At 59.1% G+C, this 57,671-nt stretch carries 44 protein-coding genes (1 of these 44 only partly in view); 14 read left to right on the top strand and 30 right to left on the bottom strand.

Annotated features, from left to right (window positions below; translation table 11 throughout):
- Window positions 1-245 precede the first annotated feature (245 nt).
- Entirely contained in the window at window positions 246-1,517 is a 1,272-nt protein-coding gene (locus KG007_RS01405; RefSeq protein ID WP_213347336.1) for a porin, read from the top strand.
- Window positions 1,518-1,554: 37 nt separating this feature from the next.
- Here KG007_RS01405 and KG007_RS01410 read toward each other — a convergent pair whose 3' ends face one another.
- The 3 genes from KG007_RS01410 to KG007_RS01420 all read right to left on the bottom strand — a co-directional run bounded on the left by KG007_RS01410 (window position 1,555) and on the right by KG007_RS01420 (window position 5,961).
- The gene (locus KG007_RS01410; protein ID WP_195458217.1) at window positions 1,555-2,049 is read right to left on the bottom strand and encodes a 3'-5' exonuclease; all 495 of its coding nucleotides are present in this window, start codon (window positions 2,047-2,049) and stop codon (window positions 1,555-1,557) included.
- A 260-nt stretch (window positions 2,050-2,309) separates the two neighbouring features.
- Window positions 2,310-4,013: an arylsulfatase gene (locus tag KG007_RS01415; protein WP_213347060.1), complete on the bottom strand. Its 1,704-nt coding sequence runs from the start codon at window positions 4,011-4,013 to the stop codon at window positions 2,310-2,312.
- 268 nt (window positions 4,014-4,281) lie between these two features.
- Window positions 4,282-5,961 (bottom strand): DUF6377 domain-containing protein, encoded by a 1,680-nt coding sequence (locus KG007_RS01420; protein WP_195458219.1) that lies wholly within the window; start codon window positions 5,959-5,961, stop codon window positions 4,282-4,284.
- A gap of 224 nt (window positions 5,962-6,185) precedes the next feature.
- Here KG007_RS01420 and KG007_RS01425 point away from each other — a divergent pair, with 224 nt between their 5' ends.
- Window positions 6,186-8,291, top strand: coding sequence for a beta-glucosidase (locus KG007_RS01425; protein WP_249413209.1), 2,106 nt, complete (start codon window positions 6,186-6,188; stop codon window positions 8,289-8,291).
- A gap of 67 nt (window positions 8,292-8,358) precedes the next feature.
- Here KG007_RS01425 and guaA read toward each other — a convergent pair whose 3' ends face one another.
- From guaA to KG007_RS01450, 5 genes are all read right to left on the bottom strand, one after another.
- Complete coding sequence (gene guaA / locus KG007_RS01430) at window positions 8,359-9,885, bottom strand: glutamine-hydrolyzing GMP synthase (protein WP_195458220.1); 1,527 nt, start codon at window positions 9,883-9,885, stop codon at window positions 8,359-8,361.
- A gap of 11 nt (window positions 9,886-9,896) precedes the next feature.
- Window positions 9,897-10,034 (bottom strand): hypothetical protein, encoded by a 138-nt coding sequence (locus KG007_RS01435; protein WP_195458221.1) that lies wholly within the window; start codon window positions 10,032-10,034, stop codon window positions 9,897-9,899.
- Between the two features lie 44 nt (window positions 10,035-10,078).
- Window positions 10,079-11,557, bottom strand: a complete 1,479-nt coding sequence (gene guaB, locus KG007_RS01440; RefSeq protein ID WP_195458222.1) for an IMP dehydrogenase — start codon at window positions 11,555-11,557, stop codon at window positions 10,079-10,081.
- Window positions 11,558-11,721: 164 nt separating this feature from the next.
- A complete protein-coding gene (gene panB, locus KG007_RS01445; RefSeq protein ID WP_213347062.1) occupies window positions 11,722-12,537 on the bottom strand; it encodes a 3-methyl-2-oxobutanoate hydroxymethyltransferase in 816 nt (271 codons plus the stop codon).
- Window positions 12,538-12,646: 109 nt separating this feature from the next.
- Window positions 12,647-13,183: a TrmH family RNA methyltransferase gene (locus KG007_RS01450; RefSeq protein WP_213347064.1), complete on the bottom strand. Its 537-nt coding sequence runs from the start codon at window positions 13,181-13,183 to the stop codon at window positions 12,647-12,649.
- 89 nt (window positions 13,184-13,272) lie between these two features.
- Here KG007_RS01450 and KG007_RS01455 point away from each other — a divergent pair, with 89 nt between their 5' ends.
- The 3 genes from KG007_RS01455 (at window position 13,273) to KG007_RS01465 (ending at window position 17,420) form a co-directional block, all read left to right on the top strand.
- A complete protein-coding gene (locus KG007_RS01455) occupies window positions 13,273-14,388 on the top strand; it encodes a hypothetical protein (protein WP_213347066.1) in 1,116 nt (371 codons plus the stop codon).
- 14 nt (window positions 14,389-14,402) lie between these two features.
- Window positions 14,403-16,079: a glutamine--tRNA ligase/YqeY domain fusion protein gene (locus KG007_RS01460; RefSeq protein WP_213347068.1), complete on the top strand. Its 1,677-nt coding sequence runs from the start codon at window positions 14,403-14,405 to the stop codon at window positions 16,077-16,079.
- 120 nt (window positions 16,080-16,199) lie between these two features.
- Window positions 16,200-17,420: a sensor histidine kinase gene (locus KG007_RS01465; protein ID WP_213347070.1), complete on the top strand. Its 1,221-nt coding sequence runs from the start codon at window positions 16,200-16,202 to the stop codon at window positions 17,418-17,420.
- Here the strand turns inward: KG007_RS01465 and KG007_RS01470 are convergent, their stop codons facing one another.
- The 15 genes from KG007_RS01470 to KG007_RS01540 form a co-directional block, all read right to left on the bottom strand.
- A complete protein-coding gene (locus KG007_RS01470) occupies window positions 17,421-18,266 on the bottom strand; it encodes a hypothetical protein (protein WP_213347072.1) in 846 nt (281 codons plus the stop codon).
- A gap of 155 nt (window positions 18,267-18,421) precedes the next feature.
- The gene (locus tag KG007_RS01475) at window positions 18,422-19,285 is read right to left on the bottom strand and encodes an AraC family transcriptional regulator (RefSeq protein WP_195458229.1); all 864 of its coding nucleotides are present in this window, start codon (window positions 19,283-19,285) and stop codon (window positions 18,422-18,424) included.
- Between the two features lie 61 nt (window positions 19,286-19,346).
- Window positions 19,347-20,363, bottom strand: a complete 1,017-nt coding sequence (locus tag KG007_RS01480; RefSeq protein WP_213347074.1) for a glycosyltransferase family 2 protein — start codon at window positions 20,361-20,363, stop codon at window positions 19,347-19,349.
- Window positions 20,350-21,270, bottom strand: coding sequence for a lysophospholipid acyltransferase family protein (locus tag KG007_RS01485; RefSeq protein ID WP_213347076.1), 921 nt, complete (start codon window positions 21,268-21,270; stop codon window positions 20,350-20,352). Before KG007_RS01485 ends, KG007_RS01480 begins: the two co-directional genes overlap by 14 nt.
- A 12-nt stretch (window positions 21,271-21,282) precedes the next feature.
- Window positions 21,283-22,668, bottom strand: a complete 1,386-nt coding sequence (locus KG007_RS01490; protein ID WP_195458232.1) for a TIGR00341 family protein — start codon at window positions 22,666-22,668, stop codon at window positions 21,283-21,285.
- 18 nt (window positions 22,669-22,686) lie between these two features.
- Window positions 22,687-23,391: a 16S rRNA (cytidine(1402)-2'-O)-methyltransferase gene (gene rsmI / locus KG007_RS01495; RefSeq protein WP_213347078.1), complete on the bottom strand. Its 705-nt coding sequence runs from the start codon at window positions 23,389-23,391 to the stop codon at window positions 22,687-22,689.
- 4 nt (window positions 23,392-23,395) lie between these two features.
- Complete coding sequence (locus tag KG007_RS01500) at window positions 23,396-24,715, bottom strand: hypothetical protein (RefSeq protein WP_249413210.1); 1,320 nt, start codon at window positions 24,713-24,715, stop codon at window positions 23,396-23,398.
- A 192-nt stretch (window positions 24,716-24,907) separates the two neighbouring features.
- Window positions 24,908-27,124, bottom strand: a complete 2,217-nt coding sequence (locus tag KG007_RS01505; RefSeq protein ID WP_213347080.1) for a glycoside hydrolase family 3 N-terminal domain-containing protein — start codon at window positions 27,122-27,124, stop codon at window positions 24,908-24,910.
- 109 nt (window positions 27,125-27,233) lie between these two features.
- A complete protein-coding gene (locus KG007_RS01510; protein ID WP_213347082.1) occupies window positions 27,234-28,841 on the bottom strand; it encodes a BACON domain-containing protein in 1,608 nt (535 codons plus the stop codon).
- 43 nt (window positions 28,842-28,884) lie between these two features.
- On the bottom strand, window positions 28,885-30,372 hold the full coding sequence (locus KG007_RS01515; protein WP_213347084.1) for a calcineurin-like phosphoesterase C-terminal domain-containing protein: 1,488 nt from the start codon (window positions 30,370-30,372) through the stop codon (window positions 28,885-28,887).
- Between the two features lie 50 nt (window positions 30,373-30,422).
- Window positions 30,423-30,905, bottom strand: a complete 483-nt coding sequence (locus KG007_RS01520; protein ID WP_195458237.1) for a DUF1735 domain-containing protein — start codon at window positions 30,903-30,905, stop codon at window positions 30,423-30,425.
- Between the two features lie 19 nt (window positions 30,906-30,924).
- Window positions 30,925-32,811: a RagB/SusD family nutrient uptake outer membrane protein gene (locus KG007_RS01525; protein WP_195458238.1), complete on the bottom strand. Its 1,887-nt coding sequence runs from the start codon at window positions 32,809-32,811 to the stop codon at window positions 30,925-30,927.
- 12 nt (window positions 32,812-32,823) lie between these two features.
- Window positions 32,824-36,282: a SusC/RagA family TonB-linked outer membrane protein gene (locus KG007_RS01530; RefSeq protein WP_249413211.1), complete on the bottom strand. Its 3,459-nt coding sequence runs from the start codon at window positions 36,280-36,282 to the stop codon at window positions 32,824-32,826.
- 43 nt (window positions 36,283-36,325) lie between these two features.
- A complete protein-coding gene (locus KG007_RS01535; protein WP_213347086.1) occupies window positions 36,326-37,558 on the bottom strand; it encodes a FecR family protein in 1,233 nt (410 codons plus the stop codon).
- Between the two features lie 113 nt (window positions 37,559-37,671).
- The gene (locus KG007_RS01540; RefSeq protein WP_195458240.1) at window positions 37,672-38,247 is read right to left on the bottom strand and encodes an RNA polymerase sigma factor; all 576 of its coding nucleotides are present in this window, start codon (window positions 38,245-38,247) and stop codon (window positions 37,672-37,674) included.
- Between the two features lie 171 nt (window positions 38,248-38,418).
- On the opposite strand from KG007_RS01540, the gene KG007_RS01545 reads away from it, so the two are divergent.
- The 8 genes from KG007_RS01545 (at window position 38,419) to pnuC (ending at window position 49,981) form a co-directional block, all read left to right on the top strand.
- Window positions 38,419-39,336 (top strand): endonuclease/exonuclease/phosphatase family protein, encoded by a 918-nt coding sequence (locus KG007_RS01545; protein WP_213347088.1) that lies wholly within the window; start codon window positions 38,419-38,421, stop codon window positions 39,334-39,336.
- Window positions 39,337-39,486: 150 nt separating this feature from the next.
- Window positions 39,487-41,193 (top strand): four-carbon acid sugar kinase family protein, encoded by a 1,707-nt coding sequence (locus tag KG007_RS01550; RefSeq protein ID WP_213347090.1) that lies wholly within the window; start codon window positions 39,487-39,489, stop codon window positions 41,191-41,193.
- A gap of 195 nt (window positions 41,194-41,388) precedes the next feature.
- Window positions 41,389-42,489 (top strand): redox-regulated ATPase YchF, encoded by a 1,101-nt coding sequence (ychF, locus tag KG007_RS01555; protein ID WP_195458248.1) that lies wholly within the window; start codon window positions 41,389-41,391, stop codon window positions 42,487-42,489.
- A gap of 39 nt (window positions 42,490-42,528) precedes the next feature.
- Entirely contained in the window at window positions 42,529-44,061 is a 1,533-nt protein-coding gene (gltX, locus tag KG007_RS01560) for a glutamate--tRNA ligase (protein WP_213347092.1), read from the top strand.
- Window positions 44,061-45,116, top strand: a complete 1,056-nt coding sequence (locus tag KG007_RS01565; protein WP_195458250.1) for an aldose epimerase family protein — start codon at window positions 44,061-44,063, stop codon at window positions 45,114-45,116. The genes gltX and KG007_RS01565 overlap by 1 nt, the downstream gene beginning before the upstream one ends.
- A 155-nt stretch (window positions 45,117-45,271) precedes the next feature.
- Window positions 45,272-46,273, top strand: a complete 1,002-nt coding sequence (locus tag KG007_RS01570; RefSeq protein ID WP_213347094.1) for a flavin reductase — start codon at window positions 45,272-45,274, stop codon at window positions 46,271-46,273.
- 296 nt (window positions 46,274-46,569) lie between these two features.
- Window positions 46,570-48,873, top strand: coding sequence for a TonB-dependent receptor (locus tag KG007_RS01575; protein WP_213347096.1), 2,304 nt, complete (start codon window positions 46,570-46,572; stop codon window positions 48,871-48,873).
- A gap of 538 nt (window positions 48,874-49,411) precedes the next feature.
- Entirely contained in the window at window positions 49,412-49,981 is a 570-nt protein-coding gene (gene pnuC / locus KG007_RS01580) for a nicotinamide riboside transporter PnuC (protein WP_213347098.1), read from the top strand.
- A 60-nt stretch (window positions 49,982-50,041) separates the two neighbouring features.
- On the opposite strand, the gene KG007_RS01585 is transcribed toward pnuC, so the two are convergent.
- Together KG007_RS01585 and KG007_RS01590 are read right to left on the bottom strand one after the other, a co-directional pair.
- Window positions 50,042-50,668, bottom strand: coding sequence for a 3-keto-disaccharide hydrolase (locus KG007_RS01585; protein ID WP_195458253.1), 627 nt, complete (start codon window positions 50,666-50,668; stop codon window positions 50,042-50,044).
- Between the two features lie 26 nt (window positions 50,669-50,694).
- Window positions 50,695-51,078 (bottom strand): MmcQ/YjbR family DNA-binding protein, encoded by a 384-nt coding sequence (locus KG007_RS01590; RefSeq protein ID WP_195458254.1) that lies wholly within the window; start codon window positions 51,076-51,078, stop codon window positions 50,695-50,697.
- 84 nt (window positions 51,079-51,162) lie between these two features.
- Here KG007_RS01590 and KG007_RS01595 point away from each other — a divergent pair, with 84 nt between their 5' ends.
- Complete coding sequence (locus KG007_RS01595; RefSeq protein WP_213347100.1) at window positions 51,163-51,795, top strand: hypothetical protein; 633 nt, start codon at window positions 51,163-51,165, stop codon at window positions 51,793-51,795.
- A 146-nt stretch (window positions 51,796-51,941) separates the two neighbouring features.
- On the opposite strand, the gene uxuA is transcribed toward KG007_RS01595, so the two are convergent.
- The 5 genes from uxuA to KG007_RS01620 all read right to left on the bottom strand — a co-directional run.
- Complete coding sequence (gene uxuA / locus KG007_RS01600; protein ID WP_213347102.1) at window positions 51,942-53,120, bottom strand: mannonate dehydratase; 1,179 nt, start codon at window positions 53,118-53,120, stop codon at window positions 51,942-51,944.
- Between the two features lie 215 nt (window positions 53,121-53,335).
- Window positions 53,336-54,148, bottom strand: coding sequence for an SDR family oxidoreductase (locus KG007_RS01605; RefSeq protein ID WP_195458257.1), 813 nt, complete (start codon window positions 54,146-54,148; stop codon window positions 53,336-53,338).
- Window positions 54,149-54,316: 168 nt separating this feature from the next.
- Complete coding sequence (locus KG007_RS01610; protein WP_213347104.1) at window positions 54,317-55,384, bottom strand: LacI family DNA-binding transcriptional regulator; 1,068 nt, start codon at window positions 55,382-55,384, stop codon at window positions 54,317-54,319.
- A gap of 149 nt (window positions 55,385-55,533) precedes the next feature.
- Window positions 55,534-56,523 carry a diacylglycerol/lipid kinase family protein gene (locus tag KG007_RS01615; protein WP_195458267.1) on the bottom strand — a complete coding sequence of 330 codons (990 nt, stop codon included), beginning with the start codon at window positions 56,521-56,523 and terminating at the stop codon, window positions 55,534-55,536.
- Window positions 56,524-56,530: 7 nt separating this feature from the next.
- On the bottom strand, window positions 56,531-57,671 hold the 3' portion of the coding sequence (locus tag KG007_RS01620; RefSeq protein ID WP_213347106.1) for an aminoacyl-histidine dipeptidase. It continues 317 nt past the right edge of the window; 1,141 of the gene's 1,458 nt are visible here — the last part of the coding sequence; the start codon falls outside the window, past its right edge; the stop codon is at window positions 56,531-56,533.

Here is a 57,671-nt window from a genome sequence, read left to right on the forward strand (position 1 = left end):
GAAAGATTCAGAACAAAACTCGATTGTTTGGCAGCAAAGATACATATATTATTCCAGATTTCCTATTTTTCTGATTTTTATCTCGATTACAATGTCATTTCACCGCCCGGAAGCCGCCTGACGGCCTGCATTTCAAATTCGTTTCAGATTTAGGCCCCAACTTTGCATCACCGTTTCCCGGACTCCGCATATTTTTTGTACTTTTGTACGGGACGTAACCGAAAGAGAATTAACAGACAGAAATGATGAGAAAATTAACGGTCCTGCTCCTGCTGACAACCTGCTGGTCGTTGGCCGCAGCCCAGGAGGCGACACAACCCCAGACGACGCAAAAGCGCAAACCCCGCACCGAAATCTTCGCCGCCGATTCGACCGGCGAGCTGTTGGCGCAACTACGCAACATGCCCAATATCGAGATCGGCAAGGGCATCACCTTCCGACCCAAAAACGACTGGTTCGAACTGACGATGCGTTTCCGCATGCAAAACCTGCTGGCGCTGTCGTTCGACGACGATTTCACGCTCACCAAGACCGAAGCCCGCGTGAAACGGCTCCGGCTGCGCTTCGACGGATATATCTACTCGCCCAAACTGGTCTACTCGGTCCAGTTGGGCTTCACCTCCTACGACACCGAACCGCTGCCCGACGGCAGCATGAACATCGTGCGCGACGCCATCGTCTACTATGTGCCCAACGCCACCTGGAATATCGGGTTCGGACAGACCAAGATCAAGGCCAACCGGGCGCGGATCAACTCGTCGAGCGCCTTACAGTTCGTCGACCGCAGTATCGTCAACAGCGAGTTCAACCTCGACCGCGATTTCGGATTCTTCGGTGAATACAACATGCGCCAGAGCGAAGGTTTCAACCTCTCGGCCAAAGGCTCCGTCACGCTGGGCGAAGGCCGCAACTGGGGCAGTTCCCCGAACGGTGGCCTGGCTTACACGGGACGCCTGGAACTCTATCCGCTGGGACGTTTCAAATCGAAGGGCGATGTCATCGAGGGCGATTACGAATACGAAGAGCGGCCTAAAATACTACTCGCCGGGGCCTACTCCTACAACCACAAAGCTTCGCGGCTGAAGGGCCAGCGGGGCGGCCTGATGCCCGACGACGCAACGCGCAACCTCGGCTCCTACTTCGTCGATTTCATCCTCGAATACCGGGGATTCGCCTTCTATACCGATTTCATGGGCCGCTCGTGCAGCGAACCGCTGTTCGATCCCGAAAGCAACGCCTTTGTATATAAGGGGCAAGGCCTCAACCTACAGGCCAGCTACCTGTTCAACCGCAAATGGGAAGTCGCCCTGCGCAACTCGACGCTCTTCCCCGACAGCGAGGTACAGCCGTTCGCGGGATATAAAAACTGGAACCAGACGACGCTGGGCGTCACGCGTTACATCATCGGCCACAGCCTCAAAGTGCAGGCCGACATGTCGTACAACAGCCGCAGCCAATCGCTGAACCCCAACTACAACCGCTGGGAAATGCGGTTCCAGTTGGAACTGGGGCTTTGATAAAAGAATCCCGGACTTTCGGTCCGGGATTTTTATTTTACAGGATTTTCAAGGCGATTTGCGCGCAGGCTTCGGCGTCGGCCAGGGCGTGGTGGTGGTTTTCGAGTTCGAAACCGCAGGCGGCGGAGACGGTATGCAACTGGTGGTTGGGCAGGCGGCTCCCGAAAGTGCGGCGCGAAGCGCGGCAGGTGCAGTAGAACGTATAACCGGGATATGGCATGCCGTAAAGATCGAACACGGCGCGCAGGCAGCCCTCGTCGAAAGGCGAGTTGTGGGCCACGAGCGGCAGCCCCGCGATACGGGGTTCGACCTCGTGCCACACCGACGCGAAATCGGGCGCTTCAACCGTATCTTCATAAGTCAGGCCGTGAATAGCCGTCGTAAAACGGCTGTAAAAATTGGGCCGGGGACGGATCAGGCGGTAAAACGTATCGACCACCTCGCCGCCGCGCACGACGACGACGCCCACCGAGCAGACGCTCGTGCGTTGACCGTTGGCCGTTTCGAAGTCTATGGCTGCAAAATCTTTCATCGTTTCAGTATATGCGTCCTGCAAATATACGCATTTCCGCGTCGGGACGTACATCCCGAACGAAAAAAAGCTCCGCCTATTGCAGACGGAGCCGGATGAAGTTCAGGATAGGATAGTCAGGTGGCGAGGTCAACCGCCATGGTTCACGCTGCAAAACTACCCCGCCGCCGTTTCACCCGTACGACGATCCCGTGACAATAAAACGAACGAACCGTTGCAAACGGGTTACAACGGTTCGTCCGGATCTTCAGGCAGGATCGCTACCAGTTCTCGCCGCCGACGGCTGCCCAGTCCTCGACCTGCGCCCGGGCGGCCCACGCCTCCCATTCGGCAGCCAGTTCCCGCACCAGTTCGGGATGCTGCGCCGCCAAATCGCGGGTCTCGGTGCGGTCCGTTTCAAGGTCGTAGAGTTCCCATGCGCCGCCCGACGGATAGGCGCGCAGCGTACGCCAACTGCCCGGATATTCGGCGACGAGTTTCCACCGTCCGCGCCGGACAGCCTTGTTGCCCTCGTGCTCCCAGAACATCGTGCGAGTCGTGTCGATACGGTTTTCGCGGAACGTCGCAGCGAAACTCCGCCCCTCGGCCGGAATGGTTTTCAGGCCCCGGATCGAATCGGGATATTCGCCGCCGGCCAGTTCGAGGAATGTGGGCATAAAATCGGCGATACCGAAAACGCCGTCGCGGAAAGCGCCTTTGTCGGTGATTTTTCCGCCCCATGAGACGATCATCGGAGCGCAGATGCCGCCTTCGTGAATCCAACTCTTGTAACGGCGGAACGGCGTGCCGCAGAGGTGCGCCCACTGGGGCCCGTAGCTGCCGTAGGTGTCGTCGGGACCGAGCGCCAGGCCCGGGATGTCGCCCGCGTGCACGGGGCGTCCGTCGCGCGTCCGGGCGGGAATCATCCGGTCGCCCCAATGTTTTCCGGTACGTTCGACCGTATTGTGCAAATGCCCTTCGTTCGAAGCGCCGTTATCCGACAGGAAGACGATCAGCGTGTTGTCGAGCAGGCCGCGGCGGCGCAGGTCGCCGACGATCTCGCCCACGCCGGCATCCATCTGTTCGACCATCGCGGCGTAGACCTCCATGCGCATCTGCTGCCACTCCTTCCCGGTCTCGTCGGCCCAGTCGTAGCATTGTTCGTCTTTTGAAGGCAGCACGGCGTCGGCAGGGAGGACGCCCATGCGCTTCATCCGCCCGAAACGCTGCATACGCAGCGAATCCCAGCCCGCAGCGAAACGTCCCTTGTATTTTTCGATGTATTCGGGACGGGCGTGCAGCGGATAATGGGGCGCGGTGTAGGCCACATAGAGGAAAAACGGATTGTCCTCCCCGGCCATCTCCCCGATAAACTGCCGGGCGCGGTCGGTGATGGCCTCCGTATAATAATAGTCGCCTTCGGCGCGGATCGGGGTGTTGCCGTCGAACAGGCACTTGGGGTCCCAGAAACTGCCGTGCCCGCTCAGCGTGCCGTAAAAGCGTTCGAAGCCGCGCTGCATGGGCCACTGCGAAGTGTCGCCCGCAGGATCGGTATTGTTCGTAACATGCCATTTGCCCGACATGGCCGTCTGGTAACCGCTCGCACGAAGTGCCTCGGCCAGCGTCACGGAGTTCGGAGCCAGCGTACCGCGGTAACCCGGATAGCCCCGGTCAGCGACCATGTGGCCGACGCCCGCAAGGTGGGGCGTAAGGCCCGTAAGCAGGCTCGCCCGCGAAGGACAACTGCGCGCCGTGTTGTAAAACTGGCGGTAACGAAGGCCGTTGGCGGCCAGCGAATCGAGGTTGGGAGTCGAAATCTCACCCCCGAAACAGCCCAGGTCGCTGAACCCCAGGTCGTCGGCAAGAATCAGCACGATGTTGGGCCGCTCGTCGGCAGGGGCCTTTTCAGCGCAGGCCGTGAGCGTCGCAACTCCCGTCACGGCGGCGCCTGCAAGGCAGAATTTTTCCAATGCGTTCGGTTTCATGTTGTAGATCGGTTAGTCCGGAAAGTGATATTGAATCCTGTATCCGGTCAATTAATCTTATTTGTCAGACAAATATAGATGTTTTTTCAGGAAAAACAAAAAAACAGACAGTTTATCAACATCTCATATAGTCGGGACAGACAATATAACCCGGCAGACAGGAGGCCGCAGGCCGGGGAAACCGCCGGCCGGAAGGGAATATCCGGCTGGCAGAAACGAAATGGCCTGCCGAAACGACACGGCCGGGAAAACGGGCGAATGCCGGGAATCAGCCCCTCGCCGGTTCGGCCGCACCGCCCCCAAGGCCGATCGACTGCACGCACTGTTCGAAATCACCCTCTGCGACGAGCGAGCGCAGCCGCGTGCGCGAACGGTAGCTGTACACCGTATTGACTGAACAATGCAGCAGTGCGGCAATCGTCGCCGTGTCGGTAATGCCCAGCCGGACCAGGGCAAAGATGCGCAGTTCCGTCGTGAGGCTTCCCGCACGGCGGACTTCGACACGGGCATCCTCCGCGAGCAGGCGGTTGAACTCCCCGATAAACGAAGGGAAAAGCCCCAGGAAGGTGGTGTCGAAATTGTGGTAGAATTCCTTCAGTTCGTCGCTTCGGACATCGGTTCCGGCATACTCGCGCCGCAGTTCGTCGGAACGTCCGTCGCGCAGCATTTTACCGACATAGCGATAGGTGTCGGCCAATTTGTAGATATATTCGGAGATCGTCTTCAGAAAGCCGCCGATATAGACCTCCTTGATACGGTTGGCGTCGGCGATGCGGATGTTCTGCCGGCTCAGGTCGGCATTGGTCTCGCGCAGACTGGCGGCCAGTTCGGCCAGTTTTACGTTCGACTCGCGCAGGGTTTGCTGCACGGCGTTGAGCCGCCGGTTCTGGCGCAGGACGAACAGCACGCCCCCGATTGCCGAAAGGGCGAAAAGGAAAGCGAAAAGGGTCAGCACGACATACATCGTGCGTACCCGGGCATTGCGCTCGCTGTACGCCTGTTCGATCTGCGGCAGGATCGCCATGTCGCGCCACGAACGGATGGGCGAATTGTAGGCCTGCGTATCGTTGATCGCAACGCGGATGCACCGCATCGCCCGCCCGGCATCGCCGCGGCGCAGCAACTCTTCGGCCACTGCGCCCAAAGCGCCGTAGTCGCGGACCGCACCCCGCACATCGGCCATGGCGGCACGTACGAGCCACTCGAAGCGCGCCGCCTCGTCGCCCCGGTACTTTTCGCTTTCCGATTTGTAAAATGCCGCGCGGGCATAGTCGTGCGACGCAGGCGGAACACATGCCAACGCACTGTCGCACGCCGCAACGGCACGGTCGTAATCGCCCTCGTCCACAGCGACGAGGTAAGCGAAGTAGAAACGTTTCGAAACAGCGTCGGTGGTCTCCAGCGCACGGCGGGCATAATAGTCCTCGCAGGCCCGGAACCGGTCGCGCTGGGGCCCCGGTTCGCTCTGGCTGCGGCACTCGCGGTTCTGGCGGTGCTGCGCGGCATAGTAGGCCGCCTGCGTCGCACGGCTCATATGCAGCGTATCGATGATGCCCGCAAGCACCCGGTCGGCTTCGAGGAAGCGGCCGTTCATGCTGTAACACATCGCCATGACGGACTTGGCACGGATCGTCAGGTCGGCATCCCCGGCCTTCTCGGCCAGCGCGATGCTGCGGCGAAGGTAACCGATCGTCGAATCGCTCTGGTAGGCGAAATAACGTTCGGCGATCTCCGCCGTGACGGCATAACGCTCCCGAAAGCCGAGCGCATCGTTCCGCAGCAGGAGTTTGAGCGAATCGAGGCGCGTCTCGTGCCGAAGCAGGAACTCCTCCCGGCGGTCGAGCAGGCCGTCCAGACGGCGAAGCAGCGTATGTATATCCGAAGGTTCCCCGGCACGGACACCGGACACAGTGAGAAAAACGACAAAAAGAGCAAGCAGTTTTTTCATTTCAAACGGCAGATTTGCGCAAATATAGCGATAAAAAGCGGGGGAAAGCAAATTTAACCGCCCCTATTATTTGTATAATCCGGAGGTCCGACAAATAACATATTATTGATTTACAAGAAAATAGCGCCAAATATCGTTTATATTTTTCCGAGCACCCGTCCCAGCGGGCTTTTCCTGCGCTAACTTTGCAGAAAATCGAACCGTAAACCAAGATCGAAAAAACAATGAAAACCTCCGTAAAACTTTTGCTCGCCCTCGTGACGGCAGCAGCGGCCATTGCGCCGGCCGGCGCCCAGCAGGTCGTCGGATGGGACGAGGCCTACCGACAGGCCGACGCCCGGATCGCACGACTGACCCTCGACGAGAAAATCTCGTTCATGCGCGGCTACTCCTCTTTCTTCTTCTACGGCGTGCCCGAAAAAGGCATGCCCTACATCTATCTCTCCGACGCCACGCAGGGCGTACACATGCGCGACAACCTGTCCGATCCCACGATGGTCCGGCAGTTGGAGCGTTCGACGGCCTTCCCGTGTCCGATAGCACTCGCGGCGACCTTCAATCCGTCGCTGGCCTATAAATATGCCGAAGCCGTAGGCGAAGAGTGCCGGGCAGGAGGTATCGAGGTATTGCTGGGTCCGGGTATGAACATCTACCGCAACTCGCAGAACGGACGCAACTTCGAATACATGGGCGAAGACCCGCTGCTCTCGTCGGCGATGGTCGCCGAATACGTGAAGGGCATGCAGTCGACGGGAACCGTCGCGTGTCTGAAACACTTCATCTGCAACGAAACGGAGTTCTACCGCCGCCGCTCCAATTCGATCGTCGACGAACGGGCGCTGCACGAGATCTACCTGCCGCCGTTCAAAGCCGGCATCGACGCGGGCGTAGGCTATGTGATGACCTCCTACAACCGCCTCAACGGAGAATGGGCCGGGCAGAACGCCGACCTGATCCAGCGTATCCTGCGCGGCGAACTGGGATTCCAGGGCTGCGTAATGAGCGACTGGACCTCGGTGAACGATACGGAAAAGGTGGTTAAAAGCGGCCAGAACGTCGAAATGCCGGGTCGCAAGGAGTTCTTCGGCGAGGTGCGCGAACTGCTCAAGACGGGCCGCATCACGGAGAAGGACATTGAAAAGATGATCCGCCCCAACATCGCCACGAGCATCGCATTCGGTCTTTACGACCGGGAAAAATACGTTCCCGAACTGTTGGAGAAATTCCCGGCACACAAACAGACCGGCTACGAGGTAGCCGCAGAGGGCATCGTACTGCTGCGTAACAACGGCATCCTGCCGCTGGCCCCGGGCCGCAAAATCCTGCTTACGGGACGCTTCACCGAAGCGATTCCGCGCACGGGAGGCAGCACGTCGTCCTCGGCCGAGGTACTGGGCTACGACAATGTGACCCTGACTGCGGCCCTCCGCAGCGTCTACGGCGACGCGGTCCGCGTCGTCGAAAAACCCACCCGCGAGGAGTTGGCGGCGGCCGACGTGGTCCTGCTGTCGACGGGAACGATCGACGTAGAGTCGTTCGAACGCCCCTTCGCACTGCCCAAGGAGGAGGAAGCCTTCGTCCGCACGGCGGTCGAGGCCAATCCCAATACCATCGTGCTGGTCAACTCGGGTTCGGGTATCCGCATGGGCGGCTGGAACGGCAAGGCCGCGGCGGTTATCTACGGCTGGTATCCGGGACAAAGCGGATTCACGGCGCTGGCCGACATCCTTTCGGGCAAACTGTCGCCCTCGGGCAAACTGCCGATGACCATCGAGAAGGAGTTCAACGATTCGCCGGCCAAAGGCACGATGCCCGCCGGTGCTGAGTTCTACAACAAAGCGCCCCGCGCCTACAACGAACGCCTGATCCAACTCTACGACATCGACTACAAGGAGTCGGTGCTGGTCGGCTACCGCTGGTACGAAACCAAGGGTGTCGAACCGCTCTACCCCTTCGGATTCGGGCTTTCGTACACGACCTTTGCACTGGAAAAACCGCGCGCCCCAAAAGTATTCCCCGCGGACAAACCGCTGAAGGTGAGCGTCACGCTGACCAACACGGGCGACCGCGAAGGCGCAGAGGTCGTACAACTCTACGTCTCGGAGAACAATCCGACGGTGCTCCGTCCGAAAAAGGAGTTGAAAGGCTTCCGGAAGGTAGCCGTAGCCCCCGGCAAAAGCACCGTCGTGGAGTTCGAACTCGACCGGCAGGCGCTGGCGTTCTGGGACACACAGTCGCGCGGCTGGAAAGTCAACCCGGGCGAATACACCCTTTCGCTGGGAACCTCGTCGGCCGACATCGCCGCTACGCTGCCCGTTACGGTAAAATAGACAAGAAACACCTGACAAAAGCGCCGCATCTGTAACAGATGCGGCGCTTTTCGTATCGGGAAATACCCTACTCCCACTCGATGGTTGCGGGCGGTTTCGAGGAGATGTCGTACACGACGCGGTTGACCCCCTTGACTTTGTTGATGATGTCGTTCGAAAGATCGGCCAGGAACTCGTAGGGCAAATGCACCCAGTCGGCCGTCATGCCGTCGGTCGAGGTCACGGCACGCAGGGCCACGCAGCTTTCGTAAGTACGCTCGTCGCCCATCACGCCGACGCTCTTCACCGGAAGCAGGATAGCTCCCGCCTGCCACACCTGGTCGTAAAGCCCGGCGGCACGCAGCGAGTCGATATAGATTTTATCCACGTTCTGGAGGATTTCGACCTTCTCGGGCGTGATGTCGCCCAGGATACGGATCGCAAGGCCCGGTCCCGGGAAGGGATGGCGGCCTATCAACTGCTCGGAAATACCCATCGAACGGCCCACGCGGCGCACTTCGTCCTTGAACAGCAGGCGCAGCGGCTCGACAATGCGAAGGTTCATCTTCTCGGGAAGTCCGCCGACGTTGTGGTGCGACTTGATCGTAGCCGAAGGGCCGTTGACCGAGCACGACTCGATCACGTCGGGGTAAATCGTACCTTGCGCCAGCCACTTGACATCCTTGATCTGGATGGCCTCTTCGTTGAAAACCTCCACGAAGTCGCGGCCGATGATCTTGCGTTTCGTTTCAGGGTCCGTAACGCCCGCCAGATCGCCGAGGAATTTGGCCGAGGCATTCACGCCCTTGACGTTCAGGCCCATGTGCTTATACGATTCGAGCACCTCCGCAAACTCGTTCTTGCGCAGCAGGCCCGAATCGACGAAAACGCAGTAGAGGTTCTTACCGATGGCCTTGTGCAGCAGCACGGCGGCTACCGACGAATCGACGCCGCCCGAAAGTGCCAGCACGACCTTGTCGTCGCCCAGCTTCTCGCGCAACTCGCGCACGGTCGACTCCACGAAACTCTCCGAGGTCCACGACTGTTCGCAGCCGCAGATGTCCACGACGAAGTTCTTGAGCAACTGCGTGCCGTCGGTCGAGTGGTAAACCTCCGGGTGGAACTGGATGCCCCAGGTCTGCTCGCCCTCGATGTGGAACGCGGCGACACGCACGTCTTCGGTGCTGGCGACCAGTTTATAGGTTTCGGGCACACGCGTAATGGTGTCGCCGTGCGACATCCACACCTGCGTGCGGGCAGGAAGTCCCTGCATCAGCGCATCCGACGAATCGCCCACGGTAAGCATCGCGCGGCCGTATTCGCGGCTGGGAGCGGGCTGCACCTCACCGCCGAAAGCCGAGGCAAGGTATTGAGCTCCGTAGCAGACGCCGAGCAGCGGCAGTTTGCCCTTGATGGCCGAAAGATCGGGGGTCGGGGCCTGGGCGTCCCGCACGGAGAAGGGGCTGCCCGAGAGAATCACGCCCCGAACCGACGCGTCGAGCGGCGGAACTTTGTTGAAGGGGTGGATTTCGCAATAGACGCAGAGTTCGCGCACACGCCGTGCAATGAGCTGCGTGTACTGCGAACCGAAGTCGAGAATCAGGATTTTTTCCATCTATTTCAGATTTATTTTTTCTTTTGCAAAGAGCGGTAAGCAACGTAGCCGGCCACGACCGCCGTTGCTACGAGCGACAGGGAGGTGAGCGTCCGGTTGTCCGACAAAAGATAGGTCAGCAGTCCCAGTACGGCGACGATCGCTGCCATCCATTCGTACCAGGCCGGTTGTTTCGAATCACCCGCCATCGCAACTAACGCTCGCTCGAATAGTTAGGCGCTTCGCTCGTGATGGCCACGTCGTGCGGATGGCTCTCCAGCATACCCGAAGCCGTAATGCGGATGAAGCGGGCCTGCTTGAGCGCCCCGATGTCCTTTGCCCCGCAGTAGCCCATACCCGAACGGACTCCGCCGATGAGCTGGTAAACCGTCTCGGAGAGGGAGCCCTTGAACGGCACGCGCGCAGCGATGCCTTCGGGAACGAGTTTGCTGATGTTGCCCTCACAGCCCTTCTGGAAATAACGGTCGGCCGATCCGGCCTTCATGGCGTCGATCGACCCCATGCCGCGGTAACTCTTGAACTTACGGCCGTTGAAGATAATCGTTTCGCCCGGAGCCTCCTCCGTACCGGCGAACATCGAACCGATCATCACGCAGTCGCCGCCCGCAGCCAGCGCCTTCACCAGGTCGCCCGAATAGCGCAGGCCGCCGTCGGCAATCACCGGAACGCCGCTTTCACTAGCTACGGAAGCCACGTCGTAGATGGCCGTCAACTGGGGAACGCCCACACCCGCGATGATACGCGTCGTACAGATCGAACCCGGACCGATACCGACCTTCACGCCGTCGGCGCCGTTCTCGATCAGGTAGCGCGCCGCACCGCCCGTGGCGATGTTGCCCACCACAACGTCGAGCGAGGGATAAGTCTCCTTGATGCGTTTGAGCATCGAAACGATATTGGCCGAATGGCCGTGTGCGGAGTCGAGGACAACGGCGTCGACATCCTCGGCAACCAGCGCTTTCACGCGGTCCATAGCGTCGGGCGTAACGCCGACGCCGGCAGCCACGCGCAGACGCCCTTTCGCATCCTTGCAGGCATTGGGATGATCCTGAACCTTGGTGATGTCCTTATAAGTAATAAGCCCCACCAGATGGCCTTCGTCGTCCACCACGGGGAGCTTTTCGATCTTGCTGTTCAGCAGAATTTCCTGGGCATGGGCCAGTTCGGGATTGTGCGTCGTCACGAGGCGGTCGCCGGGAGTCATCACCTCTTCGATGCGGCGCGTCATGTCGCGCTGGAAACGCAGGTCGCGGTTGGTGACGATGCCGATGAGGATTTTATCCGAATCCACGACCGGAATGCCTCCGATCCGGTTCTCTTTCATCAGATTCAGCGCGTCGCCGACGGTGTGGTCCTTGGAAATGGTCACCGGATCGTAGATCATGCCGTTCTCGGCGCGTTTCACCTTGCGGACCTGGGCGGCCTGTTCGGCAATGGTCATATTCTTGTGGATCACGCCGATTCCGCCTTCGCGTGCCAAGGCGATCGCCAGCGGCGCTTCGGTAACCGTGTCCATAGCAGCGGACACAATGGGGATGTTGAGCTTGATATTTCGCGAGAAACGGGTCTGGACATTGACCTCTCGCGGCAACACTTCCGAATAGGCGGGTATAAGCAGCACATCGTCGAAGGTAAGTCCTTCGGGCTGAACCCTTTCATTGATAAAAGACATAATGAACGTGGATTTTTGTTGCTCGCAAATGTAGTGATTATTTTCGAAACGGCCTAATTTCCGGCCCGATCCGTCGATTTTTTTATCAACATTTTATTCAGGGACTCTCCACGAAAAGAGGTCCGGCTCACGAGCCGGACCTCTTTTTCTTGGGACACAATCGCTTAATACTGCTCCTTTTCGTTGGGGAAATCACAGTCCTTGACATCCTTGACATACTGCTCCACGGCCCCGGTCATCACCGAATGCAGATCGGCATAACGGCGCAGGAAACGCGGCGAGAAGCCTTTGTTGATGCCCAGCATGTCGTGGATCACGAGCACCTGGCCGTCGCAGCCCCCGCCTGCGCCGATACCGATCGTCGGCGCGGAAATCTCCTTCGTGACCCGGGCGGCCAATTCGGCCGGAATTTTTTCGAGCACGATGCCGAAACATCCCGCATCGCTCAGCAGGCGTGCATCACGCAACAGCTTCTCGGCCTCAGCCTCCTCCTTGGCGCGAACGGCGTAAGTGCCGAACTTGTGGATCGACTGGGGCGTCAGGCCGAGGTGTCCCATGATGGGAATGCCGGCCGACAGGATGCGCTGCACCGATTCGAGGATCTCCTCGCCGCCTTCCATCTTCACGGCATCGGCTTCGGTCTCCTTCATGATGCGGACAGCCGAGTCGAGGGCCACCTTCGAGTTGCCCTGGTAGGTTCCGAACGGCAGGTCGACAACGACCAGCGCACGCTCTACGGCGCGTACGACCGAGCGTGCATGGTAGATCATCATATCGAGGGTGATGGGAACCGTGGTCTCGTAGCCAGCCATCACATTGGCAGCCGAGTCGCCCACGAGGATCACGTCGATACCTGCGGCATCGACGATCTTCGCCATCGAATAATCGTAAGAGGTAAGCATGGCGATCTTTTCGCCCCGCTGCTTCATTTCCGTAAGGCGATAAGTCGTAACCGCACGAACTGTACTTTCAACAGACATTACTTCGGATTTTAGTTTTTAAATCGGGGCAAAGATAGCGCAAGCCGAGCGCAATGACAAATTTATTTTGAGCAGGACTGAACAGCGGCGGCAAAGTCAGTTTCCGGCCCTAAAAACAACCTTTCAGTTGGGCGAAGAAAGTCCACAAAACGACACCGCCCGAGACCGACACATTGATCGAATGTTTCACGCCCACCTGCGGAATCTCGACAGCTCCGTCGCACAGGTCGACGGCCTCCTGCCCTACGCCGTCGACTTCGTTGCCGAAGACGAGCGCATACTTCACGCCCGGCTGTGTGCGGAATTCGTCGAGCATCACGGCCCCTTCGACCTGCTCCACGGCGTAGATCGCATAGCCCTCTTCACGCAGCCGCGCGATACACTCCTCCGTCGTGCCGTAATAACTCCAGGGTACGGTCAGTTCGGCGCCCAGGGCCGTCTTGTGGATGTCGCGGCTGGGCGGCGTGGCGGTGATACCGCACAGGGCGATCCGCTCCACGGCGAAGGCGTCGCCCGTGCGAAAAAAGGCCCCGACGTTCTGCGACGAACGAACGTTGTCCAGGACTACCGCGACAGGCATCTTCGCCATTGCGGCGAACTCCGAAACCGAGGGCCGGCCGAGCTCTTCGTTGGTGATTTTGCGCATAATGGGTCGGAATGTATGATTTCGGGGGCAAAAGTAAATAAAATTAAAATCTTTTCCTTACTTTTGTCAGCTATATTCCGTTGATCCCTATGAAAAAACTCTTACTCTTGCTCGCCCTTTCCGGAAGCACCCTCGCAGGATACTCGCAGGAGATTCTGTTAGGAACCGATTTCAAAATGTATTTCGACAACAAGGAGTTCGGCAGCAATGAATTTGCCGTTCCGGGTTTGGACATCGAATCCGGTACGGATTTCGCGGCCCGGCTGACGCCCCGCGCGGGCATCCGGTGGGACGAGAAAAACACGCTCGTCATCGCCGCGGACATGATCAAAAATTTCGGTTCGGCGGAATCGGCCTATCTTTCGGAGATCAAGCCCGTCTTCTACTACCAGTTCCAGACGCCCAAAGTGACGGCCGTGGCCGGTATCTTCACACGCGACATGATGCACGACGACGACTATTCGACGGCGTTCTTCACCGAGTCGTACCGCTTCTACCACAACCGCATGAACGGTGTGCTGGCGCAGTACAACGGCAAACGGAACTCCTATGTCGAATTCGTCTGCGACTGGGAAGGCATGTATTCCACCCTCTCGCGCGAGAAATTCCGCATCCTGTTCGCCGGGCGCCACTACCTCGACACCTTCTACTACGGATTCAACTACTCGATGTTCCACTTCGCCGGCCAGAAAGACGCGGCCCTGGAGAACGTCGTCGACCTGCAGTTGCTGAACCCCTGCATCGGCGTGAAGTTCAACGCCTTCTTCGATTTCGACATCAAACTGGGAGCTTTGCTCACAGCTCAGCGCGACCGCAGTTTCGGACACAAATGGGAAAAGCCCTGCATGGGAGAATTCGCCTTCAAGATCAGCCGCTGGGGCTTCTCGCTCGACGAAAGGCTGTATGTAGGGGACAATATCCACCCCTTCTTCTACGGAAACGAGCTGGAGAACAACGACGGTACGACAACCCACATTCCCTACGGCCGCGAGCTCTACCCGGGTGAGAGTTTCTTCCGCACCGATCAAAAAGTATACAGCCGCACGGCGCTCTCCTACCGCCGCTCGTTCTTCGACGATACAGTCTCGGTCCGTGCCGAGTTCGCCGCCCATCACGACGGAACCGCCCTGGGAACCCAGCAGATGCTGGTCGTGGGCGTGAAACTGCTCAAAACGGTTTACAACAGCAAGAATCATAAAAAATAGCAATATCCAACCATATGGCAAGCGAAACAAACGAAACACGGGAGAAGTCGCTGAACTTCCTCGAAGAAATTATCGAAGAGTCGATCGCAAAGGGCGAAACGCGCGTACAGACCCGTTTCCCGCCCGAACCGAACGGCTACCTGCATATCGGCCATGCCAAGAGCATCTGCATCAACTTCGGCCTGGCCAAGAAATACGGCGGCAAATGCAACCTGCGTTTCGACGACACGAACCCCGTCAAGGAGGACGTGGAATACGTCGACTCGATCAAGCGCGACATCCAGTGGCTGGGATTCCAATGGGAGCTGGAACGCTATGCGTCGGACTATTTCGACCAACTCTACGAGTGGGCCGTCGTCCTGATCAAAAAGGGGCTGGCTTACGTCGACGACCAGACGCAGGAGCAGATTCGCGAGAACCGCGGCACGGTTTCGGTTCCGGGTACGCCCTCGCCCTGGCGCGACCGCTCGGTCGAGGAGAACCTCGACCTGTTCGTCCGCATGAAGAACGGTGAATTTCCCGACGGGGCGAAGGTGCTGCGCGCCAAAATCGACATGGCGCACCCGAACATGCTGTTCCGCGACCCGCTGATGTACCGCATCATCCACACCAGCCACCACCGCACGGGCGACAAATGGTGCATCTACCCGATGTACGACTACGCCCACGGCCAGAGCGACTCGATCGAGCAGATCACCCATTCGATCTGCACGCTCGAATTCGACGTACACCGCCCGCTCTACGACTGGTTCATCCAGGCGCTGGAGATATTCCCCTCGCACCAGTACGAATTCGCACGCCTGAACCTCACCTATACGATGATGTCGAAGCGCAAACTGCTCAAGCTCGTGCAGGAAGGCGCCGTGATGGGCTGGGACGATCCCCGCATGCCGACCATCTGCGCCCTGCGCCGCAAAGGTTATACACCCGCCTCGGTACGCAATTTCGCCGAAATGGTGGGCGTCGCCAAACGCGACAACGTGATCGATCTGGGCAAGCTGGAATACTGCGTGCGCGAAGACCTGAACAAGGTCGCTGAGCGACGCATGGCCGTGCTGAATCCGCTGAAGGTCGTGATCACGAACTACGACGATGCGAAGACCGAGCTCTTCACGGCGATCAACAACCCGGAGGACGAAGCCGCCGGAACGCGTCAGGTTCCCTTCTCGAAGGTAATCTACATCGAGCGCGACGATTTTATGGAGGAGCCGCCCAAAAAGTTCTTCCGCCTCTGCCCCGGCGGCGAAGTGCGCCTGCGCTACGCCTACCTGATCAAGTGCGAGGAGGTCGTGAAAGACGCCGAAGGCAATATCACCGAGCTGCGCTGCACTTACGACCCGATGTCGGGCGAAGGTTCGTCGAGCGACGGCCGCCGCGTAAAGGGCGTGATCCACTGGGTGTCGGCCAAGGATGCCGTAGAGGCTGAAGTCCGGTTGTTCAACCCGCTCTTCACCAAAGAAGATCCCGACGACGTAGCCGAAGGCCAGACCTGGGAGGACAACCTCAATCCGGAGTCGATGGTCAAGGTCACGGGTTATCTGGAGCCGTCGCTGCGCGATATCCCGGTAGGACAGGCCGTACAGTTCGAGCGCGTGGGCTACTTCTGCCCCGACACCGACTCGACGCCCGAGCACCTTGTATTCAACCGCACGGTGACGCTCAAGGACTCGTGGGCTAAAATCAATAAATAAGCAGTCAACATCTACCTCAAAAAGGCATCCGAATTATTTCGGATGCCTTTTTGAGGTATTTTTCGCCCGGTCTTTCCGTTTTTTGATTATCTTTGGGAAATTAACAAACGACGGGATCGGATGTATCTGTTATTATCGATAGGGATAGTCGTGTTGGCGGCAGCCTGTGTTTTTCTGGTCTGGCGCTGCTATTATCAATGCCGATATATAAAGATAAGCAAACGCGTCAACGACGAAGTACTGCGCAACGTAGCCGCTTATATCCTGCTGGTCGATCCGGATTTCGATGTCCTGCAAACCAACTATTACACCCTGACCGGCACGCCCCTGCCATCCCGGCCGCCCAAGGTCGGCAACCTGCTGCGCTGTAAAAACGGCGAGGATGCCGGGATCTGCGGGACACACGACCTATGCGCCGACTGTCCGGTCCGCGCGGCCATCGGCGAAGCGTTCCGGTCGAAAAAAGGGTTCTCCGGGCTGGAAGCCCCGATGGTGCTTTACACTTCCGACGACCACTCCGAAGCCATCGACTGCGACGTGAGCGTGTCGGGCAATTTCCTAACCATAGCCGGAGAATCCCGTGTCGTGCTGACCGTGAGCGATATCACAGCCCAGAAACGCACGCAGCGCGAATTGGACAAGGCACGCATTCATGCCGAAGAGTCCGACCGCATGAAGTCGTTCTTCCTGACAAACACGACCCACGAGTTGCGCACGCCGCTCAACGCCATCGTCGGTTTTTCGGAACTGCTCATGACCGATTCCGCCCCCGAAGATAAACAGGAGTACATGCGCATCATCCGCCTGAACAGCGAAGTATTGTTGCATCTGATAAACGACCTGCTCGACCTCTCGAAAATCGAAACCGGAACGCTCGACTACGAATATTCGGACGTAGAACTGAACGCCGTGATGGAAGAGTTGGAAGGTGGTTTCCGCATCCGCCAGCCGGAGAACAGCCCCGTGCGGATCACTTTTCACAGACAATATCCCGCAAGCTATCTCCATACGGACCGCAAGCGGCTGATCCAGGTGGTTGCAAACTTTTTGAGCAACGCCGTGAAATTCACGGCAAACGGCTCCATCGACTTCGGATTCGAAATCCGCGGCAGCGAACTCTACATCTATGTCACCGACACGGGAACAGGCATCTCGGAAGAGCACCAGCGGGAACTTTTCCAGCGGTTTACCAAAGCAGGATCGTTCAAGCAGGGCATCGGCATCGGGCTGGCGATCTCGAAGTCGATCGTCGAAACGCTGGGAGGAGACATCGGTGTCGAATCCCAAATCGGGAAAGGCTCGACCTTCTGGTTCACGCTGCCCTACGGGACGCAACAATAATCACGGACGCGGCATCCGCTCCGTCCGCGGTTTCCAGACCTCCCCGCCCCTGCGCAAGGGAATAAAGCAGGCCTGCTCCTTCCAGCTCCCTTCGACCCAGTAGGCATCCCAGCGCGTTACGGAACGGAAAGTTCGTACCGCTGCCTGCAAGCGCGGATCGGCGGAGTCGCTGACAATCTCTTTTTCCGGCATCAGCAACTGCGCCCGGGCAATCCGCACGACCCGGCCCGTGGAATCGGCGGCAAAAACCATGCAAAGCGTCAGCATATCGGGCAGTTCACCGACATACAGGCTGTCGAACGCCGCGGCGGCACGCCGTACATTATCCTCCAAATCCATACCCTTTTTATATAGGCGGTTTCGGTAGGCTTTCGTCTCCCTTACACGCCCCTCGGACACCTTGGCGATCCATTCCCGTTCGAGGTTCCGCATAAATCCGTCGTGCTGGTAATGGACCATGCCGCCCGTGCCATAGCGAATCTCCCCGCTGAACCAGCCGGCTCGGGCATGTGGACCTTCTGCAAATTCGGGAAGCAACTCCGCTCCGGAAATAACGAAGTCGCCGTCCTCGGTGTTCATGCGCTCAAGCCACAATATGCCCTCCCCGTCCAACCGCCAGACTCCGATACAGCGTCGCCAGCAAGCCGTGGAGCCGGAGGCGTTGAGCTCGTCCAGCCGTTTTTCGAGCCGGGCGAGCACAGCCGAATCTGCCGTCTCCAGCGGCAGGGCAAACAGGCACATCGTATCGCGCCCGACGATAAGCTGCTCGGCAGCCTGTCCGGTCGCCGAAACGCGGAAAGGCAGTAAGGCAGCAGCAACTAACAACAGGAGAAAGGCGCGTATCATAAGCAACGGGATTTTCTGAAAGATACGCAAATTCGCACGCATTTACAAATCCCCGCCACCATTTTCTGCACGGCAGGCCGTACCAAAACGCAACGGGGCCGGGAAGACAGTCTTCCCGGCCCCGTACGATCATAGCCGGACCGGTGCGGCAGCGGCTACGCCAGCGGAATGTAAATCTCGGTTTTCAGCTTTTCGGCCGGAACCCGGTCGGGACTGTTGATATACTTTTCGAAGCAGGGACTGTCGCGCAGTTCACACCCGCTTCCGGGCAGCCACTCGCCGCAAATCTTCTTATAAGCGGCTCCCAGTCCGGTGTAGGGACCCGTATGGAGGAATACGGCGTATTTGCCTCCGGCAATCTCCTTCACGCCGATATCGCCGTCGGCAACCGGCCCTGCGGGCAGCGCCAGACAGACATCGCAGCGAAGGTCGCCATCCTGCGAAATATCGGGGTCGTTGTGATAAATAACAATGTTCTCGACCCCGGCCGAAAAGAGTTTGTGCTCCTTGACATAGCTCCACAGGCGAAGGAAATACGAACAATAGTCGACCTGGCTGTAATTTCCCTGTGCGCGGATGTAAGCCACGGTTTTAACGGGAATCTCCCGGATTTTGGGTTTCGACAACCGGATTTCGGCGTCGGGGTGCATGTTGCTGTTCATCATCGGACGGTTTTTAGTGATTCGGTACGTTTTGGGCGAGATGCCGAAAAACCGCCGGAACGCCTTGCTCAGCGACGAGGGCGTGTCGTAGCCCACGCGGTAAGCCACCTCCGACACGGGAATGTCCGTATAGCGCAGCAGCCGTGCGGCAGTCTCGATCCGCGTACGGACGATGAATTCGCCGATAGGCTCGCCGAGCATCGCCGAAACGATGCGGTGGAAATGGTACGGGGAAAAAGCCGAAATTCCGGCCAGGGTGCGCAGGTCGATCTCCTCGTCGAGGTGCATCCGGATATACTCGACGACCAGGTTCAGGCGCCGTTGGTAATCGTTCGTTGTGGCAGGTTTGTTCTTCATCTCGCAGCAAAGGTAACGCATGCCGCACGAAGCGACTTTTCCAGTCTTGCGGATTTCACCCTCAGCGCATCATACTGCCGAAGGTACGCCGCCCGAAAAGATAGCGCAGCACCACCGAGCCGCGGTAGATGTTCTCCGACGCCGAACCTTTGCGGGTTTCGCGAATCGCACGGCGCTTGCGGGCCAAGGCCCCGTGCCAGCGGATGAAGTCGCGGTAAGCGCGAAATACGGCCCGGAAATTATCCCTGCGGCCCTGCACCAGGTACGACAGCGCAGCGAGCACATCGAGCACCGGGCGCGCAACGGCCACGAAAAGCCGCTGTGCGGGCGAGGTGCATTTATAGAGCATGGCGAGGTTGTTCCGGTGGTTGTAGAAAACCTTGGTCGGAGAATCGGTCTGGAGCGTACCCCCTCCCAGATGGTAAACCGTGCTCTGCGGCACGATCCGCACGCGGTAACCGGCCAGTTGCATCCGCCAGCAGAGGTCGATCTCCTCCATATGGGCAAAGAAATCGCCGTCGAAACCGCCCAGCGCCCGGAACACGTCGGCCCGGCAGCAGAAAGCCGCACCGCTCACCCAGAAAACGTCGCGCTGGTCGTCGTACTGCCCCCGGTCCTTCTCCACGCGGCGCAGGATGCGGCCCCGGCAGAAAGGATAGCCCAGGTAGTCGATAAAACCGCCCGAAGCCCCGGCGTATTCGAACTCCGTCCGGTCGGCATAGGAAATCAGTTTCGGAGCGACGACCGCCACGTCGGGATTGCGGTCCAGGCAGTCGAGGATAGGTTCGAGCCATCCCGCGGGAGTCTCGATATCGGAGTTGAGCAACAGGTAATAGTCGGCGTCGATCCCCTCCAGCGCCCGGTTGTAGCCCCCGGCAAAGCCGTAGTTGGCATCCATGCACAGGACCGAGACAGACGGAAATTCAGCAGCGAGCACCGCCACGGAATCGTCTGTCGAACCGTTGTCGGCAACGATAACCTCGACGCCTTCGGGCGCCGCAGCCACGACAGACGGCAGAAAACGGCGCAGGTGCTCTACGCCGTTCCAGTTAAGTATTACGATTTTAGCGACTGCCATGAATTCGTTTGTGTTTCCAGCGACGATGCGACCACATCCACAGTTCGGGACACTCGCAAATCATCTTCTCCAGTTTACGAACGTAACGTTCCGTGATTTCGTATTCGGCAACCTCTTCTTTACCGTCATAAATCAGTTCGAAGGACATCTGATAACGGCCCCGCCGGAGGCGTTCCATCTTCACGAAGTAGACCGGAAGGTTACAGCGCAAGGCCAGTTTTTCGCCGCCGTCGAAAAAGATCGTATCCTGATTGAGGAAGCGGAACCAATGGCTGTCGGGCCGCCGCGGAGGGTTCTGGTCGGCGATAAGCCCCATCACGAGGTTCTTGCCTTCGACGCCCTTCGCCCGGTTGCGCAGGTAGAAGCGCAGGCTCTCTTTCATCGAAACGGTCATCGAATTCTCGTAGTTGCGCAGCCGCTGGTAGAGTTCCTCCATCACTACGCTGCGCAGCGGATGGTAAACGGCGACCAGCATCTGCGAACGCTCGTACAAGCCCCAGTAGGAGCAGTACTCCCAGCACCCGAAATGGGCCGTCATGGCGATCCAGTCACGGCCGTGCACCGCCTCGACATGCTTCTCCACGTCTTTGACCGTAAGCACCGTCCGCCCTTTCTCCTCGTTCATGTAGGCCATGTTGATCGTATCGACGAAGATTTCGGACAGCGTGCGGTAGAACTTCCGGCGGATGACGGCCAACTCCTGGCGGCTCTTTTCGGGGAACGAGTTGCGAAGGTTGGTCTTCACGACCTTCATGCGGTAGCGCAGGCAGTAATAGAGCAGGCCGAAGAGCACGTTCTCGACGACGTAGTATTTAAACCAGTAAGGCATCACGGCGAACACGCGGGCCCCCAGCCAGAGAGTTTCCAGCCAGAGACGCTGCAAGAGGTTCAGCTCGGTTCGTTTCATGCCTCGATACCGTTAGGGTTCTACGAAAAGTTTGACGTTCTCGACCTTGGTGCGAATCTTCAGCCAGCGGGTCAGCGTCTCGCCGTCGACCGGCCGGGCAGGGTCTGCGGGCGTCACCACGCACACGAGCGTCGTATCGCCGGGCGTACCCTTGATGTCGAACGTGATGCCCTTGGTCAGCGAAATGGCCCTGATGTTGTCCATCATGGCGCCGACCTCGCGCGAAATATCGTTCACCTCGACGTTGGTCACCCGGTAGCGCGTCAGCAGCGAGGACATTTCGCCGATCCGGCGGTTCTTCTCCTCCAGCAGTTCCTGATAACTCTTTTGCAGCGAAGCCACGTCGATCTTATCTTCCGTATTGGCCTGCCTGACGACCAGTTCGGTTTTCTTCAGCCCGAAATTGCGCATCTGCGCACGGGCATTTTCGATCACCTCTTCACCCAGCGGCTCGCCTACGAGCAGCAACTCGATCTGCGACGGGTTCTTGCCCTGCGCATAATGCTTGTTACACTCGATGACACGGGTATGCGGGAAATTGAAGACCTGCGACACGTATTTGTCGGTCACGGCTTCGAACACCGAAACGCGGACCATGTGGAAACCGATGACGACGCTCGGGATGAAGGTCACCAGCGTAATGACCATCATCAGCCGTTTGACCGTGCGTTCACGTGCCTTGTCGATAAAGGCCTTCTTCTCGTATTGGAGGAAACGCACCATGGCATAAGTCGCCAGCGCGATGAACACCGAATTGATGAAGAAGAGATAGAACGCCCCGATAAAGAACTTTATCTGCCCGGTGGCCAGTCCGAAACCCGCAGTGCAGAGGGGCGGGATGAGGGCCGTGGCGATGGCCACGCCCGGGATCACGGTCGACGTGCGGTCCTGCCGCGTCTGGGCCACAACACCAGCCAAACCGCCGAACAGGGCGATCAGCACGTCGTAGGTCGTAGGCACGGTGCGCGCCAGCAACTCGCTGCTGTTCGACGAAAGCGGCGAGATGAAGAAATAGACCGTCGAGGTGATAATGGCGACGATGAACATCAGCGCCAGGTTGCGCAGCGATTTTTTGAGCAGTTCGAAATCGTTGATGCCCAGCGCAAGGCCGACGCCCATGATCGGGCCCATGATCGGCGAAATGAGCATCGCGCCGATGATTACGGCGGCCGAATTGACGTTCAGGCCCAGCGACGCAATCATCGTAGCGAAAATCAGTACCCAGAGGTTGACGCCGCGGAACTCGACGCCCTTCGAAATGGCGGCCACGACTTCGTCGCGCTGCGCCTTGTCCTCTTCGAGGCTGAAACGGCCCTTCATGAATTCGCGCAACTCCCCGAGCCACGCCGAAAACGAACGTTTCATGCCTTGCGTATCGTCTGTGCGATTATTTTCCATAGCTGTTTACAATTTGAATCACTGAGCCTCTTCCTCCCGGCTGCGACGGACCTTGGGTTTTCCGGCCACGACAATCACGAATTCGCCCTTGGGCTCGGTCGCACGAAAATGGTCCAGCACTTCGGCAACGGTTCCGCGAACGGTCTGCTCGAACTTTTTGGTGATCTCGCGCGACACCGAAACCCGGCGGTCTTCGCCGAAAACCCCGGCGAACTGTTCGAGGCACTTGACCACACGATAAGGCGACTCGTAGAAAATCATCGTGCGCTCCTCGTCGGCGAGGGCCTGCAACTGTTTCGTGCGGCCCTTCTTCTGGGGCAGGAAGCCCTCGAAGCAAAAACGGTCGCAGGGAAATCCGCTCTGCACCAGCGCCGGAATCAGCGCCGTGGCGCCCGGCAGTGTTTCGACCTCGATGCCCGCCTCAACGCACGTGCGCACGAGCAGGAACCCGGGGTCCGAAATACCGGGCGTCCCGGCATCCGACACGAGAGCCGCATTGCGTCCCGCAGCGATCGACCCGGCGACCATCTCGACCGTGGCGTGCTCGTTGAACTTGTGGTGCGAATGGAGTTTTTGCTCGATGCCGAGGTGTTTGAGCAGGAACGATGTCGTGCGCGTATCCTCGGCGAGGATGAAATCCACCTCGCGCAGGACGTTCACGGCGCGCAGCGTAATGTCGTCCAGATTCCCGATCGGCGTAGGTACGATATAGAGTTTGGCCATGCCGTTACGAGAATTTGCGTTCGAGCAGTTCCATCATGAACTTCGCGCCGTCCGAATTGGGATTCCAGGCGTAGTTCTCGGCGATATAAATCATACACTCGTCGAAATCGTCGAAAGCATTGAGCGTCCCGATAGCCTGCTCATAGGCTTCGCCGTCGCCGCCGAACAGGTCGCGGATCAGCAGGAATTTATCGTTGATGCCGATGGCCCGGCGAAGGTCCGCGACCGGCTCGCCGCGCCGCAGTTCCGAAGCGGCTCCGCGGTGCGGGGCAATCGTATCGGCCAGCGTCTGCACGTCGTGGTTGATCACATCGCCCAACACGGCTCCGGCCGGAGCCGCAATCCCGATCTCCTCGAATTCCGACTCCTCCTCCGGCTCCGGTTGCTGAACCGGGGCAACTGCCGCAACGACAGGCTCCGCAACGGGCCGGGATTCGTGGGATTCACGGATTTCAGGCTGCTGCCGCTCAAGTTCTGCGGGCGCAGGCTCGATTTTCGGTTCGGGCTCTGCGACAGGCTCGGGACGGGTTTCCGCCACCTCGGGCGCCGCGGGTTTTTCAGCGGGCGCCGGAGTATCGTAGAGCGACATGATGACGCGCTGTTTATGACGGTGACGGACTGTCTCCTCCTCCAATCCGAAGAGCGTGGGCGCAATGTATTGGGGCTTCTCCGCAGCGACGGGTTCCGGCACAGACTCCCCGGCAGCCTCCGCCGCAGGGACAGGGTCTGCCCCGGGCGTCAGCGCGGACGCCGGCTCTTCGACCGGCTCGTCCAGTTCTGCGATCGGTTCGGGTTCTTCGGCAACGAATACGGGAGCCGGTTCGGTCTCCGGTTCCGGTGCGGATTCAACCTCCGGTTCCGGTGCAGGGCCGGCCTCAAAAACGGGTTCCGGTTCCGGCACAGTCGTTTCCGGCATTTCCAGCATCTCCGACGGCTCCGGTTCAAGTTCCAACCCGGTTTCCGATTCAGGCTCCGATTCAGGCTCGGGCCCGGAAAACGCTTCGGCGGGCTCCGGCTCCGCTTCGAATGCCGATCCGGGCGCAGCATCGGAGTCGGATTCAAATCCGGCGCCATCCTCCGGGTCGAGCGAAAGCACCGCCCCGAGGTCGATGGCGACCGGAGCCGCAGCAGCGGGTTCCTCCGCCTCAACCGGGGCTTCCGCAACGGACGCCCCTTCCGCAAAGCGTACCGCGTCATAAAGTGTCCGCAGTTTTTCCAGTGCCAGATCGCGTTCGAGAGCCGGTATATGCCCGGAAGGGTCCCAGCCGTCGACAATCGCCGTCAGCTTGTGTAATTCGGTCCGTATCGTTTTCAAATCCATCATTGCGTACTGTTTTGACCTCCAAAGATAGCAAAAAATTATGAAAGCCCAGCGCATGCCCGGAACCTTTTGCCCGAAACGCCGCCGAACGGGATTTTTCGGGACATCGGCCCAACGCGGTACAACATAAAAAAACAGCGGCCGAAACCGCTGCTCCCCTATTGTCGTTTTCCGCACATTCAGCCGAAAGACGTTTTATTCGGTAATCCGGAAACTGCCGCCGAGCGTACAGTCGGAATCGTGCCCCGCCCAGACGTGGTAATCGCCCGGCTCCTGGCCCCATTTGTTGTCGAGGCGCCAGAACGACAGGTCGTCGGGCGTCAGCGTGAAAGTCACCTCGCGGCTCTCGCCGGCACGGAGCATCACCTTCTCAAAACCCTTCAGTTCGCGCACGGGACGCGTCACGCTGGCTATCAGGTCGCGCACGTAAAGCTGCACAACCTCCTCGCCGTCACGGCCGCCCGTATTGGTCACACGGACCGCGACGCGGACTTCGTCGCCGAGCTTCGCCGCAGGCGTCAGCACCCGCAGGTCCGAATAACCGAACGTCGTATAGCCCAGACCGTAACCGAAGCAGTACTGCGGCGAATTGGGCACGTCGATATAGCGTGAAGTGTATTTCTGGGGCTGGCCCGATACGGCGGCCGGCCGGCCCGTATTTTTCATGTCGTAGTGGATCGGGACCTGTCCCACCGTACGGGGAAAGGTCATCGGAAGGCGGCCCGACGGATTGTAATCGCCCGAAACGACATCGGCCAGTGCTTCGCCCGCCATCGTACCGGGATACCATGTCAGCAACAGGGCGTCGGCCAGTTCCGCCTCGCGGGCCAGCTCCATCGGGCGACCCGTAACCAACAGCACGACAATCGGTTTCCCGGTTTGCTTCAAGCATTCCAGCAACTGCCGCTGAACTTCGGGCAGGGCGATCGACGCAAGGCTCGCCGCCTCGCCGCTCTCCCCGGCCGTCAACCCGAGGGCGACCAGCACCACGTCCGATTTCGCGGCCGCGGCGACCGCTTCGGCAAGCCCTTCTTCGGTCCCCTTATGCGGATCGCATCCACGGACGCAGATCACCCGATCATCCCCAAAACGCCGACACAGCCCCTCGCGGAAAGTCGAAGTCCGGTCCGCCTCGGCGAAATGGACCCACGAGCCGATCATATCCCACCGGGAATCGGCAAAAGGCCCCACCAACGCGATCCGGCTTCCTTTTTTCAGAGGCAGCACATCGCCCCGATTCTCCAGCAGGACCATCGAACTGCGGGCCACGCGCCGTGCCGCATCGAGATGTTCCGGGGCATAGTAGCACTCCTCACGCTCCTTCACCTGGTAACGGAAAGGATCGTCGAAAAGTCCCAGCCGGAATTTCACGGCCAGCACCTCGCAGCAGAGGCTGTCGATCAGCGACTCCGCGATACGGCCCTGCCGCACCAGTTCGGCGGCGTGGAACAGGTAGGCCGCGCTCATCATATCCATATTGACCCCGGCACGCAGGGCCAGTTCGGCGGCCTGCGCATCGTCGGCCGCTACGCCGTGGGCCTTCAGTTCGCCGATCGTGCCGTAGTCGGTCACCACGAACCCGCCGAAGCCGAGTTCATCGCGCAGCAGGTCGCGCAGCAGCCACCGGTTCGCCGTAGCCGGAACGCCGTCCAGGTCGTTGAACGAGGTCATCACCGTCACAGCCCCGGCATCGAGCGCCGCACGGTACGGGGGCAGGTAACTGTCGCGGAAAACCCGCTCGGACATATCGACCGTATGGTATTCACGCCCGGCCTGCGGCGCTCCGTAGGCGGCGAAATGCTTCACGCAGGCAAGGATCGACGAAGGATCGGAAAGGTCGCCCTGATAGCCCCGCACCATCGCTTCGGCGACGCGCGAGCCCAGGTAGGGGTCCTCGCCCGCACCCTCGGAAACACGGCCCCAGCGGGGATCGCGCGAAACGTCGCACATCGGCGAAAAGGTCCATTGAATACCCATAGCCGAGGCTTCACGGGCCGCGACCCGGGCCAGCGACTCCGCAGCGGACGGATCCCACGAAGCGGCGACGGCAAGGTTGACCGGGAAGATCGTCCGGAAACCGTGGATCACGTCGGCTCCGATCAGCAGCGGAATGCCCAGGCGGCTCTCCTCGACAGCGATCTTTTGCAGGCGTTCGGTTTCCTCGAAAGAGTAGATGTTGAAAACGCTGCCGCAACGCCCTTCGCGGACGAGTTGTTCGACGGAAAGCTGCGTCTTGTCCGGGCCTGTCACGGCGCCTTTTCCGCGCTGCTGGACCAACTGCCCGACCTTTTCGTCGAGCGTCATGCGCCGCATAAGTTCCGCGGCGCGGCGGCGGTCCTGCGGGGTTACGGGTTGTGCCATGGCCGGAAGCAGCAACAGAGCCGCAAACACGGTAAGAAGGGTTGTTCTCATCGGATAAATAGTTGAAAAGATGCGCGAAGTTAACGAAAATATCACAAAAAAAGGCTTCGGGCCGGAATAAACCGTATCCGCCCCGAAACCTCGATTACCCTGCACAATGTCACTCCTTCACACAGCGCATGCCGTAGGCCGTGGTCATTTTCCGCTCGTAATAAGCTCCTTCCGCCGTAGCGTCGCCGGTTTTCCAGTCGAACATAGGAAGCGGTTTGCTCCCGGAAAGGGTCGATGTACAATAAGCCGCAGCACGCCCCGGGTAGTGGATACAACCGTTATCGCCCTTGCGGAACATCGTCGACGGGCCGATGAAGGTTCCGCCCGAATCGAGCACGTACCAACGGCTGTAAGTATCGCCCGAATCCTGGTTTTTGGCGGCGTTGCTGTCCACATAAGCGAGCAGCACCTGCCATTCGTCCGAAGTCGGGACCCTGTACCCCACCGGGCAGGGGTCGTTCAGGCCCTTGGCGGCTTCGGTCCAGCCGTCGGCCATCGCAGCGGACGGCCGGGTGTAGAAAGTCGTCGGATTTGCGTTTGCACCCGCAGCCGTTATCTCTTCGGCGCTGACATTCCAGCCGGCGGTACGGGCCGCATTGAAAACCACATCGCGCGTCATTGCGCCGAAAGCCGCGGGATAATCGGCATGACCCTCGTAATACTTGTTCTTCGAAAGTATCTTCGCTCCGACAAAAGGTTCTTTGCGTCCCCACTGATAGAACAGGCCATAAGAACGGAAATCCTGCACACAGGCCTTCGGGTCGGCCGTGTAATACTCGGCTCCGACATTCCGGTCCTGCCAGGCGATGCCGCTGACGGTCACGTCGGAAGGCGTTTTATCCACGACCCAGACCAGCCACGACCAGACGACCGCGCCGTCGGCATCGAACAGGGCCACCAATCCGCTGCCCTGCTTATTCCCGGCGGCGGTACAGGTGATTCCGTTCTGTGCGGCATCGTAGGCCAGATCCGAGACGAGTCCCGCTTCCGTGGCCCAGATCCAGTCGACAGCCGCGCCTTTCACATACGAACCGTCGGTGCGCCGCGCCGGGAACGTGCGGGTTTCACCGGCCCGGACCAGGACCGTGTTCGCACCCGTCGAACGCTGCACGACGGTCACCTGCTGGGGCTCGACACCCCCCATTTCGGAAGAGAAGGTCAGCGTCGCACTGCGCGGGCGCACGCCGTCGTCGCTGTCGGTCAGCAGGAGTTTCACAACCGTGCTTTTCGTTCCTTCGGACTGCGATACTCCGCACCAGCCGGTCGTGCCTTCGACTTTCCACGCCACGGACGCCCGCAGGTTTACGGTCAGCTCATTGTCCGCACCGTATGCGGTGACGCTGCCGCCGTTCTCCGCCAGCACGAGGATCGGTTCGAACTTCTCCTGCGTCACGGCAACGGTATGCTTCTCTTCGCCTGCGGCATAGAAATGCACCTCGGTCGTGCGTTCCCCGGGCAGGAAACTCTGGTCGACCGTCAGGACGATTTTCTTCGTATGCGAACCTTCGGTGACATTGGTGTGACACCACGTGTCGTCACAGGTAATCGTCCACGGCGAATCGGCCGTGATTTCGAGGACACGACTGCCGCCGAACATATCGAACGTTATTTTATCTTCGAGCAGGGAAAGGCCGGGTTCCGCGACCTCGGGATCGTCGCTGCACGCCGCACAGCAGGCGACTGCGGCGACAGTCAGAAAAAAGAAAAATCTTTTCATCGTTCAGGTTGTATTTTAAGGTTTTATTCTGATGCCGTACATTTTACCAGGACACCGACGATTCGTAGGTTTGTCCGAAGCAGTCGGTCACACGGACCTTGCCGCCCCGCTCGCCGCTGCCCGGATCGATCCGGAACATGTGCCACGTATTGGTCGGCGTGCCGCCGCGCACGCCCGTCGCCAGCACCTCCTCGTAATAGGGATCGGTCCGCTGCGTCCGCTCCATCGCCACGGCTTGTCCGCCCGAAGCCGGAATCCACTCCACGGCACTCCACCGGGCGTCGTATCCCCAAACATTGGCGTAGACATAGGCCGAATTGGTGCGTCCGGGCGCATAGAGGCGCATCTGCATGTCGCGCTTGCCGCCGACCGATTTGTAATACCACGTCAATTGGTCGCCGTCGACATCGACCACGACGTAGCCACGCGGCGTGCCGTCGCAGTTGACATCGCCGTTGATGAACAGGTCGCCCGGGGTACGGGCAACACAATGCATCACCTTTTGTCCGTCGTCGTAGCGGTAGATGTCATGGTAGTGTTTATGACCGCCGAAAGCATGCACTTTATAGGGACCTATCGCATCGAGGAAACGCTGGAAATTACGATGGTTGCGCGCCGTGGTATTTTTCGTATGGTAAAGGATCGGACAATGGGATGACACGACGAGCGTACTGCCTGCGGGGACATGGCTCAGGTCGGCTTCGAGCCATTGGCAAATTTCGTCGGTAAGACCCACTGTATACTCCTCTTCGGCAGTCGGCGCATGGTCGAAGAGGATGTTGTCGAGGAACACATAGTGAATTTTCCCGACATTGGCCGAATAGTTCGCAGGACCGAAATAGCGTTCATAGCTCTGCAGGGCGAGCGAGTCAGTCAACAACGCAGGGTCGTGATCGTGGTTGCCGGGCAGGTTGAAAGTGGTGAAGCCGAGTGTCTCCAACCCTTGGCGGTATTTCGGGAAGAGCGACATATCGTTCCACACCAGATCGCCGAGGCTGACACCGTAGACCTCCGTCGAAAGTCCTTGTACGGTTTTCAGCACATCGGGAACGACATAATCGAGGTAGGACGAGACCGACGTGTTGTCGGCGGCCAGTTGGATGTCGGCCATGACGATCAGCGAATGGCGGTCGGCAGGGGCTTTACGCCGCGTCAGCGTAAAATCTGCCCGGTTGACGGCCTGTTTGCGATCGACCTTGCGATAGAACCGCGGACAGCCCTGCGACGCTGGAATTTCGTAACCGGCAGGCACGGAGACGAAAATAAAATTACGCCGCGCCAGATCGGACTCCAGGTAATAAATCCCCCTGGCATCGGTTGCGGTCACCTCCAGTCCGTCGCTCACGACGACGCCGGCAATGCCCGCCCCCGCATCGTCCTTCACGATTCCCTTCACCGTCATGCCGGGTTTATCGGGAATCTGCACCGTTGCCGGACCTCCGCCGCCATCTTCGCTTCCCGAAGAGGAACAAGCAACGAAACCGAAGGCGAGCACACCGGCCAGCAAGATTCGTATGTAAAATTTTGACATGGATTTTTGCGTTAGGGATGCGGAGGAGGCGAACCTCCCCCGCACCGCGGTTATTTCATCACGACCTGGATGATTACACTGTTCTTCTCGGGACGCACTTTGCCCTGGTCGCCGGCCACGACGGCAAGCGGCAGCACATAGGACGAGTCGATACCGTCGGCGATCATCGCCCCGGCGTCGAAACGGATTTCGGTGAGGTTCATGATCTTATCCCCGGACAGTCTGACCTGGGGATCGAAGGTGAAATACTTGTCGGGCATCACCTTCAGCGCCAGGTTGTTCTCCACGTTGTAAACGTCGAGCACCGAAGGATCGACCACCAGTTCCACGGTGATTTCATCGTTGTTGTAACCGCCCTTATACAGATAGAGGCCGTAGACACAGGCATCGTCCGAAGCCGGGTCGTATTCGAGGACCTGAAAATCGTTTTTCGGGATGGAGACCATGGTATCCACCGTCTCGTAGACGATATAATCGTCGCCGCACCCCACGGCTCCCAGCAGGAGCAGGAGACATATCGCAAGATTTTTCATCGCAATCGGAATTTTAAGGTTAGTAACCGGGATTCTGGACGAGGTTGTAGTTGATATTGATTTCGCTCAGCGGAATGGCCATCCAGTAGGTTTTCGGGGATTCGAACGTACGTACGCCGCTCTCCTTCATCGTGGTAACCTTGTAGAAATCCGCCGCCGTCTTGCCGTCGAGATTCCAGGCCTTGGGACGCTTGGACATCACCTCGCCGGCCTCTTTCCAGCGGCGCAGGTCGTGGTAGCGCATTCCTTCCATCAGCAGTTCGATCGAACGCTCCTGGTGCAGGACCTTGCGCAGTTCGCTGCCCGAGGGTATTCCTCCGGCCATAGCCCACGAAACCTCGAAATCGGGAAGTCCCGAGCGGCTGCGGACTTTATTCAGGTAACCGAGGCTCACATCGCTGAGCGATCCGTTGTATTCGAAGTCGGCTTCGGCATAGCTCAGGTAGAGTTCCGCAAGGCGGATGTAGGGATAGGCATACTGGCGGTAAGTCCAGGTTTTGCTGTCGTAGTTGAAAGCCGACTGTTCGTGAATCCACTTCTTGAGGATGTAACCCGTGCAGCTCTGATACTCCTTCGAAGCGTCGAGCACGCTGCCCTGCAACTCACCGCCACGGCATTTGAGCGTGAATTTCTGGCCGTTGACGGCATATTCGCCGCGGTCGTAGCCAATCGACGCATAGAAACGCGGCTCCTTGTAAACGTGGAGGTTGGCGGTCTCCTTTTCGGCGTTGTAGGCATAGGGATCGATTGACATCGTCTCGGGGTCCTTGTCCCACGGCAGGCCGTTGTGCGTGTAGTACATCTCCACGCATTCGAACGTCGGGACGATGTTGATACAGAAACCGTCGGTACTGTACGGCAGTTTCAGGCGCGCTCCGCCATAGCGCTGGAACTGCTGGATACCGGTCTGGTCGCCCATCGCCCAAAGGTACTCGGCCGAATTCCAGAGCGGCTCGACGAAACAGTCGTGGTAATTGATCTCGCCGCGTTTGGCGTCGGTCTCCGCGGCAACCGAATTAGGGCTCTCGTAGAGTTTGTGCCCATTGTTCTCGGCCAGTGTAATCGCCTCTTGACAGGCGTCGAGCGCCCATTTCCACTTCTCGGGATTGTAGGTCTGGCTCATCAGCGGCGTCCCGTCGTTGTTGCGAAAACGCGCATAGAACTCCGTGTTGCCGTTGCAGAGCGGACTGGCGGCATAGAGCATCAGCCGGGCCTTCATCGCCTTGGCGGCAACCGAGGTAGCCCGTCCGAGGTCCGCATCGGGACGCGTCGGATATTCGTGCAGCAGTTCGGCCGCGCGGTCATAGGTCTCGGCAATGAAATTCACACACTCGTCGAACGGACTGCGGGCCACGTAAACCTGCTCTTCGGGAAGCCCCATGTCGAGTTGCCCCCTGACAAGGATAACCGGACCGTAGTGGGTCAGCAGGACCCAGTGGTAATAGGCGATCAGGAAATAGGCCTCGCCTTTGAATTCGTCGGCCACGGCCGATGAAATGCCCGGCACGGCATCGACGTTGTCGATCATGATGTAGCAGTAGCGGATACCCTTGTACATGTCGTAATTCGTCCGCCCCGACGGGGAAGAGGTCGTCGCGTCCCACAGTCCGTAATAGGTCTGGCTGGCGTTCTCCTCGTTGTAAAGCATGCTCTTGTAGGGGAAATAGCGGGTCTGGCCATTGGTGGCGGTGATAACGTCGTCGCCGGCGCAGAAATCGGGCATGTAACGGTAAGCCGCAATATTGGGGGCATAGGTGTAGAGCGTATTGAGGTATTTACGGGCCTCCTTGGAGGTCTTGAAAATGTCCTCCTGCGTCGCCTGCCCTTCGGGGACCACGTCGAGGAAATCGCACGAAGCGAGGACTCCGGCACACGCAAACAGGAATGTGTATATGATTTTTTTCATGTCGCTCGAATTTTAGAAGTTATACTGAAGGCCGAGTTTCACCACGCGCTGCAACGGGTATTTCAAGCCGTTGCCGCTGCCCATTTCGGGATCCCAGTATTTGAAGGGCGAGATGATGAACAGGTTCGTTCCGGCCAGGTAGGCGCGCAGGTTCTTGTAGGTAAAGCCCAGTTCGACGCTTTTCAGGCGCAGGTAGCTGCCGTTCTTGATCCAGAACGACGAGGTCTGCGTGTTGTTGGCGTTGTAACGGTAGTCCAGGCGCGGATAGGCGGCGCCGGGATTGGGGTCGGCTTCCGACCAGTGGTCGTCGGCGATGTACTGCGTCATGTTGAAACCCGAATACTGGTTGTCGCGAAACGGGTGCATGTCGTACATCCGCAGCGAGACGCGCGCCGTGCCCTGGAAGAAAAACGAAAAGTCCCAGCGTTTGTAGTTGACCGACGCGCCGAAGCCGTACATGATCTCGGGCACGGTGGGATAGCCCAGCGACGTACGGTCGTTGGCGTCGATTACGCCGTCGCCGTTCAGGTCGCGGTACTTGATGTCGCCCGGCAGGTAATCGGGCATGAAGGTCTGCCGCGGCGAATTGTCGATCTCCTCCTGCGAAGTGAAGAGTCCGTCGGCAACCAGTCCGTAGATCGAATTGACGGGTTTGCCCAGCACGGAATTGTAGGCGTTGGGCAGGTATTTCGCCTCGTCCCGGGCCCGCACCTCGTTATGGGCATAGGTGAAGGTTCCGCGCACGGAGATCAGCAGGTCCTTGTTGAAGGCCTTGTTGTACTCGAGCGAAACGTCGACACCCCGGTTCTCCACCTCGCCGAGATTGCCGTAGGGCGTAACGCCCGAAAGTCCCATTGTCGAGGGCAGCGAACGCCGCTGCATGAAAATGCCGGTGCGGTCCTCCTTGTAAACGTCGACATTCAGCGTGAGGGCATTGAAAAGGCCCAGTTCGAGGCCGACATTGAGTTTCGTACTCTCCTCCCAGGTGGCCGAAGGGTTGCCCACGGTCATGATTTCGTGGCCGGTCTGCTTGATGAAGTTGGGCGAGAACCACACGTAAAGGCCCTTGTTCATGTTGACCGTCGTGAGGTAGGGAAAACGAACGATATTATTACTGCTGTCGGCCAGGTAATCGTTACCCGAGAGACCATAGGAAACCCGGAATTTCAACAGGTTCACCTTGCTGCGGAGTTTCTCCCAGAACGGCTCGCTCGACACGACCCATGCGCCGGCGATCGAGGGAAAAAATCCGAAACGGTGTCCGGCAATAAAGTTTTCCGAACCGTTGTATCCGAAATTGAACTCCATCAGATAGCGGTTGTCGAAGCCGTAGGTAAAACGTCCCGCGAGCCCCTGCTCCCGGTAAGGGAGCACCTTGTATTCGTCGTTGGTCGGCTGGTTGTCAACCTTTTCCTTCTGATGGTAGACGAACAGGGCGTTGACATCGTGTTTGCCGAACGAGCGTGAATATTCGACCTGTCCCTGCAGCGAAATCTCCCGGTAACCGTTGCGGCCCGTAGAGGTTCCCAGGTAGGACGATCCGGCCGTACCGATATTTTGGAGGTTATAGTCGTAAGTGCCGTCGCCGTTGTCGGTGTAATCGGTCATCTCGTAGTAATAGGGCGAGAACGAACGGTAGATCGCCGCATAGGTCTTGTTGTAGAACGAAACCATACCGCGCAGTTTCAGGCCCTTCGTGATAAAGTCGAGGTCCTGATCCACCGAAAAAGTCGTCGTGATGTACTGCGTGTGGCGCTGCCCGTAACCGCGGCTCAGCAAGGCATAGGGGTTGATATCCGTGGCACTGCCGTCCCACGAAGGAGCGTTGCCGAATATGGGATCGTCGAGATCATCCACCGCCCCCCGGGGATAGGTAGCCGGAAAAGCGACCGGATTGGCGCGCATCGTATAGTAAAACAAGTCTTTCACCTCTTCGACGGGACGATGCCAGAAGAGCAACTGCGTATTCATCTTCAGGCTGACGCGGGTGGTCTTGGTGACCTGTGCACCGACGTTGGCCTGGAAAAGGTATTTCTGCGAATTGATATTGGTGTCGAATTTCGACTCCGAAGGTTTCTTCAGGATACCGTTCTCGTTGAAAATCGACGCATTGAGGAAGTAATCGACCACTTTGCCGCCGCCCCGCACATTGAGGTTCATGTTCTCGTTGACCGTAAAGTCTTTGAAAAGCATCGAATACCAATCGTTGTTGGGGTAGACGTAGGGATTGAGCCGGTTGCGCGTACCCGCGATTTTCTCGTCCGAAAAACGCGGCTGGTAGACCTCGCCTGTGGGGGTGCGCGTGCGCAGCGCCTCGTTGTAGTTCTCCATGTAGGTCACGCCGTCGGCGATGTCCTGGATGCGCGTAGGCATCGAAATGCCCGATTCGAGGCGGACATTGATCGACATTTTCTCCGACTGGCGGCCGTTTTTGGTGGTAATGATCATCACGCCGTTCGCGCCGCGCGAACCGTAAAGCGCCGTGGCGGTGGCATCGCGCAGGATCGAAAACGACTCGATCGCTTCGGGCGGAATATTGTTGAGCATCTCCGAGACGATCTCCACGCCGTCGAGGATCAGCAGCGGCGATTTGTTCGCACCGAAGGTCGAGATGCCGCGAATCCAGAAGTTCGCACCGTCGGCGCCGGGTTCGCCCGACGACTGGGTGGAGATGACGCCGGCGATCTTGCCTGCAAACGAGGTCGAAAGGTTACTCGATGTCACTTTCAGCGTACTGGGCCGCACGACCTGCACGGCCCCTACGAGGCTCTCCTTTTTCTGCGTACCGAAAGCCACGACCACCACGTCGTCCATGACGTTCGAAGCTTCGAACAGCGTTACGAGCTTGAAAAGTTCGATATCGGCCACGTCGATCTTCCGGGTATCGTAGCCCAGGAAGGCGAAGGTTACCTGTCTGGTTCCGGCAGGAATTTTGAGCGTATAGTTGCCATTGGCGTCGGAAGTGGCGCCGATCGCCGTTCCCTCGACATAAACCGAAACACCGGTGATAGGCTTGTTGTCGGCCGAGGAAATTACCGTACCCTGGAGAATAATCTCATCGCCCGGTTTCTTCACCTGGGGAGGGGCGGCGCCCCCGTTTTTCCGGACAGCGGTTTTCGAGATGATTACCTGGTTCTCGCGCACCCGTCCGCTCAGTTCGGTTCCCTTCAGAACGACGGACAGCAGTTCGTCGATGGTCACCGACCTGAGCGAGACCGACACCTTGCGGCCGAGCAGCGGCTGCACGTCGTCGGTGTAGATGAAGGCGTAACGGCTGGTCCGCTCGACCTCCGCGAAGACGCTCCGCAACGTCGCATCCTTCATCTTCACACTCAGCAGCGACCTGGAACCGGCATCCTGCCGGGAGGCCCGGGCGGGCTGGAGATTCACCGGAAGCAACAACATCGCCACTGCGAAAATACGCAGGATACGGCATGTCAAGCTACTCCTCACAAAGAAAAGATCCTTCATAAGTAAAATAATTTAGGTTAGTATTTGAGATAGGAAATTGGTCTCAGCGATATGCGGCGTCGGGAAAGTCGTCGGGAGCCGGTTTCACCACCACCGAACCGTCCGCCGCCCGGACATAGGTGATCCGGAAAATATCCGAGAGCACGTCGAGCGTACCGTCCAGGTCGTCGAACAGAATCAGCTTGCCGGTGCATTTTCGTCCCCCGATCTCCCCGGAACACGAAATCTCGATCTTGTAAAAAGCCGCCACCTTCTGCAACACTTCGAGCAGCGTGTTCGACGTGAAGAAAAGCAGCCCGTCCTTCCAACTGATGTATTTATAGGGATCGACTTCGTAGACCGAATAACTGCCGTCCTTCATCGAGAAACGTTCCGAAGGGTTCAGCGTCACCGACTCGCCGTTGGCCACGTCGATGGCCACGGAGCCTTCGACCAGCACCACGGCCGACGAACCGCCGGCCCGGGGCGCGGTCGTCACATCGAACGACGTACCCAAGACGCGGGTCGCAAAATGATCGGTATGCACGATGAAGGGACGGTTCGCATCCTTCGCCACTTCGAAATAAGCCTCGCCTTCGATGAAAACATCGCGCGTATCGCCGAATGTGGTCGGAAAACGAAGCACCGAAGCCGAATTGATCCACACCCGCGTGCCGTCGGAGAGTTGCAGATGGGCGCGTTTGCCTTTGGGGACCACCAGTTCGCTCGTATGTACGTGCACCTCCCGGCGGTTTTGGCCGCGGCCCGCCTTCTCCGTCTTGTTTTCCTTATTCTCCTTGCCGTCGATCAGGATTTTGCCTTTGGGCGTGAGGCTGATCCGGGCGATGTCGTCGTACACTTCGCGGCTGCCGTCGCGCGTCACGAGCGTGATGTTCTCATAGGCCTCGGCCGAAGGCAGTCCGGAATCCGCGAAATCCAGCGTCCAGAACAGGGCCGCCACGATGCCGGCGACCAACACGGCTGCTGCGGCAAAGAACGCCGTACGGTTGCGGCGTGGGGAAGGAACGGCGAAATGACGCCTGGCATAATAATCGGTCAGGATACGGTCCAGCAGAATCTGTTTCTCCCCGGACGGAAGCGCCGGATGGTTTTTACCCACGCGGCGCACCAGGCTTACGGCGCGCTCGAACTCGACCAGGTCCTGCGGATGGCGTTTGGTATAGTTGCTCCAATAGCTGTCCTGCGCCCGCTCGGGATCGAGACACCACAAAACGAAGTCCGGATCGGAGGTAAAGAACTCCGCCACGTGCTTCTGAATATCGTCCGGTTTTATCATCGATTCGAAAGTAATCTTCGTTTATTCTGCGGCTTGGGCCGCCCTGTGTTGTCTTTATGACGGGGAAAGCCCCGTTTTGTCCCCCTCGGCTGCAAAAAATCGGGCCTGCCGGTTCAGGTGGCTATCTTCATCGTCTTGCCGCACGCCCTGTTCTTCCGCAGTTTACCCAGCCCTTTGGACACGAATTTGCGCACGGCATGGGGTGTGGCGTCGAGGATCACGGCGATGTCGTTGTATTCCATTTCATAGACGAACCGCAGCAGCAAGGCTTCGCGCTGCTTGGGAGAAAGTTGGTTTAGCAGCGACTCGATCGTCTGCCGGATACGAAGCACGTGCTCCGATTCGATCATCGCATCGAGCGAGGTCAGCGACACCCTCAGGCCGGGCTCCCGGTCCGAAAGGTCGCATTTATCGATCCGCGAGCGATGCAGGTCGATCAGGCGGTTGTGAACGATCCGGAAAAGATAGGCTTTGATGTTGGCGATACGCCCCAGGTCGACCCGGCGGGTCATGAGGTCGAGGAAAATGTCGTGGATGACATCTTTGACCGTTTCGTTGTCGAAGCCGAACCCCATACCATAGGCATAGAGCGCATCCGCATAACTGTTATACAACATAACGTATACGTCGGTCTCTTCGGCATACTGCCGGTCAATTCGTCTGGAGTCGTGCTTGCCTAGCCGAAACATTCGGGTTTTATTTTGGTCGGTTATTCGTTATAACGGGAAACCGCCCAATTTGTCCCCCGATCAGGAGATAAAAATCGAATAAAAAAAGCAAAACTGCAAATTTTCGCCTTCCAAGGGGACAAAAATATTCGTATCGCGTCTATTATCCAAAACCGATTACACCTCAGAACAATGACAAAGAAAACACTCTTCAGCCTGCTTCTGTTCTGCGTACCGCTCCTCTCGCTGTGCAGTTCGAAAGACAGCGATCCGGAGCCCGAGCCTACGCCCGGCAAAAAGTGGCTCGCCCCGATCCGCGTCGCCACCTACAACATCCAGTACGACAACCCGGGCGACGAAAACGACAAGTGGGAAAACCGCCGGGAACTGCTTCGCCAGTTGCTCCAGAGCGAACAATTCGACATCTTCGGGGCGCAGGAGCCTTACCGGACCCAGATCGAAGACATCGAACCGCTCCTGCCCGGATACGCCTGGGTCGGAAACAACGTCATCGGCGACGAGACGGCGAGACGGCGTCACTACAATCCCGTTTTCTACCGCACGGACAAATTCGAGGTGCTGGACAAGGGATCGTTCTGGTACTCCGAAACACCTGCAACGCCGGGCTCCAAAGGCTGGGACTCCTATTCGCCCCGCATGTGCAACTGGGTTCATTTCCGCATCCGGGAAAACGGGCGGGAGTTCTACCACTTCAATTCGCATTTCGACCACATCGGAACCACGGCCCGTGCCGAAAGCGCCAAACTGCTGGTTGCCAAAGTGCGGGAAATCGCCGGCGACAAACCGGCCTTTTGCACGGGCGACTTCAATTCGAACCAGAACACCGAACCCTACAAGGCCATCGCCGGATCGGGCATCCTCGCCGACAGCTACACGCGCTGCCCGGCCAAAACCAACGCAAACTGGCCCACCTACAACGGCTACAAATACATCTCGGCGCCCCCGGCCAACGCATCGCGCATCGACCACATTTTCATCACGCCGAAAGACTCGAAAGTCGCCTCATGGCGCATCGTCAACAGCAGCTACAACCAGAAATACCCCTCAGACCATTTCCCGGTCGTGATCGAATGGTCGCTGGCCGAATAGACCGGGAACAGGCAAAAACGACCGGCCTCCCTGCCTGCGGGCGGGGAGGCTTTCCCGTGCCGGAGGAAGCGGCAGAGGCCCTGATTGGGGATTTTGCGGAATTTTGACTATTTTTGTCGGAGACCAACTACGCACTAACCCGATCGTATTATGAAAGAAAACAGTATCTGGCATACGCTGACCCTCATAGGCGGGGTGCTGAGCCTCCCCATAGCCCTGGTGACCATCGTCAACTGGATGCTGGATTTTTCCCTGGCCGTTTACCTGTGGACGCTGGCGGTACTGGTGATCGTCAGCCTGGGCGCCCTGATCCGCATCAACGGACTGAGGCCCTGGCATCCGAAATTCCGGCCTCCGTTTTTCCGCCTGGGGTCGCGGCGGCTCTCGCTGCGCCGGAAGATCAACATGCGGCTGCGCCGTCCGCTGTACGAAATCGACTACCTGGAACCCACCAAGCAGGCCGGAACGACCGAGATCGCCCCGGAGATCGCCGATTTCTTCGCCCGCAAAACCACCGTCATCATCGAGGACGACCCCGTGGGCTTCAACTGCGACGCCACCATCCCGGTCTACGCCATCGAGGACCAGATCACCGAACGCAAACTGCTCGCCTACTTCGAGGAGAACCGGGACGAAATCCTGGGCCACGGCATCTTCTTCATCGCCACGCCCAGCCGGCGGCTCGACGCCGAACATTCGCGGGTCATCAACCAGCAAATCTGCGCCGCGCTGGAGCAGTTTTTCCGCAAACACGGCCGGCCGTACCGGATCATCGGGAAAATCGACTCGTGCCTGCGGTCGAACTACGAATCGGAACACCGGGGAGCGGTGGGCGGAACGGGCGATTTCGACCTCGAAATCCTGGTTCCGGCCTATGTCGAGGAGGGCCGGATCACAGCATGGGGAACCCAGTATATCGTCTGTCCGAACCGTTTCGAGCCGATGCACCAATCGGAATACTGCTATTTCAACGGCCTGGAATACGGGAATTCGAACATCGCCCTGTGGCTGGAAAAGAAGACCGGCGGGCGCATCAGACGCAACCAGGTAGGGCTGGTCGATGTCGAAATGCTGCGATCGCTCCCGGCAAACGAAATCTGCGACCGCTACCTTGCGGCGGCGGACGGCATCAAGGCCCTGGTGTTCGACTCCGTGGCGGAGAACGATTCGGTCAGCGTGCTCAACGTGCTGGTGGACCTCGACGCACGGACGGAAAAGATATTCTACAAGCTCTCGGCCAGCATGATCAACGTGCTGATACGCACCTACGCGGCCATGAACCCCGCCGCCGAAAAGCCCGCGATCGCCCCGGCAGAGCGGGGCGTCATCGTGGTCGGGTCGCTCTCGACGATCACCAAAAAACAGGTCCAGTACATCCACAACGACATCGACATGTCGCTGTTCATGATGTACAACTCTGAGTTCGACAGCAAAGACTCCGACAAAATCGCCGAGAAGAAGAAAAACAAGATGGTGGCCGAATGCCGCAAAGGCTCGAACATCATCCTCACAACCGAATTCTGGGAGGACAAGAGCACCAAATACCCCTCGCTGGAGAAGCGCGACACCGCCCTGCGGTATTTCGCGCGGATCATCGAAAAAATCCGGAACAGCAACAACTGGTTCCTCTTCGTCGGGAGCGACACGGCCCTCTACTCGGTGCTTTACGGCCTCGGGATACGGCGTTTCTACTACTGCGGCCACCTGATCCCGGGGGTCATTCAATGCCGCTTCAGGTACGAAGGCGAAACCGAATACCGGACCTTTTACATCAACGGCGGCAACAACGGAAGCGAAGACCTTTTCCGGCGGCTGGTCGACAAACTCAGCCCCAGGTCCGGAGCGGCAGCCGTGTAGCCCGGCCAAAACGCAGGCCGGAAGCCGCAATTAAAAAAATCCGGTGTATTCTGAAAAGAAATTCGTATCTTTGCGCGTCTGTGTCCGGACATTGCATCGTCGGACGGCCGCCGGCGCCGATGCGTCGGCTGTCGGTCGTGCGGCAGTGCGGGAGGCAGGCTTTAGAACCGAATCATAACAGAACAACAATACAATATGGCGTTACAATGCGGCATCGTCGGCTTGCCGAACGTGGGTAAATCGACCCTTTTCAACTGCCTGTCCAATGCAAAGGCGCAGGCGGCAAACTTTCCTTTCTGCACCATCGAGCCCAATGTGGGCGTGATCACGGTCCCCGACCAGCGGTTGATCCGCCTGGCCGAGATCGACAACCCCAAGCGCGTGGTTCCGACGACGATCGAGATCGTGGACATCGCGGGTCTGGTGAAGGGCGCCTCGAAGGGCGAAGGCCTGGGCAACAAGTTCCTGGGCAACATCCGCAACACGAATGCAATCATCCACGTGCTGCGCTGCTTCGACAACGGCAACATCACCCACGTCGACGGCACAATCGACCCCGTGCGCGACAAAGGCATCATCGACACCGAGTTGCAGTTGAAGGACCTCGAAACCGTCGAAAACCGGCTGTCCAAGACCCAGAAGCAGGCCACCTCGGGCGGAGACAAGAACGCCAAACGCACCGTGGAACTGCTGCTGCAATACAAGGCGGCGCTGGAACAGGGTCTTTCGGCCCGCACGGTCGAACTCGAAAAGGAGGACCGCAAGCTGGTCGCCGACCTGAACCTGCTGACCGACAAGCCTGTGCTCTACGTCTGCAACGTCGACGAGAAGGGCGCCGCGACGGGCAACGCCTACACCGAAGCCGTGAAAGCAGCCATCGCGGACGAAAAGGCCGAGATGCTGATCATCGCGGCGGCGACGGAGGCCGACATCGCCGAACTGGAGAGTTACGAGGAGCGCCAGATGTTCCTCGAAGACCTCGGGCTGGAGGAGTCGGGCGTGGCGCGCCTGATCAAATCGGCCTACAAATTGCTGAACCTCGAAACGTTCTTCACCACCGGAGCCGACGAGACCCGTGCCTGGACCTACCTGCGCGGCATGAAGGCCCCGCAGACGGCGGGTGTCATCCACACCGACTTCGAGAAGGGATTCATCCGCGCCGAGGTCATCAAGTACGACGACTACACCACCCTCGGGTCGGAAAAAGCCTGCCGAGACGCGGGCAAACTGTCGATCGAAGGCAAGGAGTACATCGTACAGGACGGCGACATCATGCACTTCCTGTTCAACGTCTGACGCCGCAAACCGGGATCGTAAAAAACAAAAGATAGAGCTATGGCAAGACCTGTTCGGGTGCGCTTCGCACCCAGCCCCACCGGACCGCTGCACATCGGCGGCGTCCGCACGGCACTGTACAACTACCTGTTCGCCCGCCAACACAAGGGCACGATGATCCTGCGCATCGAGGATACCGACTCGCAGCGGTTCGTCCCCGGCGCCGAGGATTACATCCTGGAATCGCTCAAATGGTGCGGCATCGAGATCGACGAAGGCGTCGGCGTCGGAGGCCCTCACGCCCCCTACCGCCAGAGCGAGCGGCGCGAAATCTACCTCAAATACGCCCTGCAACTCGTCGAGGCGGGCTGGGCCTACTACGCGTTCGACTCCGCCGAGGAACTGGACACCCTGCGCCGGGAGGCCGAAGGGCGCGGCGAGGCGTTCGCCTACAACTACGCCGTGCGCGAAAAACTGGCCACTTCGCTCGCGCTGCCGGCCGAAGAGGTGAAGGCGCGCATCGACCGCGGCGACCAGTGGGTCATCCGATTTAAAATGCCCGAAAACGAAGTGGTCGAGATGGACGACCTGATCCGCGGCCACGTGGAGGTCAACACCTCGACGCTGGACGACAAGGTGCTCTACAAATCGGCCGACGCACTGCCCACCTACCACCTCGCCAACATCGTCGACGACCGCCTGATGGAGGTCTCGCACGTCATCCGCGGCGAGGAGTGGCTGCCGTCGCTGCCCCTGCACTACCTCCTGTACAAAGCCTTCGGATGGAGCGAGCAGCAACCGCAGTTCGCCCACCTGCCGCTGCTCTTGAAACCCACGGGCGGCGGCAAGCTCTCGAAACGCGACGGCGACAAGATGGGCTTCCCCGTTTTCCCGCTCTTCTGGACTTCGCCGACCGGGGAGACCGCCCGCGGCTACCGCGAGGACGGCTATTTCCCCGAGGCGTTCATCAACATGCTGGCCCTGCTGGGCTGGAACCCGGGCACGGAGCAAGAGATTTTCTCGATGCAGGAGCTGATCGACAACTTCTCGCTCGAACGCGTCTCGAAATCGGGGGCGCGCTTCCAGCCCGACAAAGCCAAGTGGTTCAACGCCCAGTACATGCACCACAAGACGGACGCCGAACTGGCGGCGCTTTACCAGCCGATCCTGCGCGAACACGGCATCGAGGTCTCGGACGAGCGCGCCGGAAAGGCCGCAGGCATCATGAAGGAGCGCGCGACGTTCACGACCGACCTCTGGGACCTCACGTCGTTCTTCTTCGAGGCTCCCGCGGAGTACGAAGAAAAGCAGGTCAAAAAGTACTGGAAAGGCCAGAATCCGGCCATCCTCAGCTGCCTGCGCGGCGTACTGGAGGGTATCGACGACTTCTCGCTGGAGAACACCGAACGCATCGTCCACGCCTGGATCGAAGAGAAGGGTTACGGCATGGGGCAGGTGATGAACACCCTGCGCCTGGCCCTCGTGGGCGCCGGAAAGGGCCCGGGCATGTACGATGTCACGTCGTTCATCGGCAAGGAGGAGTGCCTGCGCCGCATCGACAACCTGCTGACCAACTTAAAACCCGCTGAATAATGGTATCTATCGAACAACACGTCTGGGGCATGACCCCGGAAGGCGAAGCGATTATCCGCTACACGCTGCGCAACGACAAAGGCGCCGAAGTGCAGCTTTCGAACTACGGCGCGGCGATCGTCGCCGTGACGATGCCCGACCGCGAGGGCCGCATGGCCGACGTGGTGCTGGGCTACAAACACCCCGAAGGCTACTTCTTCGACGGAGCCGCCTCGGGCAAGAGCGTGGGACGCTGCGCCAACCGCATCGCCTTCGGGCGCATGACGGTCGACGGCAAGGAGTATTCGCTGGAGGTCAACAACGGGCCCAACCACTTGCACGGAGGCACGAAAGGTTTTGCCAACCGCGTATGGGAGAGCCGCGTGGAGACCAACCGCGTGGTGATGTCGCTCCTATCGGAGGACGGCGACCAGGGCTACCCCGGCGAACTGTGCGTCGAGGCCGTTTTCGATTTCGACGACGACAACGCGCTGGAGATCACCTACCTGGCCCGGACCGACAAGATGACGGTCGTGAACCTCACCAACCACGTCTACTTCAACCTCGCGGGCGAAGGCAGCGGGTCGATCCTCGACCACGAACTGCGCCTGAACAGTTCGAAGATTCTGGAAATGAACGACAAACAGATCCCGACGGGCAAACTGCTCGACGCGGCGGGAACCCCGCAGGACTTTTCGGAGTTCCGGTCCTTCCGCGAAGGCATCTCGTCGGAGTTCAACCACATCCGCGATTTTAAGGGTTACGACCACCCCTTTGCCATCGACGGCTGGAAACCCAACATCCTGGGCGAGGTCGGAGAACTGCGCGAACCTCGGTCGGGGCGCAAGGTGACGGTGCTCTCGTCGCAGCCCAGCGTGATGATCTACACGGGCAACTGGCTCGCGGGCGGATGCCCCGAAACCAAGTCGGGAGGCCGTTATGCCGATTACGACGGCGTGGCGATGGAGTGCCAGAACTACCCCGACGCCGTGAACCACCCCGAGTTCCCCTCGCCGCTGCTCAATCCCGGCGAGACCTATTGCCAGAAGATCGTCTTCCGCTTCGGAACGTTCTGAAAACGCGGTTCTCGCACCTACAAGCCCCGTCCCCTGCGGACGGGGCTTTTTCGGATACAATCGGTAAAAATGGTTGGTTAATCCGTAATTCAGGCAACAATAGCGTACAACAAGCTCGCTATCTTTGCGACATCAAAACCGAATAAATCAAAAATATGAAAAAAATTGCATCCGTTTTTCTGTCGGCAGTGCTGGCAGTAGCCTGCACGACGGAACCGACATCTGAATCCACCGCATCCCGAACGATCGAAAAAACGACGAAACGAAATATCGGAAGCAAGCTGACACTATATCCCGTGCCTCTGGTCGTGGTGGGCGCCTGGGTGGACGACCGAGTAAACTGGATCACGGTCGGACATACGGGCATTATCGGCCACGACCGCATTCTGATCAGCATGAGCAAATCACACTATACCAACGCAGGCATTCGGAAAACGAAAATACTGTCGGTCAATATCGTCGACGAGGCATTGCTGCGCAAGGCCGACTACGCAGGGAGTGTAAGCGGTCGGGATGTGGATAAGTCCCGTCTGTTCGATTTCCATTCAGGCGACATCGGCGCTCCGGTAATCGACGCCTCGCCGCTGGTGATGGAATGCCGCGTAGAAGAGATTTACGAAACCGATAAATTCGACAACTTCATCTGTTCCGTGGCCAATACCTATGCCGACGAGCGAGTCCTCGACCCGGCGGGGAAAATCAATTACCGGGAACTGAAGCCCGTCCTGTTCGAATTCCCCACCTATTCCTATCTGAGAACGGGGGAAACGATCGGCAGGGGGCTGAACCTCGAAAAGGATACGACCCTCCCCTGCGTCAAACTGCCGCAGACCGACAAAAGCATAGTCCGTCTGTCAAAGGTGGTGGTTCGTCCCGAATATCTGGAGGAGTACAAAGCGGCGGCGGCCGAGGTGGGAACCATCTCGCTGCGCACGGAACCGGGCGTGCTGACCATGTATGCCGTCGCCGAAAAAAACAATCCCTGCCAGATCACGATTCTGGAAACCTACGCCGACACGGCAGCCTACCGTTCCCATATAGCATCGGCCCATTTCCGCAAGTATAAACAGGGCACGCTGAAAATGATCCGGTCGCTCGAACTGATCGACACCGATCCGCTCAATCCCGCCTTTCGGCTTCAAAGCGTTGCAAAATAACTACAGTCCAGAATTTTCGGGAATTTTTCTCTTTCCGCCCCGGCGAAACCCACTGCCAGAAGATCGTCTTCCGCTTCGTAATATTCTGACTGTCAACTGAAATAAGGAAAAAAGGCGGAAAGTCTGCGGACTTTCCGCCTTTTTTCCTTACCTTTGCCCCGATATTTCAAAGGGGTGCCTTACTGTCAGGCTGAGATTATACCCATTGAACCGGAGACGGGTAATGCCGAGACCGGGACGAAGCGTAATCAACAACACATACCCCTTTTCAGTCTATTAACTCAAAAAGTTTAACGATGAAAAGGATTTTTCTGATTCTTGCGGCTGCCGCGCTCTGCCCGGCCGCACAACTGAGGGCTGAACAGGCCGAAACCACACGCACGGAGGCGGCGCGCCCGACGGGCCGCACCGAAGCGGATTCGCTGCGCGTATACCGCTTGCAGGAGGTCGAAGTGACCGCCACGCGGGCCTCGAAAAACACGCCCGTAGCCTATTCCGACATCACGCGCAGCGAGATCGCCCGCAACAGTTACGGATTCGACATTCCGTCGGTGCTGGCCCTGGCGCCCTCGATGATCGCCACCAACGAGACCGGCATCGGCATCGGCGGAACCTCGATGCGCCTGCGCGGCACGGACGCCACGCGCCTCAACGTCACGATCAACGGCGTGCCGATGAACAACCCCGATTCGCACTCGATGTACTGGTACGATACGCCCGACCTGATTTCGGCCGTCGGGACCATCCAGGTACAGCGCGGCGCAGGCATCTCGACCAACGGCACGGGCGCCTTCGGCGGCGCGATCAACATGTCGACCGACGTGCTCCAGACCGAATTCGGAGGCGACGCGTCGCTCTCCTACGGTTCGTACAATACCTCGAAGCAGGCCGTGCACGTCAACTCGGGGCTGATGGGCGGCCACTGGCTCGTGGACGCCCGCCTGACGCATATCGGCTCGGACGGTTACATCGACCGCGGAGCCACGGACCTCAAATCCTACATGTTCCAGGGCGCCTACTACAACGGCAACACGATGCTCAAACTCGTCTCCTTCGGCGGCAAGGCCAAGACCGGCCTCACCTACACGGGCGCCACGAAAGAACAGATGCGCCTCAACGGCCGCCGGTTCCACACCGAAGGCATGTACTACACCTCCAGCGGGCCCCACTCCTACTACTACATGGACGACGGCAAGGTCGAGCGCGCGACGGTAGACTATTACGACGACCAGACGGACAACTACCTGCAAATCAACAACCAACTGGTGCTGAGCCACCGTTTCAACGAGAAGTGGACGCTCAACGCCACGGGCTTCTACACCTACGGTTACGGCTACTACAAGCAATACAAGGCCGGGCGCACGCTGGCCGAATACCTCAACCTCGAGACCGACATCGAGCAGGCCGACCTGATCCGCGAAAAGATCATGCGCAACCACCTGGGCGGCCTGAACGCCTCGGCGGCCTACTCCGTAAAGAACCTCGACCTCACGTTCGGAGGTTCGTGGAGCTACTACTCCTGCCCCCACTGGGGCGTGCTCGACTGGGTCGACGGACTGGACAAGAGCCAGATCGGGGGACGCTGGTACGACAACGACGTGGACAAGCAGGACGCCAACCTCTTCGCCCGCGCATCGTGGACCGTGGCCAAGGGACTGCGGCTCTTCGGCGACCTGCAATACCGCTACGTCAGCTACCAGACCTGGGGCGTCAACGACAACTTCGTCTCGGAGGAGGTGGGCATGCAGCCCATCGACGTGGACGAGACCTACCACTTCTTCAACCCCCGCGCCGGACTGAATTACACGCTCGGCGAGCGCAGCAACTTCTACTTCTCGTTCGCCGTCGCGCAGAAAGAACCCACGCGAAGCGACTTCACCGACCGGTACAAGTTCGCCGCCGACCAGACTGCGCCTTCGTCCGAAAAGCTCTACGACTACGAACTGGGCTACACCTACACCGCACCGCGCCTCTCGCTGGGCGTCAATTTCTACTACATGAAGTACAAGGACCAGCTCGTCCCGACGGGCATGGTCAACGACGGCGACGACGCCCTGAACGTCAACGTTCCGGACAGCTACCGCCGCGGCGTGGAACTTTCGGCGGCATGGAAAATCGCCGGGTGGTTCACGGCATCGGCCAACGCCACCTTCTCGCAGAACCGCATCGAGAACTACGTCGACGCGCTGAAAAACAGCCCCACCTACGACCAGAACCTGGGCGACATGACTATCGCCTACTCACCCTCGTCGATGGCCGGGCTGCTGCTCGACTTCCACCACAAAGGATTCGAAGCGGTACTGCACACCCAGTACGTCGGCAAACAGTATTTCACCAACAACGAAAACGACGCCCTGTCGCTCGACGCCTACTGTGTGACCAACCTCAACCTGGCCTACACGTTCCGCACCCGCTCGACCCGCAGCGTGCGGCTGGGCCTGCTGATCAACAACCTCTTCAGCACGGAGTACGAGAGCAACGGCTACGGCTATTCGTACATGGACACGTGGAGCGGCCCGACGCCCGCGCGTATCGACGAGGCCTTCTACTTCCCGCAGGCTCCGCTCAACGTGCTGGCGAACGTCACGGTACGGTTCTGACGGGGTTCTACCCACAGGGGTTTTATGTACTTTTGGTGGCAAAAGTACCAAAACCATCCGCATGTCGCTTTCGCGGGAGCGTCGCTCGACTGCGCTAAAACGGGCGCCTTCACGGGTTTGCAAGCAAACCGGCCCCGTTTTTTAACGCTCCGCCTTCGCGCCGTTCTTTTTCCGCTGCAAGCGATAATGCGGACCACTCACGCCGCGTTCCGCGGCGAATGATCCCGACTCGATGCCTGAGCCGTCAAACGGAGGCCCGGCTAAAAGTGGTAAGAAACGGGGCCGGGGCGCGTGCGCCCCCGCGAATAGGCGCCCGTTTCGAACGTTAGACGGGACGGAGTAGGCGAAGGCATCCGTCGGGGAGTTTTTGGTACTTTTTGCGGCCAAAAAGTACAGAAGGTTCTGCGGGCAAAGCCGCGGTTAATTGCCGACCAAAAAGCGGCAACACTTCGCGGCGAAGACACCTGTTTTGAGTACTTTTACCACCAAAAGTACAACAAATCCCCCGCGGTCGCCGTGGGAATAAAATGAAATGACGATGGATTGGAAACTCATACTGCAAATTGCCGGCGTGGTGCTCGGGCTCCTGTACCTGTGGCTCGAATACCGAGCCGACATCCGGCTGTGGATCGTGGGGCTCATCATGCCCCTCGTACACGGCGCGCTGTACTACAAGTCGGGGTTGTACGCCGACTGCTCGATGCAGGTCTACTACGTGCTGGCGGGACTGTACGGCTGGCTCGTGTGGCGCAACGCCCCGAAAAAGCAGTCGAAAGCGGTCGCAATCGGACACACGCCCCTGCGGCTGATTCCGGCCCTCGCGGGGGTTTACGCCGCGGCACACGCCGCGCTTTACCTGCTGCTGACCCATTTCACGAACAGCACCGTGCCTTTTTGGGACGCAATGACGACCGCCCTGTCGATCGTAGCCATGTGGATGCTCTCGCGCAAACTGGTCGAACAATGGCTCGTATGGCTGGTCGTAGACATAATCACCGTCGGCCTCTACCTCTATAAAGAGATTCCGCTGACAGCCGGGCTTTATGCCCTCTACTCGGCATTGGCCGTGGCGGGATACCTCCGCTGGCGCAAACAGGCGACAGTCTGACAAAACGAAAGGGGCCGTCTTTTGAAGACGGCCCCTTTCGTTTATCCGATAAAAACCGGCCTATTCGGGGTCGGTCAGATAGACATTGCGGAACTCGACGGGACCGCCCTCGCTCTGGAGCGCGATATAGCCGCTGCGGGCGGCTCCGGTACACTCGTTCTGCAATATGCCGTTGACGTAGACCGCGATGTAGTCGCCCACGCAGACAATCTCGGCCTTGTTCCATTCGCCCGCGGGCCGCTCGCACTCCCCGCCGCTGCGCTTCTTGATGAAAACACGCCCGTTGCTCTCCGCTCCGGCAATTTCGGCGCCGCCCAGCCCCAGCAGGTCGCCCGCATGCCCGGCCTGCAACTGGCATTCGACCGCTCCGGGCCAGAGTTTGTCACCCTCCTGCACACGCTGGAAAATGCCGCTGTTCGTCGCTTCGCCGACCCACCGCCACTCGACATGGAGCCGGTAATCTCCGTACGGCACGGCAGTGCGCATATACCCGAACGGAACGCCTGAGATGCAGATGCGGCCGTCGCTGACGGAGAAGGTATCCGCAGGGTCGGCATCGCTTGCCGGGTCCGTGACGCACACCCATCCGGTGAGGTCCCTGCCGTTGAACAATTCGGTTTTCGGATCGCCGCACGAACTCACCGTCACGGCCACAGCCAGCGCTGCAAAAAGAAATCGGGATTTCATTTTATCGTTTTTTAGGGTTATCGGGGTTATTGCGGCAGTCCGTGCTCCTCGATGTAGCGCAGAATCTCCTCGCGGCGGGCCTTGGGCGTAACGTTGCGCCGGACGACCAGCAGGTAGGAATTGCGGATCTGCTCGCGGATAAAAGCGTCGGGCAGGTCGCCCGTGGTGCGGATGCCGTTCCAATGGTCTTTGTTGAAATGGTATGCCGGACCCACGTCGTCGTACTGCTCGCGAAGCAGAATCGCCTCGCCGGGATCGCATTTCACGGCGACCCATTCGAAATCGGTCATATCGGCACAGGCGTACATCTTGCCGCCGATCTTGTAGACCAGCGTCGTTTCGTCGAACGGCGTCGACTCTTCGGTCAGGGGCAGCGACAGACAATAGTCGCGAAAGTTCAAAACATCCATAACGGGTTCTTTTCCCCAAAGATATGATTTTTTTGGCACACGTATTGCGTTCCGAAGGAAAGTAAAACCAAAATCAAGGTAAAAATGAAAAAAATTCTCCTCTGTGTACCTCTGCTGGCGATGTTCGCAGCAGGTTTTTTCGGCTGCTCGCAGCAACGGCAATGGAACCACGAACAGCGTAAGGCAATGCGCGAAGCGCTGCGCAGCTACCGCCAGATGGTTTACCTGGACGACCTGAACGACGCCGAGTTCGTGCTTTTCACCGATCAGGTGGCCGGAATGCTCGAAAATGCCTATCCCGTCTATGCGACCTTCGTCGAAATGCCGGGCGTAACCGATACGGTGGACATGGTCGTCGTGACGACGATCGTCGACGAACTCAACGCCGACGCCCGCAACATGCGCCACATCTATCCCTACAACTACCTCGTAGCGCAGGGCGTCCTGCCCGCAGGACTCGACCACGAGCAGCAGAAGGCATTTTACACCTGCTTCGCCGGCAAAGTGAATGCCGCTTACGTCACGATGGACCAGTTCTTCAACGCCATCCTGGCCGACACGAGCGACATGTCGCAGATCCGGCAGATGGAGAGCCAGTGTGCCAACGACCTTTTCAGTTGGGTCGTGACCGAAGTCGATGTGATCGAGACCGTCCCGGCTCCGGCAGCCCAGCAGGCCCCGGCAGCGACTCCGGCCGCTCCGGCGAAAAAGAAGTAGCCGCCGCCGGCGTAAGACGCCGGATTTAGAGGCGAAAGGGCTGTCGATCCGCTTTCCCACCAGTTCCGCGCCCGGCCCATTACGTGATTGACAAAACGGTGTACCCCGCAAGGAGTACACCGTTTGTTTTCATTTTCCACAAGGGGTTATTTGTCGGCGTAGAGCGACTTGGCGATACCCAACTCCAGCCCGCGCAACTCGGCGAGGCCGCGCAGGCGGCCCAGGCACGAATAGCCCGGATTGGTTTTCTTTTTCAAGTCATCGATCATCTGGTGGCCGTGGTCGGGACGCATCGGAATCGAGATGCGGCGGCGCTGCTGAATCTCCAGAAAGGCTTTCATCACCTCGTACATCGGCACGTCGCCTTCGAGGTGGTTGGCTTCGAAGAAATTGCCCTCGGCGTCGCGCTGCGTCGAACGCAGGTGGACGAAATTCACACGGTCGCCCAGGCGCAGCATCATGCCCGGCAGGTCGTTCTTCGCCGAGACACCGAACGATCCGGTGCAGAGACACAGGCCGTTTGAAGGGTTGGGAACCGCCTCGACCAATTTCTGAAAATCGGACTCGGTCGAGAGGATGCGCGGCAGGCCGAGGATCGGGAACGGGGGATCGTCGGGATGGATCGCCAGCACCGAGCCGACCTCGTCGGCCACGGGAGCCACTTCGCGCAGGAAAGCCACGAGATTGGCACGCAGCGTTTCGGCCGTAACGTCCTTATAGCGGTCCAGCTCCCGCTGGAACTGCTCCAGCGTGAAACTCTCCTCCGAGCCGGGCAGGCCCGCGATCATATTGCGGGTGACGAGCTCGATCTCGGCGGCATCCATCCGCTCGAAGCGGGCTTTGGCGGCGGCACGCTCGGCCTCCGAATAGTCCTTTTCCGCACCGGGACGCTTCAGGATATGAAGGTCGAAAGCCACGAACGCCGCACGCTCGAACCGGAGGGCCCGCGACCCGTCGGGCAGTTCATAAGCGAGATTCGTGCGCGTCCAGTCCAGCACCGGCATGAAGTTGTAGGTGATGACCCGGATACCGCATTCCGCGAGGTTACGAATCGACTGCTTGTAGTTCTCAATGTAACGCTGGAAATCGCCCGTACGGGTTTTGATGTGTTCGTGGACGGGAATGCTCTCGACCACCGACCACACAAGGCCTGCGTCGGCGATGGTCTGCCGGCGTTTTTTGATCTCTTCGACGGGCCACACCTCGCCGTTGGGAATATGGTGCAAGGCGTTCACGATGCCCGTAGCACCCGCCTGGCGAATATCCTGGAGGCTGACGGGATCGTTCGGCCCGTACCAACGCCATGTTTGTTCACACAAATACATAGAATACGTATTTTTATATTTCTCAAATTCAATACTATTTGTACTTTTTGGCCGCAAAAAGTACCAAAAACTCCCCGGCTGATATCTGCGCCTGCTTCGAACGGCCTAACGCTGGCTCCGGGCGACTATTCGCGGGGGCGCACGCGCCCCGTCCCCTCCGCTCGCGCTTTTAGTCCGTTCGTCGCCTTACGGCTCCGACATCGGGCCGGGTTCGGTTAAATCGAAAATGCGTCGAAACCGCCGTCGACGACGGCCAGCGCACCCGTCACGAACGACGAAGCGTCGCTGACAAGGTAGTGGATCGTACCCAGCAGCTCCTCCGGCTCGGCGAAGCGTCCGGCAGGCGTATGGGCGATGATCGTCCGCGCACGGTCGGTATACGAGCCGTCGGGGTTGGTAAGCAGCGCACGGTTCTGGTTGGTCAAGAGGAATCCCGGGACAATGGCGTTCACGCGCATTTCGGGGCTGAACTTCATGGCCAGTTCGGCTGCCATATACTTCGTGTAGTTGCCGATGGCGGCCTTGGCGGCCCCGTAGCCCACGACACGGGTCAGCGGACGCAGCGCCGACTCGGAGCAGAAATTGACGATGACGCCCTTTTTACGGGCCGTCATGGCCTCGCCAAAGACCGTCGTCGGCAGCACCGTGCCGAACAGATTGAGGTCTACGACCTTCTTGAAAGCGTCGATCTCCAGGTCGAGGAACGACTTGTCGGGAGCAATCGTCGCACCGCCCATATTGCCCCCCGCGGCATTGAGCAGGATGTCGATCGCACCGTACGCACTGAGGATGGCCTCGCGGTTGGCCACGAGCACCTCGCGGTCGAGTACGTCGGTAGCGAGGAACATCGCTTCGCCGCCCTCGGCGCGAATCTCCCCGACGAGCTCTTCGCCCGCCTTCTCGTCGCGGTCGAGAACCACGACGCGCGCGCCCTGCTCCGCGAGGTAAACGCAGATCGAGCGGCCTAGGATACCGGCTCCGCCCGTCACGACGACGACGCGGCCCCGGATGTCAAACAGATTTTTCATAGTTATTTCGAACAGATTGGTTGATACTATTTTGCATTGTATTACATAACTGCCTGCCGTTTTCGCCGCCTTTGGCGTCGTTTACAAGTCTGGCCCACCCCTAAATCCCCTCCTCGGAGGGGACTTTGTGCCGCTGCGCGGCAAATCCAAGTATTCGGCCGTATCGGGTCAATTTCCTTCATAATATCGAATATTCTCTTTCAGCAGGATGTCGATGGGCATGTTGCCGACCCTGGCGGGGGCGCGGCCTTCGACGAGCCATTCGCAGAGCGCCATCACGCCGCGGTAGCCCTGTGCCTCGGGGCGCTGTGCGACGAGCGCCGTCACCACGCCAGCGGAGAGCATCTCTTCGTTGCGGCGGATCACGTCGTAGCCCACCAGCCTCACGTCGGTACGCCGCCGCGCCGCGAGGTAGCCCGCAAGGATGTAGCACGTCGAATTGAAGGTCACGGCCCCGGCAATAGACGGACTGCGGCGGAACAATTCGTCCAACACGCAGCCGTTATAGTTTTCATCGTCGAGCCGCAATGCGGCGTAGTGCAATCTGCCGCGGAAAGCGTGCCTGTCGAGGTAACTGCGAAAACCCTCCTCGCGGTTGCGGCACTGATTCGACCCGGCGTCGCCCCGGTGGACGATGTTCCCCACGACGATGTCGGCCCCGGGATCGAGGCGGTCGAAAAGCAGCCGTGCGGCGACCACCCCGGCGTCGAACGACGACGTGCCGAAATAGGCGAGCCGGTTGCAGGCGGGAATGTCCGAATCGACAAAGACATAGGGCACGCCCCGCCCGTCGAGTTCGCGGGCGAACGGTTCGACCATCTCCGCGAAAAGCGTTGCGATCACCGCGCCGTCGAACTCCTCCCGGCGCAGCGCCGCCAGCAGGCTCTCGAACGACGACCGGTCGTACTGGTCGAAGCAGAAACGGCGCACCGCGACGTTATAGCGTCCGGCCTCGGCTTCGGCACGGGCGATCCCGGCTTCGAAATCGGCCCAGTATTCACCCTGCACGAACCGGGGCATGATCACACAGAGCGTATACCTCCGTCCCGAAGCCAGCGAACGGGCAATCAGGTTCGGACGGTAGTTGACCTGCCGCAGCACCTCGTTGATGCGCGCGAGGTTGGCCTCCGAGACCTTGCCGCGGTTGTGGATCACGCGGTCGACCGTCGCCACCGACACCCCCGCCATGCGAGCGATGTCGACGATGCGCACCGTGTTATTTTCGTTGTCGATCATGGGTTGTACGGTTATCCGGCATTACACGGCAAATCTATGCATAATTTTCGAAAATAACAAGTGTGTGCGCACACACTTAACATATTTACAAAAAAAAGAACCGGACCCTCTCGGAGCCCGGCGTCTTCTTTTCGGATCGACGGCAACGACTACCCCACTTGTGCGACCTGTTCCCCCGCACAGGCGCAGCGTTCGTAGAAATCGCGCGCCACGACGATACGGATGGCTTTATGGAGGATCGAAAATTCGAGCGGCGTATGGCCCAGCGGCTCGCCGTCGATTTCGACCGACACCTCGGGCGACGATTCGATGCGGATACGGCTGCCGCGCTCCTGGAGAATGTGGCGAATGCGGTAAATGCCGCCGTTGAACAGGTAATGGAAGCGGAACAGCAAGTGCCAGAAATGGACCGGGCGGATCAGCGACAGGTCCAGCATGCCGTCGTCGGCGACGGCCGCAGGCAACTGCTGAATGCCTCCGCCGTTGAACTTGCAGATGCCGATCGCGGCCGACAGCAGCAGGTTGTTGTAGACCAGCCGGTCGTCGACCCAGACCTTGATACCGGTAGATTTGTAGCGGAAGAAATTCTTCACCAGACACCATGTATAGCGCCAGCGGCTCCGGTGGCCCTTCTTTTTCAGGTGCGAAAGTTTGCGCACGACATGCGCGTCGAATCCCGCTCCGGCGACATTGGCCATGTAGCGGCTCTGGCGGTAGTGCGACTCCTCGTAGGAGACTACCCCCACATCCTGCAGGAAGGAATAACCCTCGCTGATGGCTTTCACGGCGTCCTGATAGCGGTTCGAGATGCCGAACGTACGGACCCAGTCGTTGCCTGTACCCACGGCCACCACGGCCACGAGGACTTCGTCGGGACACACCTCCTGCTGGATAAACAGGCCGTTCACGACCTCGTGCAGCGTCCCGTCGCCGCCCACGACGATAATGCGGCGGTAGCCTTCGCGCACAGCCGTGACGGTGAGTTCCGTGGCGTGGAACTTATGCTCCGTGAAGACCGGTTCGCAGAGGATATGGGCATCGCGCAGGTGTTTTGAAATCTGCGGAAAATGGTCGAGCCCGCGGCCGCCTCCGGCCACGGGATTGACGATGACGAACCACTTTCCAGGATCGGTGGCCACGCTGAGACTACTTTTCGGGAACGTTGCGCAGCGTGTCGACCAGGAAGTCGTAGAACTTCCCTACCGAAGCGATCTCCACCTTCTCGTCGGGCGAGTGGGGGTAGCAGATCGTCGGGCCGAACGAAATCATATCCAGCTTGGGATAGGTGCTGCCGATGATGCCGCATTCCAGTCCCGCATGGATGGCCGTCACGGCGGGCTTCTTACCGTAAAGAGCCTCGTAGGAAGCGGTCATGGCTTTCAGGATCGGCGACTCCATATTGGGGTTCCAGCCGTTGTAAGCGCCCGTGAGTTCGGTCTTGGCCCCGGCCAGCGCAAAGACGGCGGCGATGGCTTCGCCCAGCGCATCTTTCTCGGAATTGACCGAACTGCGCAGCAGGCATTGCAGTTTCACCGTTTTGCCGTCCGACACCACGCGAGCCAGGTTCGTCGAGGTCTGCACCAGTCCGGGCATGGCCATCGACATCTTCTGCACTCCGTCGGGGCAGGCAGCGACGGCCTTGATCAGGTTCGCCGAGACCTCTTTGGGCAGCGTTTCCGCCGGTTTATCGACCTCTTTGACCTTGATCGACACCGAATCCTCGATACCGGCATATTCGGCCTTGATCGTCTTTTCGTAGGCTTTCAGCGCTTTGGCGAAGGCCTCGTAATCCTTGGTTTTCACCAGCACGACCGCCTCGGCCTCGCGCGGAATGGCGTTCCTCAGGCCGCCGCCGTCCACCGACGCCAGCAGCACGTCGCACGGCGCTGCATTCAAAAAGCGGAACAGCACCTTGTTGGCATTGGCGCGCTGGCAGATGATCTGGATGCCCGAGTGGCCGCCCTTGAGCCCCTTGACATTGATCTTCGCCGCGGTGTAGTTGCGTGCGGGCGCCGGCTCGGCCTTGTAGCGGAAGGTGACGTTGGCGTCGAGTCCCCCGGCGCAGCCCACGTAGAGTTCGCCCTCCTCCTCGGAGTCGAGATTCAGGAGGATGTCGCCGTGCAGCAAGCCTTTTTTCAGTCCGTTGGCGCCGTCCATTCCGGTCTCCTCGGTTGCCGTAAACAACGCCTCTACCGGGCCGTGTTTCAGCGTCTTGTCCTCCAGCACCGCAAGTATCGCTGCAACTCCGATTCCGTTGTCGGCCCCAAGCGTCGTGCCGTCGGCCGTC

It is taken from the genome of Alistipes montrealensis, from assembly GCF_018362775.1.
GTDB classification, from domain to species: Bacteria; Bacteroidota; Bacteroidia; order Bacteroidales; family Rikenellaceae; genus Alistipes; species Alistipes montrealensis.

Excerpts from the sequence above, each read along its gene's own strand:
- KG007_RS01605 (WP_195458257.1), bottom strand. The coding sequence starts at position 54,148 with ATGAAAAATCTGTTTGACATCCGGGGCCGCGTCGTCGTCGTGACGGGC.
- guaA (WP_195458220.1), bottom strand. The coding sequence starts at position 9,885 with ATGGAAAAAATCCTGATTCTCGACTTCGGTTCGCAGTACACGCAGCTC.
- pnuC (WP_213347098.1), top strand. The coding sequence starts at position 49,412 with ATGGATTGGAAACTCATACTGCAAATTGCCGGCGTGGTGCTCGGGCTC.
- KG007_RS01455 (WP_213347066.1), top strand. The coding sequence starts at position 13,273 with ATGAAAAAACTCTTACTCTTGCTCGCCCTTTCCGGAAGCACCCTCGCA.
- KG007_RS01570 (WP_213347094.1), top strand. The coding sequence starts at position 45,272 with ATGAAAAAAATTGCATCCGTTTTTCTGTCGGCAGTGCTGGCAGTAGCC.
- rsmI (WP_213347078.1), bottom strand. The coding sequence starts at position 23,391 with ATGGCCAAACTCTATATCGTACCTACGCCGATCGGGAATCTGGACGAC.
- KG007_RS01435 (WP_195458221.1), bottom strand. The coding sequence starts at position 10,034 with ATGGCAGCGATCGTCGCCGTACTGGGACTGCTGACCTATCTTTTGTCG.
- KG007_RS01530 (WP_249413211.1), bottom strand. The coding sequence starts at position 36,282 with ATGAAGGATCTTTTCTTTGTGAGGAGTAGCTTGACATGCCGTATCCTG.
- KG007_RS01485 (WP_213347076.1), bottom strand. The coding sequence starts at position 21,270 with ATGAAACGAACCGAGCTGAACCTCTTGCAGCGTCTCTGGCTGGAAACT.
- ychF (WP_195458248.1), top strand. The coding sequence starts at position 41,389 with ATGGCGTTACAATGCGGCATCGTCGGCTTGCCGAACGTGGGTAAATCG.
- KG007_RS01520 (WP_195458237.1), bottom strand. The coding sequence starts at position 30,905 with ATGAAAAATCTTGCGATATGTCTCCTGCTCCTGCTGGGAGCCGTGGGG.
- KG007_RS01550 (WP_213347090.1), top strand. The coding sequence starts at position 39,487 with ATGAAAGAAAACAGTATCTGGCATACGCTGACCCTCATAGGCGGGGTG.
- KG007_RS01460 (WP_213347068.1), top strand. The coding sequence starts at position 14,403 with ATGGCAAGCGAAACAAACGAAACACGGGAGAAGTCGCTGAACTTCCTC.
- KG007_RS01490 (WP_195458232.1), bottom strand. The coding sequence starts at position 22,668 with ATGGAAAATAATCGCACAGACGATACGCAAGGCATGAAACGTTCGTTT.
- KG007_RS01585 (WP_195458253.1), bottom strand. The coding sequence starts at position 50,668 with ATGAAATCCCGATTTCTTTTTGCAGCGCTGGCTGTGGCCGTGACGGTG.
- KG007_RS01505 (WP_213347080.1), bottom strand. The coding sequence starts at position 27,124 with ATGAGAACAACCCTTCTTACCGTGTTTGCGGCTCTGTTGCTGCTTCCG.
- KG007_RS01470 (WP_213347072.1), bottom strand. The coding sequence starts at position 18,266 with ATGATACGCGCCTTTCTCCTGTTGTTAGTTGCTGCTGCCTTACTGCCT.
- KG007_RS01465 (WP_213347070.1), top strand. The coding sequence starts at position 16,200 with ATGTATCTGTTATTATCGATAGGGATAGTCGTGTTGGCGGCAGCCTGT.
- panB (WP_213347062.1), bottom strand. The coding sequence starts at position 12,537 with ATGTCTGTTGAAAGTACAGTTCGTGCGGTTACGACTTATCGCCTTACG.
- KG007_RS01595 (WP_213347100.1), top strand. The coding sequence starts at position 51,163 with ATGAAAAAAATTCTCCTCTGTGTACCTCTGCTGGCGATGTTCGCAGCA.
- KG007_RS01480 (WP_213347074.1), bottom strand. The coding sequence starts at position 20,363 with ATGGCAGTCGCTAAAATCGTAATACTTAACTGGAACGGCGTAGAGCAC.
- KG007_RS01510 (WP_213347082.1), bottom strand. The coding sequence starts at position 28,841 with ATGAAAAGATTTTTCTTTTTTCTGACTGTCGCCGCAGTCGCCTGCTGT.
- guaB (WP_195458222.1), bottom strand. The coding sequence starts at position 11,557 with ATGTCTTTTATCAATGAAAGGGTTCAGCCCGAAGGACTTACCTTCGAC.
- KG007_RS01540 (WP_195458240.1), bottom strand. The coding sequence starts at position 38,247 with ATGTTTCGGCTAGGCAAGCACGACTCCAGACGAATTGACCGGCAGTAT.
- KG007_RS01525 (WP_195458238.1), bottom strand. The coding sequence starts at position 32,811 with ATGAAAAAAATCATATACACATTCCTGTTTGCGTGTGCCGGAGTCCTC.
- KG007_RS01545 (WP_213347088.1), top strand. The coding sequence starts at position 38,419 with ATGACAAAGAAAACACTCTTCAGCCTGCTTCTGTTCTGCGTACCGCTC.
- KG007_RS01410 (WP_195458217.1), bottom strand. The coding sequence starts at position 2,049 with ATGAAAGATTTTGCAGCCATAGACTTCGAAACGGCCAACGGTCAACGC.
- KG007_RS01500 (WP_249413210.1), bottom strand. The coding sequence starts at position 24,715 with ATGATGGATTTGAAAACGATACGGACCGAATTACACAAGCTGACGGCG.
- KG007_RS01475 (WP_195458229.1), bottom strand. The coding sequence starts at position 19,285 with ATGAAGAACAAACCTGCCACAACGAACGATTACCAACGGCGCCTGAAC.
- KG007_RS01535 (WP_213347086.1), bottom strand. The coding sequence starts at position 37,558 with ATGATAAAACCGGACGATATTCAGAAGCACGTGGCGGAGTTCTTTACC.
- KG007_RS01590 (WP_195458254.1), bottom strand. The coding sequence starts at position 51,078 with ATGGATGTTTTGAACTTTCGCGACTATTGTCTGTCGCTGCCCCTGACC.
- KG007_RS01415 (WP_213347060.1), bottom strand. The coding sequence starts at position 4,013 with ATGAAACCGAACGCATTGGAAAAATTCTGCCTTGCAGGCGCCGCCGTG.
- KG007_RS01420 (WP_195458219.1), bottom strand. The coding sequence starts at position 5,961 with ATGAAAAAACTGCTTGCTCTTTTTGTCGTTTTTCTCACTGTGTCCGGT.
- gltX (WP_213347092.1), top strand. The coding sequence starts at position 42,529 with ATGGCAAGACCTGTTCGGGTGCGCTTCGCACCCAGCCCCACCGGACCG.
- KG007_RS01450 (WP_213347064.1), bottom strand. The coding sequence starts at position 13,183 with ATGCGCAAAATCACCAACGAAGAGCTCGGCCGGCCCTCGGTTTCGGAG.
- KG007_RS01425 (WP_249413209.1), top strand. The coding sequence starts at position 6,186 with ATGAAAACCTCCGTAAAACTTTTGCTCGCCCTCGTGACGGCAGCAGCG.
- KG007_RS01515 (WP_213347084.1), bottom strand. The coding sequence starts at position 30,372 with ATGTCAAAATTTTACATACGAATCTTGCTGGCCGGTGTGCTCGCCTTC.
- KG007_RS01610 (WP_213347104.1), bottom strand. The coding sequence starts at position 55,384 with ATGATCGACAACGAAAATAACACGGTGCGCATCGTCGACATCGCTCGC.
- KG007_RS01565 (WP_195458250.1), top strand. The coding sequence starts at position 44,061 with ATGGTATCTATCGAACAACACGTCTGGGGCATGACCCCGGAAGGCGAA.
- KG007_RS01405 (WP_213347336.1), top strand. The coding sequence starts at position 246 with ATGAGAAAATTAACGGTCCTGCTCCTGCTGACAACCTGCTGGTCGTTG.
- KG007_RS01575 (WP_213347096.1), top strand. The coding sequence starts at position 46,570 with ATGAAAAGGATTTTTCTGATTCTTGCGGCTGCCGCGCTCTGCCCGGCC.
- uxuA (WP_213347102.1), bottom strand. The coding sequence starts at position 53,120 with ATGTATTTGTGTGAACAAACATGGCGTTGGTACGGGCCGAACGATCCC.